The sequence below is a fragment of the Roseibium denhamense genome, assembly GCF_009711415.1.
In the GTDB taxonomy this organism is placed as follows: Bacteria; Pseudomonadota; Alphaproteobacteria; order Rhizobiales; family Stappiaceae; genus Roseibium; species Roseibium denhamense.
The window spans coordinates 1-57,059 of record NZ_SMLZ01000097.1 but is presented as its reverse complement, the minus strand read 5'-3'; the positions used below and the strand labels follow the sequence as shown (position 1 = coordinate 57,059).

Sequence of the window (57,059 nt, the reverse complement as noted above, 5' to 3'; positions counted from 1 at the left end):
GTCCGGGATGCGATCGAAGAGGGACGGATCGGCGACGTTGAAATGGTCCAGATTACGTCCCGCGATCCGGGGGCGCCTCCGCCGGACTACATCCAGGTGTCGGGTGGCATCTTCAGGGATATGACGATCCATGATTTTGATATGGCGAGATATTTGCTGGCTGAGGAAATCGCCTCGGTCTACGCCACTGCCTCCGTTCTTGTAGACCCGCAAATTGGAAAACTGGGTGACTACGACAGTGCCACAATCGTGCTGACCACCGTTTCCGGCAAGCACTGCAGCATCTCCAATTCCCGCCGTGCGAGCTATGGCTATGATCAACGGATCGAGGTACATGGTTCAAGGGGGGCAATCGCGGCCGAAAATCAGCGTCCGGTCTCCATCGAGCTGGCAACTTCAGAAGGATACCTGAAGCCGCCGCTACATGATTTTTTCATGACCCGCTACACAGAGGCTTATGCCGCGGAGATCGCAGCATTCGTGGATGCGATTGTGAACAACCGAGCGCCGGCGCCCAATGGCGAGGACGGGTTGCGGGCGCTCGCGCTTGCCGAAGCGGCTCTAAAATCCGTTGCAGAAAGACGGGCCGTCGGGCTCGATGAGATCTGAGATCCGCAAGCTTAAATTCCTATAGCGTTGCATCCGGGCCTGGTCGCCCTCAGGACGAGAAGCAGCTGTACCATGAGGTGATCCAAACCGGCCGTCAGCGTTGATCTGCGGCCGGTGTTTGGTCATAGGTTCAGCTGTAAACCAGTTGGTCTTTTGGAAGGTTCTCTGACCAAACCTTCAATTCATCCAGGAACTTGAGCGCTGATGCCCCAAATTCGGTAATATCGTACTCCACGGACACTGGTGCACTTTGCACCACGGTCCTTGTTATAAGACCACGCTCTTCGAGTTGGCGTAGCCGTTCAGCAATCATTTTCTTGCTAGCACCGCCAAGCATGCGGGCGAGGTCGTTGAAGCGTACGGGGCCATCCTTGAGATGCCACAGCAGCGAGCCCGTCCATTTCCCTCCAAGAATGCGCATGCCGCGCTCGATCGGGCATGGCTCCGTGCAGGCCTCTAGCACGATGCGTCGTTTGCCAACTGTTTTAACCCGCCCTGCCACTTGGAAACACTCTCCGGCTTTAGGTTACAAAAAGTATACTAGTTGAATAATGTAACTTAATCTCTCATTTGTGGTCAGACTTCAAGCCCTGGCCAATTGTGGCCGGGGCCAAAGCGTAACCGGCCTTTTGGGGGGACGCGGATGAAGAAACCTTGTTGAAGGAAAACGCTGCGCGTTTTGCAGGTGATGTGAAGAAGGCGTAGCATTCTGAAACCTTAATCGCGCTGCGAGCTCAGCGTTGTCGAACACTGGTAACCGGGCCGCTGTGGACCGGTTTCCGGTCAACCCTTTCGGAAATGTCCCTTGGCAAAAGCTCTTGTTATCTACGCGCATCCGAGGCCTGACCGATCCGAGATAAACGGTCCGCTTTTTGAGACGGCGAAAGCCGTTCAAGGCGTTACCCCGGTCGATCTTTATGCTGAATACCCCGACTTCGACATTGACGTGGACAGGGAGCAGCAAAGGCTGGTCGAGCATGACGTAATCGTCTTTCAACATCCGCTTTATTGGTACTCGGCGCCCGCGATTATGAAGGAGTGGCAGGACCTGGTTCTGGAGCATGGCTTCGCTTACGGAAAGCATGGTACGGCGCTAGCTGGGAAAACCTTCATGAATGCGATTACCGCAGGTGCAAAACCGGATGCCTATTCGCAAGCCGGCCTGAACCACGCCGATCTGCGCAGTCTTTTGCTTCCGTTTGAAGCCACTGCTCACCTGTGCGGCATGCGGTACCTTGCGCCCTTTGCATTGTTTGGCGCCGGGCGGGCATCAGAAGGCAATCAGCTTGATATCCACCGGAATGCTTATGACGATTTGCTCAAGGCACTGGTTGCTGATCGGCTGGATTTTGAGAAAGCGGCAGCGGCGCCCTTTCTGGGCGATGTTTTGGATGAATTTCTTATCAAGACGGGAGCGATGTGATGGAGCTTTTGTCTGAAGCATTTGTGTATTTGTGCGCGGCCGTTATCGCGGTGCCGTTGGCGAACCGGTTGGGGCTCGGGTCTGTCCTCGGATACTTGATTGCCGGTGTTGTGATTGGCCCGGTCATTGGCCTGGTTGGTTCAGAAACAACCGAGGTCCAGCATTTCGCAGAATTCGGCGTTGTCATGATGCTGTTTTTGGTGGGTCTTGAGCTGCAGCCTGCAATGCTCTGGAACATGCGGAAACAGTTGATCGGTTTGGGCGGGTTGCAGGTTGCCGGAACAACAGCGGTATTTGGATTGATCGGGCTTGCCTTGGGTCTGGCGTGGCAGACCGCCTTGGCACTGGGAATGATCCTCGCCTTGTCCTCGACCGCAATCGTTCTTCAAACGCTGAATGAAAAAGGATGGCTGCGCACCACAGGCGGGCAGAGTTCTTTCTCGGTCTTACTTACTCAGGATATTGCGGTCATCCCGATGCTGGCAGTCCTGCCGTTGCTGGCACTTGGCAGCTATCACGGGGGCGGCCAGCACGGGGACCAGGCTCATGGGGGCGGTCATGGCGGAGAAGCGCTGGCTGCTCTGCCGGGCTGGGCACAGGCTGTGATCATCCTTGCCGTGATTGCCGGGATCATTATCGCAGGGCGCCACTTGTTGCGTCCGGTTTTCCGCTTCATTGCAGAAGCGCGTCTGCGTGAAATTTTTACCGCGACTGCGCTTCTGCTCGTCATTGGGATCGCGCTTCTGATGGACTTTGTTGGCCTGTCGCCCGCGCTTGGTACCTTCCTTGCCGGAGTGGTTTTGTCAGACAGTGACTATCGTCACGAACTGGAAAGTGACATCGAGCCGTTCAAGGGATTATTGTTGGGGCTTTTCTTTTTGACCGTTGGTGCGGGCATTGATTTTGACTTGCTGTTCGGAGCGCCGCTTTTGATTGCCGGGCTGGCCGTTGGTGTGGTGCTGGTGAAGTTTTTGTGCCTCTTTGCGCTTGCGGTCGTCTTCAAACTGCAAGGGGCAGACCGCTGGCTGTTTGCCCTTGGCCTTGCCCAGGCGGGCGAGTTCGCTTTTGTCCTTTTCGGTATTGCTGGCGGAACAGGGGTTATTCCTCCGGATCTTTTGCAAACCATGACCCTCGTTGTCGCATTGTCCATGCTTTTGACACCGGCTCTATTCATACTTTACGAAAAAGCCATTGCGCCGCGTGTTGTCATTCAAACCGAGCGCGCACCAGATGTCATTGACAAGAAGGGGCGTGTTGTCGTGGCAGGTATGGGCCGCTTTGGGCAAGTTGTCTCACGTCTCCTGCTTACGGCCGGTTACGATGTCGTAATTCTGGATCACGACCCGCAAACGATTGAGAATTTGGGCCGCATCGGTATCAAGACATTTTACGGGGATGCCACCCGGCCTGATCTCCTTCACACGGCAGGTCTTGAAGAGGCGGATCTTTTCATTGCAGCGCTCGACGACCGAGACAAACAGTTGATGGTGGTAGAGCACGTGGCAAAAACATACCCGAAGGTACAGATTCTTGCTCGTGCCCGGGACCGCCACCATGTCTATGAGCTCGAACGAGCTGGCGCCCTGCTCGCGGAACGGGAGACCTTTGAGAGTGGGCTTGCAGTCGGGCGAAGAGCCCTGATTGCTTTGGGGGAACATCCTTTCAGGGCGCGGACCCGCACACGTGCCTTCCGCAAGCACGATATCAACATGCTGGAAAATCTGCGCGACAACTACAATGACGGCGGCGTCGATAAGTCTTATATCGATGCGATGCGGGCCCAGTCGGCAACATTGTTCGAGCTCATGCGGGCCGAACATGCAGGTGCTGGAGAGGGCCGTGACGAACGCGGCTGGAACCCGCCGCCCAAAGGAGATGCCACGCTTTAGACAGTGGTGGAAAGGAACTCGAAATGGCCGAGATATCTGACAGTGATTTGGGAGACGTGCTCCAAATTGACATCGTATCGGATGTGGTTTGCCCGTGGTGTATTGTCGGGTTCAAGCAGCTTGAACAAGCCATCCATGAGACAGGTATTTCCGCTGCGATCAAATGGCATCCATTTGAACTGAACCCCGATATGCCGCAAGCAGGTGAGAACCTTCGCGACCACATTATGCGCAAATATGGGTCGACTGCCGAACAGTCCCAGGGCGCGCGCGACCGGCTTTCCGAAGTTGGAAAAGACCTTGGGTTTGAATTCCGTTTTGCCGATGACATGCGCATGGTCAATACGTTCAAGGCGCACCAACTGCTTCATTGGGCAGGGCCCGAGGGCAAAGAGCATCCCTTGAAAATGGCGCTATTCGAGGCCTATTTCCAGGACCGGAAAGATCTCAACGATGACGAAATACTGGCGGATATCGCCGGAGATGTTGGACTTGACCGCGAAGAGGCTTTGAAGGTTTTGGCGGACCAGAGGTTTTCTGATGACGTGCGTCAGGAAGAAGCATTCTGGACGCAGAACGGCATACAGGGCGTCCCCGCCGTCATCTTTGATCGTAGGCACCTCATTACGGGCGCTCAGGGCGTCGAAAACTACACATCAATTCTCAAGCAACTGATGACTTCGGATTAGAGGTTTTCAAACAAAACTCCGGCGGCTTCGATCCGCCCGGCTGGAGTGTCAGCGGGGTCGGAGCCGTAATTCGTCCAAATACGGGTGCCATCGGTATCCCGGCAGCGGACGCCACCTGACACCTCAAAGGTCTGGACCCGCGCGCTCTTGCACAAGTCGCGCAACAGATGAAGCCATCCTTCCTCATCGCACCAGCCACCGACATATGTCATGTGGCCGTTCGAAAAAGCAGCCGGCTCCCCGTTTTCCAATTCGAGAACTATGTCCGCGGCGCCTTCAAGTTCCTCGCGATAGCCTCGAAAACACCCTGCGGCCGTGCCGCTTTTTTTCAGCGCCAGCGGCATGTCGGGCCGCAGGCTTTCGACCCGCGTCACAGTAACATCCAAGCCTGGGATGTCCGGTGGCAACGGGACGGGTATGACCATGTTCTTGTCACGGGCTCCTGTTCGCGGTCCCAGCAGAACCTGCGCGCTGCATCCGCTCAAAGCTCTTTTCAGGTCTTCCGGCATGTGGATCAATCCAGGCGCTGCAACAATCTTGTAGCCTGTGAAATCCCGTGTTTCTGGACGCAATATGTCGATAGACAGACCCAGTTTGCGAAGCGCCTTATAGACATCAAAGACAAGTTGGAAGTAGCTGAGGCCGGCGCCGTGCGGCTGGGCCGCCCATGCAAAATCCGCGTCGTAATCGAATATCAGGGCAACCGGAGCCTGGGGCGATGACACATCTGGAGCGCTGCGCAGTTCTTCCGCGACTTGTTTTGCCTCCTGCAGGGCAGGTGCATCCGCATTGTCCGGCCGCAGCATACCGGCATGCATTTGTTCTTGCGCAAAGGGTGCTTGGCGCCAACGGAAGTAACAGACCGCTTCTGCCCCGTGAGCGTAGGCCTCCCAGGCCCAAAGCCGCATCATGCCTTTCGTGGGCGCCGGATTGTAAGGGGCCCAATTCACCGGTCCGGGCTGTTGTTCCATGACCCACCAGCGGCCCTTGCCAACGGCCCGGTAAAGATCGTGGTGAAAGGCTTGAAAATCAGGGTCGCCCTGGCGGGCGTAGGTGCGTTGATGATCTGGCGCTGCGCCGACCCGGTCTTCCAGAAACCCGAGCGGGTAGCTGTCCCAGGTCGCGATTTCAAGATCGTCCCCGACCTTGAAATGATCAAAGTCGGTGATCCGCCCCATGTAGTTGTGGCTGATTGGGGCGCTGGAATGTGCGCGGATTGTCTCCACCTGCCGCTTGTTGAATACAGCGACCTGATCAGATGAAAACCGCCGGAATGCCAGAGTGTGAGACGGATTGGGTTCGGTAACGGTCAGGTTTGGCAGATCGATCTCTTCAAAGGACCGGTACTCCATTGACCAGAAGACATTTCCCCACGCCCGGTTAAGTGCCTCTATTGTTCCATAGTGGTCGCGCAGCCAAAGACGGAACGCGGTTCTGGCTGCGTCCGAGTAAGACAGGATCGTGTCATGACAGCCATACTCATTATCGGTTTGCCAGGCTGCCACGTAAGGGTTGCGGCCATAGCGCTCCGCCAGGAGTTTCACGATCCGGTCGCTCTCTTGTTTGTACCCTTCATGGGAAAAACAATAATGACGGCGTGAGCCAAACTTGCGCGGGTTCCCGTGTGCATCAACTGCGACCATGTCCGGATGCTTGTCAATCATCCAGCGCGGCGGCGTTGCCGTTGGTGTCCCGAGCACAACCTTCAGACCGGCTTTCCCAAGAATGTCGATCGCTCTGTCGAGCCACTCGAAATGAAGGTCACCCGGTACAGGCTCAAGGCGTGACCAGGAAAACTCGCCGACACGGACCCAAGTGAGGCCGGTGTCTTTCATGCGCCTGGCATCTGCCTCCCAAATCTCTTCGGGCCAGTGTTCTGGATAATAACAGGTGCCGAGTGTGCGCTTGAGGGCTTCGGTCATAGTCTCACCCGATGTTCCGGCTGTCCTTTGATTCCGGCTTCATAAACAAATGTCTTCCCGTCATCCGTGCCTGACAGCCCATCAGCTGCCGACGTTGCAAATAACGTCTTCAGGTCTGGCCCGCCAAAAGCCGGGCAGGAAACCTGTTCGGCAGAAAATTGGACCGCCGATACAAACTCGCCCTTAGGAGAGTAACGCGCAACACGGCTCGCGCCCCATTGTGCGTTCCAGAGATATCCGTCCGCATCAACAACCGATCCGTCGGGATTGAGCTTTTTAGCGGTCAAATCAATGAAGGTTTCTGGTGGTGCAGCCGGCCATCCTTCGGCATCCAGGTCCACCTTTTTGATCTCGTTTGTGGCTGTGTCCGCGAAATAAGTGGCTCTTCCGTCCGGAGTAAAACAAATGGAATTGGAAATTGTGATGTTTTTGAAGAGCCGCCGCACTTCCCCCTTGTAAAAGCGATAGATGCTTCCGGCGCCCGTCTCGGCATTCTTCCCCATTGTGCCAATCCAGAACCCGCCGAATGCATCGGCGCGTCCATCGTTGGACCGGGTCATCGGATTGTCAGCCTCTAGCTCGAACAGTTTTTGGCTCTGGCCGGTGTTAAGATCGAAAAGAAACAACTGGCTTTCGCTGGCGATCAACAGTGCATCCTGGGTGACCCATCCCGCGGCAGAGACAAATTCATCGAATTGCCATTGCTTTGGTTGACCTTTCTCCAGGGTCAGCAGCCTGTTGTTCAAAATGTCGAACCAGAAGAGCTGCTGGCGTTCCGGATGCCACAAAGGTCCCTCGCCCAAAAGGCATTGGCGCTCGTCGAAGATTTGGTTCATTTGCTTATTTTCCGGCCATAACAGATTGATCGTATGCGGCAACGATCCGTGCGGCCTTTTCGCTGACATCCGCAGCGGTCGCGCCTGGCTTGTACAGCGCTGTGCCAATTCCAAACCCTGTGGCGCCAGCTTCAAACCAATTTGCAAAGTTATGCGGCCCGGCTCCACCAACAGCGTATGTTGGGGTGCCTTTGGGCAGAACAGCCATAATGGCTTTCAAACCGTCGGGGCCAATCAAGGACGCCGGGAAAAACTTAAGACCATCAGCACCGTTCCGAAGAGCCGTGAAGCACTCTGTCGGGGTCATTACGCCTGGAAACGATTTCATGTTTTCGGCTTTGGTGGTCCGAATAACGTCCGGGTTACAATCGGGCGACACGATCAAGGTGCCTCCGGCCGACTTCACCTGATGAACCTGTTCGATCTCAAGAACCGTTCCAGCTCCGATTTCTGCTTGGCTGGAGAATGTGGTCGCCATCGCCTCGATGCTCTTAAGCGGATTTGGCGAGTTCAAAGGCACTTCGATCCGGGTAATGCCCGCGTTGATGATCACCTCAGTGATTGGAAGAGCCTCTCGTGGATCCAGCCCGCGCAAGATTGCAATGATGTTCCGGCTCATTGAGGCAGCCTCCGGTAAGCGTTATGGGCGAGGGTCAGCCCCCGCAGCGTTATGGCGCTGGCGTCCATTACTTGAGGGGAGTGACCGAGCCCTGACAGGGCTGTCGCATAGGCTTGGGCAATATGGTCGCTGCCAAGGATAACCGCTCGACGGACGCTGAAGTTTTTGGTGATCGATGCAAGTTCCGAACCGATCAGAAGGCCTGACAAGCGGCTCCGTGCGGTTTCGGGTAAAAGATCGGCGACAAGGCTCCCGGCCCGGATGCCGAAGAGTTCGGCTGCAAGGCTTTCAGGTTCCCGGACACAGTGTTTCACCGCGTTCGTAAAGGCCTCAGTATCGGGAGCATTTTTCGAAAGGCTATGGCGCAAGACGGACTGTTCACTCAACAGTGAAAATATCTCGCCAGTCATAAATGTTCGAAAACGCTTCACAATTCCGAAGCTGATCTCGCACCATTTGGTATGCGTTCCCGGGAGGCACAGTGTTCCGGTAAAATCTGGATGATCAGCCAGAAAACCGGCGATCTGCGTTTCTTCCCCGCGCATGACGTCCGCAGGATCAAGCTGTTTGATCCCGGGCAGAATGCGAACATCGATGCGCGCGTCCTTTGTGATCACTGCTGTTGCGTCTTCAATCGATGGTGGACCACAGGGAGCGGATCTGTAGGGCGCTTCCGCCCATCCCTGCCGGGAACCGGCCATTCCACAGATGACGACCGGTGTTTTTTGGCCGTGTGTCAAGAACGGATCGATGAGGTCAAGCAAGACAGGTTCGAATTCACGGCGTTCCAGCTTGCCCATACCTTTTTCTGAAGAGGCGTGATGAACAATGCCCCCAACTTCATCCAGCATCCAGACACGCAGATTGGTCGTTCCCCAATCCGCTGCAATCCAGGATGCTTTTGCCCCGCTGGTCATCCGCTCACCACGACGCCGCCATCGACAACGAGTGCTTGACCGGTCATTGCCTTGCTGGCTTTGGACGCGAGGAAAAGGACCGGATCAACCATATCTTCCGGGGCAAGCTCCTCTTTCAAACACTGGCGGTCCAAATGCGCAGCCAGACCTTCCGGTGTGACCCACATTTCTTTCTGTTTGTCGGTCAGAACCCACCCAGGTGCGATCGCATTCACGCGGATCCGGTCCGGTCCGAATTCACGGGCCAGGCTTCGGGTCATCCCGTTGATGCCGGAGTTTGCGGTTGTGTATGCAGGATAACCGGCATTGCCCATCATGTAGGATATGGATGTGAAGTTGATAATCGATCCGCCGCCGGCAGCACGCATGCCCGCCACAACATGCTGGCAGGCGAAGAAATAGGCCTTCAAGTTCACTGCCTGCGCCCAATCCCAGAAGTCTTCCGTCACTTCTTCCGTTGAATGGCGTTGATCATTGGCCGCATTGTTCACAAGCACTGTAATTGGCCCGTGAGCCTCGGCGGCCTCGTCCATGGTCCGCTTCAAAAGAGGAATGTCCGTGATGTCCCCATGAAGGAAAAGCGGACGGCGGCCGTGCTTTTGTTCCATGGTATCGCAAAAGCTGGTGGCATCACTCCGGCCGATGAAGGCCACTTTTGCGCCCTGGGCTAGAAAACCATCGGTAAGGAATGCTCCAATGCCCGAGCCACCGCCCGTGATGTAGACAGATGCGCCCTTCAGATCCGGATAATTCGCGTACATAAAACGTTCCCGTTCGACGTTCTCCAGCTTATGCGCCGGTGTTGTTGTTGCGGCCTAAACCGCTCAAGTTCTATGGCCTTCCAGCACCCATATCGTCCCCGGAAAGCGCCATGGCAGAGTCACGCCGTGGCTCATCAGATATTGACCACCCACCGTCAAGTCTTCCGCTTTTAGAAGCGGGGTGCCGCGGGACAAACCAGGCGCGTCCTCGCGGTTCAAGAGTTTGACGCGATATGTCTCACCTGCTTCCAGTCCAGTTAGGCGCAAGGGGTGCGGCAATACCTGCTCGGAGGTTTTTATCTGGGCGGCGAACACAGTGAACCGGTCACCCTCTTTCGCTAGATGCTGTTCCGCAATTATGGCGGGATCCGAACTGTCGAGGCGCAGGATATCCGCAAGCATCAGCCAATCGCGGTTGGCTTTCCACCAGCTCGTGACCTTCCGGAGAACGCCTGCCTCCTCATCGGTCAGTTCCCGGGGATCCATTTCAAACCCCATGTGCCGCTGTGCGGCTGTCCAGGCGCGAATGCGGATGTCCAGCATCCGGCCAGAGGTGTGGCAGGTTCGTGGCCCGACATGAGACCCGGTCACTGCTCCGGGCAAAAACAGCGCTGCATCGTGCTGGATGCGTTGCCGCTCCAGCGCGTCATTGCTGTCGGAGAGCCAGACCCTTTGGGTGCGCTGCAGGATCCCGTAATCGATACGGCCGCCGCCCGACGCGCAGCTTTCAATCTCAACATCCGGAAATGCTGCCCGCAGCCGGTCCAGCAAAGCGTAGGTGCCTTCTGCTTGTGCAGCGTCGGCGACCGGCAGCACCCGGTTATGATCCCACTTGATGTAGCCAATTGCATTGTCCTGCAACACGGCGGCTATGCGCGCAAAGAGATAGTCCTGAACCTCGTTTCGGCTCATATCGAGTACCAATTGCTGCCGTCCGCGGATCTGGTCCGCCGGTCCCAGCACCCAATCGGGATGGGCCCTGAAAAGCTCGCTGTCCTCGTTGATCATTTCCGGCTCGAACCAGATGCCAAATTCCATGCCGAGCGTTGTCACATGATCAATAAGCGGAGTGAGGCCGTCCGGATACTTGCGGGTATCGATGACCCAATCCCCGAGGGAAGACGTGTCATCGTCTCGATGCCCGAACCAGCCGTCATCGAGAACAAAGCGTTCCGCGCCAAGCTCGTGCGCCTTTGTTGCGATTGATTTCAGTTCATGCAGATTATGGTCGAAGTAAACCGCTTCCCAGCAATTGTAATGGACGGGGCGCGGATTGCGTGCGGCCGTCACAAGGCCGGTTCTGCAGTAACGCTGGAAGGAGACCGCTGCCCCGTTCAAACCAGACGATGTGTAAGTGGCGTAAAGGGGCGCGCTTTGAAAATGTGTTCCAGGCTTGCCGGTTCTGGAGGCATGGCCAAACTGAACTTGCCGCCGTCCGTCAAACAGCTCTTCGGCCACCATCTTGTGACCGCCGGACCAGCCATAATGAAAGGCGTAGGCCTCACCGGAGGTGTTGGTCGTTCCAGGCCTTACGGCAATGAGCCCTGGAAAATGCGCATGATCGGTCCGGCCGGTCCGGTTATCACGGGTTCTCGCCCCCGGTGCGAATGGAAGGCGCCGGGTCTGGAACTCCGAGCACCAGCGGCCCGAAAACTCGATCATCTGGTTCGTCTGGCTTGGCACTGGAAGAACTGGCGCTGCAAGCCAGTCAGCTTGGATTGGGGCATCTGATTTCAACTCTGTTTCGAGCTTTAAAATTGATGTCCTGCCACAAACTTCCAATGCGAACCGCAAGGTCAGTCCGAGGTCTCTGTCCTTGAAGGTGAGCGCTACGCCGGTCTCGGCGTTTTCTTCCTCATGGAACGAAAAACGCGGCGCTAGACTGTTTCCGTTTTTATCGCGCAGACTGTGACCGGCTTCGCCTGGAAATGTCTTGGAAACTTCAGGTGACAAGCTAAGCGGAGGGTTTTGGTCCAGCATGCCGCCGGTAACGTCTTGCCGGTTAGCATTCGCAATCATTTCCAGATTATCAGTTTCTGGAAGGGGTGGGCCCCAATAGACTGCTTCCGGCAGCTGGTTATGAAAGCTTGCCAGAACAAGACTTTGCTGGTGACCGCCGAGATGCCATGTGCGTATCATTTTACGGCACCAAGGGTGAGGCCTGCGATGAAGTGCCGTTGCATGAGGAAAAACATCGCAACGGGCGGCAAAGCGGCCACGATCGATCCGGCGCTCATGAGATGATAGGCAGCGCGGTACTGTGCATTGAAAGATGTTATGCCCGCAGTTACCGGCTGGCTCTCAACACCTTGGGTCAGCACAACAGCCCAGAAGTAGTCGTTCCAGATAAAGGTGAAGATCAAGACGGACAGGGCGGCAATGGCCGGCTTCATCAGAGGCAACACCACGTACCAGAAGATCTTCCACTCCGGAATCCCTTCAACCCGGGCAGCCTCGATCAGCTCAAACGGAAGCGCCCGGATGAAATTGCGCATGAACAAGGTGCAGAAGCCGGTTTGAAATGCGATGTGAAACAGCACCAAGCCGGTGATTGTGTTGTAAAGGCCCATCTGCAGTGTGAGATCTCGAACCGGCACCATCAAAATCTGGAATGGTACAAAGTTTCCGGCCACGAACATGAAGAAGATCCAGATGTTCGCCTTGAACTTGTAAATGCCGAGCGCAAAGCCTGTCATACAGGACAAGGCAACCGCGCCAATGACCGTCGGGATCGTGATCTTGAAGGAATTCAGAAGATACTGCGGCATGTCTGACTGCAGGAAGACAAGCGAGTAGTTTGTGAACCCCTCGAAAGAAGACGGCCACCCCCAATAGTTGCCTTGTGCGAAGTCTGAGTCCGGTTTGACGGAGAAGACCGCAACCGCGATCAATGGCAAGAGCCAGAGGATGAGGGCCAGCGGCAACAGTGCCTGGTAGGACACCTGCCAAGTTCTCGATGTGCGCTCGATAGGGGTTGGAAACATATCAGCGGGCCTTCTCTTCTTTGTACATCGACCACAGGAAATAGGCGATGAAAGCCAGCATGATTAGGAACAGGACAACCGCGATGGCGGCGCCATAACCCATTCTGAAGCCGTATTCGGAAAGCGCGACTTCGAACATGTAAAACGAGAGAACCCGGCTGGCACCGAAAGGGCCGCCATTGGTCATGATTGAGATCAGGTCAAAGGAGCGTAGAGCCCCGATAATCGTCACCACGAAGGCGATGAAAGTCGCGGGCCGGAGCTGCGGAATGATAATGTACCAAAGCATACGCCAGCCTTTAGCGCCGTCGAGGCGTCCGGCTTCGATCTGCTCCGGATCGACAGCATTCAGACCGGTCAAGTAGAGGATCATGCAATAGGCTGTTTGAGGCCAAAGACCCGCGACAATGATGCCGATTGTGACCCAGTTTTCATCGCCCAGCACGTTGACCGGGGGAATGCCGACCGAGCCGAGTATCGCATTCAAAAGACCGAAAGTCGGATCGTAGAACCATGTAAAGACAAGGCCCACAACCACCTGCGAAATCACAAATGGAAAAAAGAAGAGGGATTTGTAGAGCCGGATACCGACAACGGTCTGGTTCAGGAACAACGCAATGAACAGACCAGCCGGTATCGCAAACAGATAGAGCGCCAGCCAGATGACGTTGTTCTTGAGCGATGTGTAAAAGGCATCGTCCCAATACAGTTCTTCGTAGTTATAGAGCCCAACAAACTCAGCCTCCCCAAGCCCGTCCCACTCATAGAGCGACAGGTTGAAAGACTGGAAAATCGGAAAGATGACATAAAACAAGAAAAACAGGATGCCCGGCGCAAGGAAAAGCCAGGGTGTCAGCTGTTGCTGGTTTTGGTGCCACCAGGATGTCTGGCGTCTTTCCGCGCGTGACGCTTGGGCCATGAAACCGTCTCTTGATGCTGCTTGCTTGTGTTGCAATGCAATGGTTTGGCTGAAGCAGGGACAGGGCGCGAAAGGCACCCTGTCCGCATTCCGGTTGTGCGGAGCTTAGTTGTCGTAAATGCGCTCACGTGCGCGGTCGAGCCGCTGCAGGATACGGTCCAGATTGTCCGGCTTGACCATGAACTCCTGAAGCCCTTCCATGGCAATCTTTGCCATTTCTGCGGGCGCATCGCGGTCGAAGAATTGGGCAACACCACCTGGAGAATTGGTCGAGAGCATTTCAAAGCCTTCGACGAGGAACTTGTCGTTGTCGACCGAAGAATTCGCATTCACCGGCAACTGACCAAGGTTTTCGCCATTGTTCATCCAGGTTTGGACGTCCGGTGACACGACGTAGCGCAGGAACTCGCGGGCCGCTTCCTTGTTCTGGGCGTTTGCCGGAATATGGAATGTGTCGGTTGGTGCGTCTTCTGCCATTTCGACATCAGGGTTGATTGCCGGAAACTGGTAAAAGTCCAGCTGATCGTCTGTCAGGCCTGCATCGCGTAGCGGCGCCACTGCAAAGTTCCCCATCAGGTAGGCGGCTGCATCCCCTTGAACCATGAACGGCAGCGCTTCCTGCCAGCTGTAGGTCTGGTGATTGTCGATAAAGGCGCCCATGTCGATCAGCTCGCGCCAGTTGGCAAATGTTTGGCGCACTTCGTCAGACTGCCAGGATGCATTCCCTGTCAACAAGTCCATGTGGAAGTCAAAGCCATTTGTGCGCATGTTCAAATAGTCGAACCATCCGCCGGCGGTCCAAAGAAACTTGGTCCCAATCGTGTAGCACTTTTTACCGGCATCAATGATTTTCTGGCAGTTGGCCTTTTCCTCTTCCCAGGTCTTTGGCTCGGAAAGCCCCAGTTCGTCAAAGATGTCTTTGCGGTAGTAAACGCCCCACTGGTAATACGTGTAGGGGACGCCCCACTGCTTGCCGTCAATCGTCATTGCGCCTTTTGTTGAGGCAAGTCCCTCTGCGATCTCCGGCTCTGCCCACAAATCCGAAACATCTTCAAAAAGCCCAGCTTCCACATATGGGCGCATGCGGTTAGCCGCATACCATGTCGCAACGTCCGGCGCATTTGCGGTCAGGAAGTTGCGGATCTGGGTCTTGTAAGCCTCCCGGTCGATCACCGTTGTTTCGACGTTCAGATCCGGATGAAGCGCCTGGAAATCGGCAATTGCCTTTTCCATCGTCGCGCGCGGCGCCGGGTTTGATGTGTCTAGGAATATTTTGAGGTCGCCTGACAGGCTGTCGGCTGTAGCCCCGCTTATGGATGCTGCCAAAATGGCAATCGCGGCAGCTGACGTCTTCAACATGGAACGCATGGTTTCCTCCCTGGTGGTTCCATTATGTGAAACTTAGTTTTGTATATTGATACTTTGGATTGGGGCGGTTAAGTTGTCAACAGTCCGGCGCAAGAAACGGATCGGGAGGAGTGCAACATGAACAAGCAGGCTCAGGGCGACGGCACAGTCGGCAAGGCGATCGACGTTCTCGACCGCGTTGCGTCGATTGGGCGGCCTGTAAGATTTTCCGAGCTGCTTGCAGACAGTGTTCACCCGAAGGCGACCCTCTACAGGCTCCTGCAGACGTTGGTCAGTCAGGGTATGCTTGCCTATGATGATGGGCGGCAAACCTATTCCCTTGGCATTCGTCTGGTCCGGCTAGCCCATGCGGCATGGCGCCAGAGTTCTATCGCCCCGATTGCACAGCCTTACATCGACCAGTTGTCTGAACTTGTTGGAGAGACCGTCCATCTTGCACAGCTCGATGGAGGGCAGGTGCTATATGTCGACAAGCGGAATGCGGCCGATCCCATCGACATGTATTCGCAAGCTGGAAAAATCGGCCCCGGATACTGCACAGGGGTTGGAAAAGCGCTCATGGCTTTCCAGGAGCCTGGCGATCTTGAGCAGATCATCCGGAAGCAAGCGTTCTACCAATACACTCCGGCAACGCTCACCAGTGAGTGCGCTCTGCGCGCTGAACTGGACCAAATCCGGGCCGAAGGTGTGGCCTATGACAGGGAAGAACATGAGCCCGGCATTGTGTGTGTCGCAGCGCCAATCCTGTCTTCCAAAGGGCGGCCCTTGGCGGCGCTCTCAATCACAACAAGCACGCAGCGCAAGAGCCTTGAGGAATTGAACCAGGCCCTCCCGGCCTTACTCGAGACAGCCAACCGGATTGCCATGGCCGTTCAGGATTGGCAGTTCCCCAACTAAAAACTCCAGGGAGTTTGAATTCATGTCCGGCGTCACTTTGACGAAAGCGATCAAAAAGTATGGGGATCTGGAAGTCATTCATGGCGTGGATCTCCAGATTGATCATGGAGAATTTTGCGTTTTCGTAGGGCCATCTGGATGCGGGAAGTCCACCTTGCTGCGGATGATTGCCGGGCTTGAGGAAACGACTGACGGCCAAATCGAGATTGGCGCGCGTGATGTAACAGCGATGGATCCGGCAGAGCGCGGCGTTGCGATGGTTTTTCAAACCTATGCGCTTTACCCGCACATGACGGTAGAAGAAAACATGGGCTTTGGCCTGAAGATGACCGGTCACCCGAAGGCGGAAATTCAGGAAAAGGTTTCCGAGGCGGCGCGAATTCTGAAGCTCGAACCATACCTTAAGCGCAAGCCCAAAGCCTTATCAGGCGGGCAGCGTCAACGCGTTGCAATCGGCCGCGCCATCGTCCGCGGGCCAGAAGTTTTTCTCTTCGATGAGCCCCTGTCCAATCTTGATGCGGAGCTGCGGGTCGACATGCGTGTTGAAATTGCCCGCCTACACAAGGATATCGGGGCAACCATGATCTACGTCACGCATGACCAGGTTGAGGCAATGACCCTGGCGGACAAGATCGTTGTGCTGCGGGCCGGCAATATCGAGCAGGTCGGATCGCCAATGGAGCTTTACGCAAACCCTGGAAACAAGTTTGTTGCCGGCTTTATCGGCTCGCCAAGCATGAACTTCATTGAGGGGATTGCCGATGAAGGGGCCGTGATTGTGCCCGCTTTCGGCGATTTCAGGGCTGAAACGTCTGTTACGCTGCCTCCCAAGGGAGAGAAGGTGCTGGTTGGGCTGCGTCCGCAGCACCTGACGGCGACGGCTGGCGCATCGGGCGCGGAGGTAGATCTTTGCGAACAGCTCGGCGGGGTGTCTTACACGTACCTTGTCTGTTCGACGGGAGAACGCATCATTGTCGAAACCCACGGCGATGATGTTCCGGTCTCAAAGGGGAGTGCATCGGTCGCTTTTGATCCGCAAAACGCATTTTACTTTGATGCAAAGACTGAGCAGCGCCTTCGTTAGTCCGAGAGAGTGACCAAGCCTCTCAGCCTTTCTGCGCGGTTGGAGTGTCCCTCAAGACAGCCGAGAGCAACTTGTTGAACGCATCCGGTTCTTCCAAATGCGGCGCATGACCCGAATTGGCAAAAGGATGTAGCGTAAAGTCGGGTACATTCTGAGCATGCCATGCTTGGACCCCCGGCCCGTATAGCTGGCTCTGAACGCCTGCCACCAAGTGCAAGGGTACTGGAAACTTTTGCAACAGTGGCCTGAAATCCTGTTCGGTAAGCGACCGCCACATCGGTTGAAGAAGTACGGGGTCCGCCTTTCGGATTTCGTCTCGGGCAAAGGCAATCAGTTCGGCAGGCGTATCGCCATCGGCTGCGTAAAGCCGCGACGCGATGAGCGGGGGAAGCCTTGGCCAATCCGCAATCATCACATTAAGGAAATGCTGGTTGCCCTCGTCGTTCAGTCCGTTCAGCGTGCCGTTCGGCCAATCCCCGCTGTTCAAGACTTTGGGCGACATGTCGATCGAAACAACCGCGGAGATGCGGCCTGCGCCATGCCTTTCGATCAAGGAAAAGGCAACCAATGCGCCCATGGACCAGCCGCATAAGATGGCATCCTCAATGTCTTGATCGATGAGATATCGGTGCAAGTCATCTGCCGCAGCTTCTATGGTCAGTGGACACGCGCCCCCCGTTTCTCCGTGGCCGGGTAGATCCGGAACAATGCAGCGGGCTTCATTGACCATAGCAGTCATCTGTTGCGCAAAGAATACGCCGGAACAAGACCAGCCATGCAACATGACCAGCGGCCGTCCCGCTCCGGTGTCTTTGATCTTAAGCTTTGGCGCTTTCACGCACGTCCTTCCCGAAGCCGTCCAACAATACCTGACGGAAAGAAGTAAACTGACAGTATGAACAGAACACCAAGCCAAAGGAGCCATCGTTCGGGCGCGACCAGCGTCGAGACGATGGGAATTGAGCTTGTTGCCGTTTCCGCAAGGCCCATGAGGTTCTGCAGGTAGGTTTGTGCGAGAATGAAAATGGTTGCCCCAACCACAGCGCCGTACAAAGTTCCCATCCCTCCAATCACGACCATCAACAAAATGTCGATCATGATCTCCATCGAGAGCGTCGTGGCCGGGCCTGTGTACCGGAGCCAGATGGCGAGCAGGGATCCGGCAAGCGCGGCCATAACAGCTGAAAGTACCGTTGCGGTCGTGCGGTACCAGACAACTTTGTATCCGATTGCTTCGGCCCGGAAAGCATTGTCACGCACGGCCTTGAGCGTCCGGCCAAATGGCGAATTCACGATCCTCAGCATGATCAGGAAAAGCGCGGCAGAGGCGAAAAATACGAAGTAGTAGAGCAGCAGCTTGCCGTTGATCCGGACGTCAAGGATCTTCTCGTCGATCAGCTTGAAGGCTGGTTTAAACTCCCGCGGAACACCATAGTTCAAACCGTCTTCGCCACCTGTCAGCCACGACAGCTGGGACATCAGAACTGCGAATGCACTGGCGACTGCGAGGGTGACCATTGCAAAAAAGATTGCTTTCACCCGGAGCGAGAACAGGCCGATTGCCAGGGCGAAAATGCCCGCAACGATGGCTCCTGCGGCCGTTCCCCAGATCATTGAGCTGTAGGTTGGCCCCGTGGTTGAAAGCGCCAGAGCGGTTCCATATGCACCAATTCCGAAGAACATTGTGTGCGCGAAGGAGACAATCCCGGCGTATCCGAGCAGAAGGTCGTAACTTGCCACCAAAACGATGAAAATGCAGATCTTTGCGGCCGTTTCCAAGGACTTTGTTCCCGGGAAAAGGAAGGGCGCGAAGGCAAGTGAAACAAGGATCCCCAGCAAAAGTACGGTCAAAAGTCCGCTACGCGGCATGTCACCTGAAAGAAGTCGTGTCAGCATCGCCTGTCCTTACTTCGCTTTGACAACCGGGTAGAGGCCCTGCGGACGCCACATCAGGATGACAACCATGAGTCCGATGGTCGATATCAGGGCAACTTTCGGGGCGAGGAAGGCGGTGTAATTGGCCAGAAGACCAACAAGAAGAGCGCCGATGAAGCATCCTTCGATCGAACCAAGCCCGCCAATAATCACGACGATGAACACCAGCACCATGATATCCGCGCCCATGTGTGCGGTGATGGTTTCTTGATAAAGACCCCACATGACACCGCCCAGTCCGGCGAGCGCGGACCCGGTCATGAAAACGATCAGGAACAGGCGGCTGATACGGTAGCCCAGGGCTTCAACCATCTCGCCATTCTCGACACCGGCACGGACAAGCAATCCGATTTTTGTGTGTTTCAGAACATGCCGCATGGACAGGAAAAGCGCCAAGCCTAATCCCACCGCAAGCAGGCGGTACTTTTCGATGGCGGCTTCGCCCAGGATGAAAGAGCCCTGCAAGGCCTCTGGCCGTGAAAGATGCATTTCATCCGGCCCCCAAACGACATGGATCATCTGTTGAGCAACGATCAGGCCGCCCATCGTGACCAGAATTTGCTTCAGATGCTGTCCATAAACAGGTTTGATAATGACCCGCTCAAAGGCGTATCCAAGCAGCGCGGTCAGCAGCATTGCGGCCAAGATGGCGATAACGACTGCGCTGAGGTTCAAGGGTACACTTGGCGATGCAGTCCAGCCGGCGAGCCAGCTCAAAACGCTAAATCCGATGAAAGCGCCAACAGTTACGAAAGCGCCATGGCCGAAATTGATCACGTCCATCAGTCCAAAGACCACGGTCAGGCCGGACGCCATAATGAAAATCATCATGCCCATCGCAAGGCCGGCAACGGTCAATGTCAGCCAGGTCGAAGGGCTGCCGATGGCAACAAGTCCGGCGGTTGCAAGAAGCGGGACCAGCAGTATTGGCAGTTTCTGGGTAAGCCGGTCCGTGAGGGGGATCTTTTCGATCCGGGGTTTGATGAGCGTCTCGCTCATTGATGTACCTCCAAACTCAATCCCATGAGCTTCTCCTGCAGGGTTGGATTACCGGTAAGCTCCGACATGGCTCCGGCAAATACGATCCGGCCATCATCCATTACGGCGACGGTGTCCCCGAGGCTGGACGCCATTGCGAAGTTCTGCTCAACAAGCAGGATTGTCGTATCCGTTTCCTTCAATTCCCGTAGCGCGTCTGTCATGGCTTTGATGATGGCAGGTGCGAGGCCTTTCGTTGGCTCGTCGATCAGGATCAATCGTCTTGGTTCGATAATTGCCCGGGCAACAGAGAGCATTTGTTTTTGACCGCCCGACAATGTTCCGGCAGATGAATTCCAAAAGCTTCCAATCGGCGGGAAAAGATCCGTAACCCAGGCCAAACGTTTGGCATCAATCGGCCCGTTTGCCGCCGCAAGGCTCATGTTCTCGGCAACCGTTAAGTCTGTGAAGATGGCCATGTCTTCAGGAACGAAGGCGATCCCCCGGCGGGAGATGGACGGGGTGTCCAGCTTGGTGATGTTGTGATTAGCAAAGTGGATCTCACCTTGACTGGCAGTCCAGTGCCCCATGATGGTTCGCAAGGTTGTCGTCTTGCCTGCACCATTGCGGCCCAGAAGCACTGTTACACCGCCTTCTGGAACGGCCAGGTCGACGCCCTGAAGTATGTGATAAGGGCCGATGTGCGTGTGGAGGCCCGATAGAGAAAGCAGATGGTCCGCCATTATGCCGCCTCCGGCGTTTTGCCGAGATAGGCTTCCTGAACGACCGGCAAAGCAATGACCTCGGCAGGGTCACCATCTGCAACAAGAGCGCCGTTATGCAGCACGATGATCCGATCCGCGAGCGAGCGGATGACGTCCATCTTGTGTTCTACGAGCAGGATCGTCCGGTCCATATCGTTCTTGAGTTTTCGGATCAGCTCCAGGATGACCGGAACCTCATCGACACTCATCCCGGCGGTCGGTTCGTCGAACATCAGCACTTGGGGTCCGAGAGCAATTAGGAGCGCGACTTCCAGTTTCCGCTGGTCGCCATGGGGCAGGGCAGACACAACACTGTCGGCCTGGTCAATCAATCGCACTTCGTTCAAAACGTGCTCCGCGCGTTCGATCAGATGGACATGGCGGCTTGCCATGGACAACATGTCGAAACCCTTGCTGGCCTTGGCCTGTGCGACGAGGCGGACATTTTCGCGGACGTTTAGGGTCGGAAACAGGCTTGTCAGCTGAAAGGCTCTGCCGATCCCCCGCTTGGTGCGCTCGGGAACGGACATGCGGGTAATCTCTTCTCCGTTGAGTATGACCGTGCCGCCGCTTGCCCTCAATTGGCCCGAGATGAGATTGAAATAGGTTGTCTTGCCCGCCCCATTGGGTCCGACAATTGCCGTGAGTGTACCCCGGTCGAACGCGCAAGAAACCTGATCCACGGCTACATGTCCGCCGAAACGGATCGTCAGGCCTTCTGTCTCCAGTATCGGATGTTCTTTCGTCAATGCATCTCTTTCCGAAAAAGGGCGCGCAAACAGGTCGATCTGACGCCGTTAGCGGTCATGCAAAATGTTCTGGCCAGGAGGTCTGATGGTGACGTGCCCTGGCCAGCGTGAAAATGCGTTCCTAGTTCCGGACTGGGATTTCCATGTCTTCGATCTTCAACTCACGGACAAGTTCCGGCACACCCCATTCAACATCGGGATCGACCTTGATCTTGAAGTGATACATGGACTGTAGTGCCTGATGATCCTCCGCCCGGAACATCATCTTGCCCTTTGGCGTTTGAAACTCCATGCCTTTCATTGCCGCGATAAGATCTTCCGTCTCCGTTGAGCCAGCTTTCTTGATGGCTTCGGCGATTGCCAGACCAGCGGTCATGCCGCCTGCGGTAAAAAAGTCGGGCGGAGTGCCATGGCGCTCAAAGTGTTCGGCCACAAGCCAGTCGTTAATCGGGTTCTCCGGGATTTCGTAGTAGTAGTAGGTCGCGCCTTCCATGCCTGGAAGTTCCTTGTAGGCTTTCATAGCGGCAAGGATGTTGCCGCCGGTCGCGATTTCAACACCAAAACGGCCCGGTTCCATCGCCTGTATTTTGGAAATCGGATTGCCGCCACCGGCCCAGATGACGAACAGGAACTTGCGTCCAGGCTCATCCTTCAGAGCGTCAAATATTCGCTGAGCATGTGCCGTGAAGTCCTTGGTGTCGGTCGGGGCATACTCCTCGAATACGAGATTTGCACCTGTTCCGTTCAACGCTTCCTTGAAGGCCGCGACGCCGTCCCGGCCAAAGGCGTAATCCTGGGCGAGTGTTGCGATCGAGGCGCCTTCCTGTCCGAGAGCAACCGCGTTTGCAATCGCGTCTTGTGATGAGTTCCGCGAGGTGCGGAACACATACCGGTTCCAGTTTTCACCAGTAATGGAGTCGGCAACTGCAGGCTCGACTATCAGCAATTTCTCATATTCCTCGGCAACGGGCAGCATGGCGAGGGCAACACCGGACGAGACCGGACCAACCGCAATATCGACCTCATCGTCGCCATAGGCTTCCGCAAGCGCGGCCTTGGCGATGTCGGGTTTGAGCTGGGTGTCCTTTTCAATGACAACAATTTTCCGGCCATTGATTTCCATCGTGCCGTCGGTTGCGTATTCGAGGCCCATCATCAGGCCGGTGTGCGATTGTTTGGCATAGGCTTCCAGCGCACCTGTCTTCCCGTAGACGTGAGCGATTTTAATGTCGTCTGCGAAGACGGCTGTTGTGCCTGTCAATAGAAGTGCCGCGGCGGCGAATGCTGCCGGCCAGCGCGAAATGCGTGGTGTCATGAAATCTTCCTCCCGAGTCGGGCAAGCTGCGCGATCAAACCCTGTCACTCCCAATGACATGGCGCACCGGCTGTGTCGCTTACCATATTAATTATATGAAACCTGAATCAGTATTCATGTCAAGGTTGCGCGGAGCTCAAAACCGTATTTCTGTGGTTTTGGATAGCTGAAGAAAAAGCCTGGAAGCAAATGGGCTGATAGGTTTATTGCAGGTCAAAACGCCCACCAGGACGAGCGGTCCCTTTGCGGGAAGTCGGGCGTGTTGCCCTGCCTCAGAGTTTGCCGACATCCTCCACATAGACCAATGCGCGGCCCCGGCAGATTATCTCGCCACTTGCCGTTTGGCAGATGGTTTTAAGATCTACGAGATGCTTGTCCGGCCGGATGCGCGTGACTTTGACCGAGGCAGTCAACTCTTCTTCGATGGGTGCAGGGGGCAAAAATTCCAGATCCTGTTTCAGATAATTTGTTCCCCGCCCTGGCAGCTCCACGCCAAGCAGATAGGAGAACAATCCACCGATCAGGGGACCTGGAACAGCGCCGGGCGGCTTGGTTCCGGTCCCTGCAATTGCGCAAAACTGGTCCATGTCCCCGGATGTGAAGATGCGTGTTACGTTGGCGCGGTCGCCAAGTTTCAACGTCATGAAACCGCTCCGATTTTGCAAGTGCCGCTCAAGGTCACCAGACCGTCCGCTTTTCGTGTCACCTCCACATGAACCGAAGAGGTGTCGGTTTCGTCGGCCGAATAGTGAAAGACCAGTTCTTCGTCAGCGAACGAAGGATTGGGAAACATCAGGCTTTGAAAGGCGTGTTTTTCTGTCGGAAACAGCGCTTTCAAATGACCGAAAGCGCGGGTGTAGAGCAGCATGCCGTGAGACACTGTCCGCCCGAAGCGGGTCTTGGCGGAAAATTCAGGATCGACATGAATGGGATTGTCGTCCCCGGACAATTGGGCGAAAGCGTCAAAGTCTGATTGGCGCGGCGTCCAAAAATACGTTGCGCTAAATGGCGATCTTGAAGAGGCGTTCATTTCAAACTCATTTCAGGCAGAAGTGACTGGAGTGCTGGCGAGGAAGGCATCCTTGAGAATGTTCTTGCGGACCTTGCCCGCAGCCGTCCGAGGCATCTCACCGTCGACGGTGAAGCTTTTCGGGATTTTGTAAGGTGCCAAGTGCTGACGGCACCAGTCCGGAAGCTCGTCAGTGTTCAAATCGGAGCCGGGCCTTGGCACGATAAATGCCGCGCCGACCTCGCCCCAATTTTCATCTGGAACACCAATGACAACCGCTTCCAGAATGGCCGGGTGAGTTACGAGAACCTTCTCGACCTCGGCTGGATAAACGTTCTCGCCGCCGGAGATGTACATGTCTTTGATCCGGTCGATGATATAGTAGTAGCCGTCGGCATCGCGTTTCCCGACATCGCCTGATTTCAACCAGCCATCGGCCGTGAAACTTGCAGCCGTTGCATTTGGATTGTCCATGTACCCTGGTGTTATATTGGGTCCGCGGAACTGAATTTCGCCGGATCCCTCACCGCCGACAACTCTGCCCGCTGGATCCTGTAGCCGCACATCCGTGAGGATCTGAGGTTTGCCAACAGAGCCGATCTTTTCAGCAGCCTTTTCTTTATCCATCAAAAACACGGTCGGGCCTGTTTCCGTCATGCCCATGCCATTGCAGATGGTCACACCGCGTTTTTGAAAATCTATCAAAAGGTGTTTGGGGACCGGTGCGCCCCCGCAGCCAAGCGACCTAACGGTTTTAAAATCTGTCTCCCCGATGCGCTGGGAAAGTGCAAGTGCCTGATAAATTGCCGGAACGCCGAAGAAGCATGTGACCTTGCCGTCATTTATGAGAGACAAGACCGTATCCGGATCGAACTTCCTCAGGATAGTCGAGCAGCCGCCATTCAAGAAAATGGGCAGCGTCGGAAGGTTGATGCCGGCCGTGTGGAAGAGTGGGAGGAAGTTGACGCCGTGTTCCTGTGTCCCAAGGCCCGTTGCCTGAGTGTAATTGATCATGTTGGCAAGGGCCATTCCGGCCGTCTGAATGACCGCCTTGGGCTGTCCCGTAGTGCCTGATGTGAACAGAAGATACCAGGGGGCGTCCGGATCTATACGGCCATCTCCGATGGGTGCTTTATCATTGATGGCAGGCTGGCTCTCCAGGATCGATCCCGTTTTCCCATCCGCACCGAGCATCAGGCAATCAATGCCCGTCTGTGCAACTAGACCAGACGCCAATTTACAGCACGGCTCGTCGTGAAACAGAAGAGTCGCCTTGGAGGATTTTAACACCGGCTCCAACTCGGCAAGCGGCTGGCGCCAGTTCAAAGGAACAAGGACTATGCCGGTTTTCTGTGCAGCGAAAAGCAGAACAAAAAAATCTGGGTGATTGTGGCAAAGAACTGCAATTCGGTCTCCTTTAGCCAAACCGCGCTGCAGGAGCAGATTTCCAAGCTGGACAGCGCGGTCATTCACTTCGGCAAATGTGTACTGCAATCCCGTACCATGATCGATAAAGGCGATCCGTTCCGGTGCAAGTTCGGCCCGTTTTGCAGCCATGTCCGTCAGGAACTTCATCGGTCCTCCCAAGTCCCTCTTGATCGTAGAAGCGCGTGCATCCGCGCCTAGGCACGCCTTTGAATGAAACTCTGCATGCCCTGAAGTGTTTCCGGCATCGTAATCAGGTCAAGAAACCTGGACTGTTCCTGATCGAGCCGGCGTTTGACCGCCGTCAGCCGGTCCGCGTCCCAAATGTTCGACCGGGTGGCCGTGTGGGTGCGTCCGGATCTGCGTGTCAGGTCGTCGAGCCAGTCCCTGATGCTGTCTTCCAGAGCGAAAGTCGGCCGGACAATGTTTGCCAACCCAAGCCTCTCGGCGTGCTGCGCGGAGATTTGCCGATTGAGATACTGTATTTCCAAAGCCTTTGCAGTGCCGATCCGCTCGGGTAACAGTGCGGTCCAACCGCCATCCGGTGCGAAGCCGACTTCACTGTAATATGGCTGAATGAATGCGCTGTCGGACATGGCGACCATGTCAGCAGCCAGAACAAAACCTGCAGCCCCTCCAGTGACCGGCCCATTTACCGAGGTGATGACGGGGGCGGGGAACTTGAGCAAGTCCATGATCGCGTCATGAAGCCCTCCCACAAGCTGATTGGCGTAGCTTGAGAGGGCCTCAGCTGATGCCGCGTGTTCGATGAAACCGGCAATGTCTCCGCCGGTTGAAAAACTACGGCCACGACCGGTCAAAACCAGGGCTTTTGGTTGCTGGGCGGCCGACCACGCAAGGCTCGATCTCAAATCGCGGACAAGCTCCGGGATCAGTGCATTATGACGTTGCGGGCGGTCCAGCCAGAGCCAGACAACCCCCTCTTGTTCGATACGGCCAACGAAAGACATCTGTCTGTCCTTACGGTTTCAAACCGTTCGCTATGAGATCAAACCCGGTTTCGACCAGATCCTGTATCGGTGTCTTTGTGTTAAAAACGACGAGCTGCTCGCCGAGGGCTCTGGCAACGCCCATAAGGGCCCAAGCGCGGGTTTCGGGATCGCCAGGTGAAATCTGGCCCGCGCGGAGCGCGGTGTTCAGGCCATCTATGTAGCCATTCGCGAAGGACTCATAGTAAGCGCGATAGGCTTTCGGGTCGACAAAGAGCGCTTCCTGAACGATCCGGTAAAGATCCGGGTGTGCTTGAACAAAGCCCAGAAAGGCAGTCAGGCCTGCTTTTTCGGCGTCTAGACGATTGGGCACATTGGCTGTCGCTTCTGCAATCCTGTGCCGCACAAGTCTGCCCATTTCCAAGACCAGCTCGGAAAAGACCTGTTCCTTGGTCTTGAAGTAAATGTAGAATGTCCCCTGTGCGACCCCGGCTTCGCGGGTAATCTGGCCGATAGAGGCATCGCTGTAGCCGTTTGAACCGATAACACGCTCGGCGGCATCGAGGATGGATTTGCGGGTTGCTTCCCCCCGTGCGGTTTTGGGAAGACCGCCGGACGAGGCTTTATTGTTTATTGGTGTGACGGCTGCTGGTCCCACGTGCGGTTCCCTCTTTCTCCTGAAACATGAATCACTATTCATGTTTTACTCCGATTGTGCAAGCCCTGCGGAGGAGCGCCGCGCATATTAATTTTTTGGCATTTGTGACGGCCGAATTGGGGATATGACGTTTGGCCGCATGGGTGTTTTGATCTTGATCATGGCGTACAGGGTGGTAATCCAGTTTTGAATGACTATAAGGTTCGGTAGTAGCGGCAGACGTCCGGACCTGCCGATCTGCCTGGTGCTTGTTAGGACGCGGCGCGGGCAAAGTTAAAGTGAGACCGGCTAGGCATCGGTCTGGCGGATTGAGGGGACACCCGAGTATGGACGTGAATGCGTATCTTGAAGAGCGCCTGAACAAACTGCATGACAACGGCAACTATCGCGTCTTTGCAGATCTCGAACGCATGTCAGGCGATTTTCCCCGCGCGAAACGGTATCGCGAGGATGGAACTGTTCAAGACGTTACCGTCTGGTGCTCCAACGATTACCTTGGCATGGGCCAGCACCCGAAAGTCGTCGATTCCATGCAGGATGTCCTCGGTAAGTGTGGTGCCGGTGCTGGCGGAACACGCAACATCTCCGGTACCAACCACTATCACGTTATTCTCGAGCGCGAGCTGGCCGATCTGCATGCCAAGGAAGCCGCGCTGATTTTCACATCGGGATATGTGTCCAACTGGGCAGCGCTCGGAACACTCGCGTCGCAAATTCCGGGCATGATTGTTTATTCCGATGCACTGAACCATGCGTCGATGATCGAAGGCATCCGTCACGCGCGCTGCGAAAAGCGGATCTTCAAGCACAACGACGTTGCGGATCTGGAGCGCCTGATGGCGGCTGATGATCCGGATGCACCAAAGCTTGTCGCGTTTGAGAGTGTTTACTCCATGGATGGTGACATCGCGCCCATCAAGGAGATCTGCGATGCCGCCGACAAGTTTGGCGCAATGACGTATCTCGATGAGGTCCATGCGGTTGGAATGTACGGTCCCCGGGGTGGTGGTGTCGCAGAGCGCGAAGGCTTGATGGACCGTCTCACCATCATCGAAGGCACTCTTGGCAAGGCCTTTGGGGTTATGGGCGGATACATTGCCGGCTCTAAGACAGTGGTCGATTTCATCCGGTCCTTCGCCTCCGGCTTTATATTTACGACAGCACTGCCGCCTGCGCTCGCAGCTGGCGCGGCAACGTCCATCCGTCACCTGAAAGACAGCCCCTTCGAGCGGAAGGCGCATCAGGACCGGGTCGCTCAGGTGCGCGCTGCGCTCGACAAGCGCGGCATTCCGCATATGGAAAACCCGAGCCACATCGTGCCGGTCATGGTTGGCGACGCGAAGAAATGCAAATGGATCTCGGACATTCTATTGGAGACCTACGGCATTTACGTTCAGCCGATCAACTATCCGACAGTACCGGTCGGAACCGAACGCCTGCGTTTCACGCCGACACCGCTTCATACGGCTGCCGATATTGAGCATCTCGCAAATGCGATCAATGACCTTTGGTCACAATGTGCGCTAGCCCGGGCTGTCGCGTAAGACTTGCCCGACGCTCTGAACTTGCAACAAGGCCCGGTGCATTGCGCCGGGACTTTTGTTTTGAGCGTGTTTTGTTTCTTTGAATTGATACCGCCCTAGCTACCCGTATGGTCCTGACTTGGATCAGCAGGCGGTGAGCCGGCCCAGATTTCCCGCCAAAAGCTGATCGAATATGGACTGATCGAGCTAATTTGGGCGTTTCGAACGAAACGCCCGATGCTCTCAGCCGGAGGGAATTCATGCGGTGTCTGATGTCAATTTTGTTGTGGTGTTGTGTTGCCCTGACCCCGCTTCGGGCTGAGGAGCTTGATCTTGAGCTTGTCCTCTTGGCCGATGCGACAGGTTCGATCGATGATGCGGAAATCAGGTTTCAGCGGCAGGGATATGCGGACGCTATCACCGATCCGCGCGTCCTGAATGCGATCACCAGCAACATTTACGGAAAGATTGCGATTACCTACGTCGAGTGGGCCGACATGTTTTCCCAGGATGTGGTCGTGGACTGGATGGTCATCGATGGTCCGCAATCAGCCGAGCTTTTTGCCGAACGCTTGATGGCACCGCCGCGCCAGGCCTTTGGCCGCAATGCCATCGGAGCGGCGCTGTTGAAGGGCAAAGAGCTGATCGACACGAACGAATACACAGGGCTGCGCAGGGTCATTGATCTGTCGGCAGACAGCGCCAACAACTGGAACGGTCCCAGCATCACTGAAGCGCGGGATACGGTCGTCAATTCCGGAATTGTCATTAATGGCCTGGCGGTTTTGTGCCGACATTGTTCCGGCCGCCCGGTGTCCTACAACCTCGAAGACCGCTTCTTTTCGGAAATCATAGGTGGTCCCGGCGCCTTTGTTGTCACAGCCGATAACGCCGAGACATTTGCATCCGCTGTCCGGAAGAAGCTGATACTGGAAATCGCCTCTGAGGCATTTCCGCCGGCACGCGATATCGCTGCGCTTGACAGTGTCCGGGTAAAGTAAAGGTCTCCCAGATCATTGCTTCTCAGCGGAAAGTTACTTCAAAGTCGCAGCTTGGATCGCCGCAAGCCATGCAGCTGGTCTCTTTGACCCGGGCCGCCGGGTTTACAAGTACCTGATACAGCCGTTCGAAGACGGCCGTGTTCCAGAAGCAGATGGGAGCTTGCGAAACCTCTCCGGCAATCAGGGGATTGTCGAACAACTTCAAGACCAGCGGGTCCTTGGATGAAATCTGAAATTGGCCGGATCCGGAGAAGGTCCATGCGTTGCGGGCAATGGCTTTGGCGAGCAGCTTGGCGGATACGGGCGGCGGCAAGTGTCTCAGCACAAACTGTGCGGGCTTGGGGATCCGGTGTTGAAGCACATAGTCAGCCGTGCCGGTGCCTGCCTGTCGGCAGAGCTGTTCGGCAAAGTGCGGCAGTGTGCGACGGACAGCTTGATGAAACCGGGCAACGGGGCCTTCCGGAATGAGCCCACTCATATCCGGCAAGGCTGCGATGCTGGCTGTCTTCAACAGGGTCTTGCGGACGTCTGGTCCGCATTGACGGTCAATCGGGTCCAAAAACTGGGTCAGGGCGTTTGGACCAATCACCCCAGCCGGTGTGTTTGGTGCACTGAGCATTTTAAGCATTTTCGGGAAGTTGTTGCGTTCCACCCCCGCATACCTTCGCCGCCGCTGCACGCTCAGCCGCGCGTTCCTTGCCTTGTGCCCGGATGGCAGCTCTGCGTTCTGCCGCCCTGCTTGCACGATCTGCTGCTGATTCCCAATCAGCAACTTGCGCCTCTGCAAGGGTGCGTGTCTCGTCGAAATCGAAATGAACCTTGTCCTTGGACTGCGGACCCCAGTAGCCGGCCTTGCCAAGGTCATAGAAGGTGCGTGCAAAGCCCGCCTTCAAGAACGCTTTCAAACATCCCAGGAGATAGCGCCGCCGGAAGCCGGTACCGCGCCATGGGTAATGGAACAACGCTTTTTGCATGTAGAAGCGCCGGTAATTCTTCATGACGCCGTTCAGCAATTCACCGCGTGTCATGGCGGATGGCTTCATGATCGGTGTGACGAAGTTGTATTTCGAAAAGTCGAAGACTTCGACCTGATCCCGGATGTCCTGGAAGAGCGGTGAGAACGGCCACGGTGTGTACATGGCCCAGTTTGCAAGGTCGGGCTGCCAGTCCCAGGCCATCCGGTAAGTTTCTTCGAGCGTTTCTTCGGTCTCGTTGTCGAGGCCAACGATGAACTGAGCTTCAACAAAGATGTCGGCCTCACGCAGGAGCCGGATGGCTTCCTTGTTATCGTTGACCTTGGTCTCCTTGTTGAACTGGTCGAGTTTGAGCTGTGCGGCCGCTTCCGTTCCAAGGCTCACATGCACCAGGCCTGCCTTGCGGTAGAGCGGCAGGAGTTCCTTGTCGCGCATGATATCGGTCACACGGGTGTTGATGCCCCATTTGATTTTATCCGGCAGCCCGCGCGCTATCAGCTCGTTGCAGAATTCAACGAACTTCTTTCGGTTGATGGTCGGTTCTTCGTCGGCAAGGATGAAGAAACCGACATTGTGGTCGGTGACCAGTTTTTCGATTTCATCGACGACTTTCTTGGGATCACGCACTCGGTAATCGCGCCAGAATTTCCACTGTGAACAAAAAGAACAAGTAAAGGGGCAGCCCCGGGCAAAATTAGGTATGGCAACGCGCGTGCCGAGGGGAACATAAGTGTATTTGTTCCATTCCAGGATGTCCCAGTCCGGCTCGATCGCGTCAAGATCTTTCACTGTCGCTGCTGCATGGGTTGCAACGATCTGGTCGTCTTCCCTGAAAGCAATCCCTTTGATTTTTCTGCGGTCTTCCGGCCAGCGCTCCTCGTCAATGGTGCGCATGAGATCAATGACGATCTCTTCGCCTTCGCCGCGGACAATTACATCCACCCAAGGCGCTTCGCTCAGCACCTGCTTGTACATGAAGGTGGCATGGACACCACCGAGGACACGAACGGCATGCGGATGTTCGTCCCGGGCAATTTCAAGGATACGTTCAGCGGCATAAATTGACGGCGTGATAGCGGTGACCCCGACAACATCTGGAGAAATGCGCCGGATTTCAGCAGCGATCTGTTCGTCAGTCAGATCGTTTGTCATCGCATCGACGAAGTGGATATCGTCAAAGCCAGCCTTCTTTAGACTTCCAGAGAGATAGGCGACCCAGGCTGGTGGCCAGCTCCCGGCGATTTCCGCGCCACCAGAGTGGTAGTTTGGATGAACAAACAGGATGCGCATGGGATCACCTCTTATATGTGTCAACTAAAATTGACACATTCATCGTCTCAGAAAATTGACGCAGATCAATCGGGCGAATTGCGTCCTTCTGCCGTCGCGCTATTGGCCGGATCTGCGGTCGCCTGATGCACCCGGTAAACCCATTGTGAGCGATAAAAAATCGGGAAGCCGGTCCTCATGTGCCCAAAAAAGATGCTGGTGTGACACATGTCACGAAACGGCCTGTTTCGCGGATCGTGAAATAAAAGAGTTCACACATGATCGTCATAACCATATGATTTGAAACGCTACGTAAGTCCTGAAAAGGATTGCCGAAACAACACAGGGGCGTTTTGGCGTGACACAAGGATTATTGATGTTGGGCATGTTCACGGTCGGCTATACGCTGCTCGCGAAGAAACTGTCCGACAGCATGTTGACCGCCCCGATGCTTTTTCTGGGCTTTGGACTGTTGATGGCGCAAACCGGCTTTATGCCCTTGGACGATGCCGAGGCATTGCTCCACATTGTGGCCGAGTTCGCGCTGGTCGTGCTCCTTTTCCTCGACGCTGCGCAGATCAATCTTCGCAGTCTCAGGCAAAATCATGAATGGCCGTTCCGGATGCTTATCATCGGCTTGCCCTTGTCCGTGGGCATTGGAACCCTTGCCGCACTTCCCTTTACATCCGCCTATCCTGTCGTTGTGGCGGCACTTGTCGCGGCCTTGCTGGCACCGACTGACGCGGCCCTTGGTCAGGCAGTCGTCACCAACAAGAAGGTTCCTGAACGGGTTCGAAGCGCCCTGACTGTTGAGAGTGGTCTCAACGATGGCATGGCCCTGCCTGTCGTCCTGCTATTTGCCAGCCTGACCGCCCAAATGATGCACGCTGATACGACCAACTGGATCCTGTTCGGAGCCAAACAACTTGTCTTTGGGCCTTTGGTGGGCGCCGTGATTGGTGTGATCGGTGGCAAGATCTTTCTCCTGGCCAAAAAACATCGGATGACGACCGTCCAGATCGAGGGCATTGGGGCGCTCGCAATGGCTGGCAGCGCCTATCTGGCGGCCGGCATGATTGACGGCAACGGCTTCATTTCCGCTTTTGTGGCCGGTCTCCTATTCGGTAACGTCATTAAGGGCCACTGCGGGTTCATCTACGAATTCACCGAGGGCGAAGGCCAGATGCTGACCTGGGGCGCATTCTTCCTGATTGGGCTGGCCTTGTTGCCGAATGCGATTGCTCATTTGTCGTTTGAAACGCTTGCCATCATCCTGATCAGCCTTTTTATCGTTCGCCCCTTGGCTATCTGGATTTCCCTGATGGGAACGGACGCGGGACCTGTCACGCGTGTTTTCTTTGGCTGGTTCGGTCCACGTGGCCTTGCGACAGCCCTGTTCGCATTGTTGATCGTCGAGGAAATCGACCATGAGATCGGCGAGCAACTCCTAAATCTCGCCGTCAACGCAGTTTGGATCAGCGCTGTTCTGCATGGAGTGACTGCCGTACCTTTTGCCAAGTGGTATGCCGCACACGTGGAATCCAAAGAAAAGATGGCGGAGATGGAAGAGGTGCCGCCCATGCGGCCAGACGTTTCTAAGGAAGTTTTGACCTGATCTGAAGTTAGCCAACGCACCGCAAAAACAAGCCGCGGGCCATTAGCTGGGGAATATAAAATGAAAGCACACACCGTCGCCAAGTGGGGTGAGTTGCCGGACCGGGAACCGCAATATGCACTGGTCGAAAATGTCGATCTGGTGATTGTCCGTTTTGATGAGAAAGTGTCGGTGCTTTACGGCCGGTGCCTGCACCGCGGGGCGCTGATGTCCGACGGTTATGTGGACGGAGACAATCTGATCTGCGGCGTTCATTACTGGGACTACCGCATTGATACGGGTGTTTCTGAATATAACAACTCGGAAGTCTTGAAAAAGTTCACCAGCTGGATCGAAGACGACGAAGTGCTGGTGGATGCGGAGGAGATCGCGGCCTGGGCCAAAGGCAACCCGCAGCCGTTCCAGCGCGATGACTATCTCGGTCTTTATGCTGACCCCAGCCACGGTACAACGGAAGAGCCTTACACCAAGCTGATCCAGTCCTACGCCAAGGACGGCTTGTCCAAGACCGGCCATCATGGCGTAGTCGATGCCATGGGTGTTCCGCGTGTGGAATTACCGGATTGGGACGATATCCAGATCTTGACTGCCCAGCTGCAGCGCTTTCCGCTGCTTGATGATGATCCGGTTGGGACCGATGTGGTGATCGGGCCGAATGCGCAAAAGCCGCTTCACCTGAAGATACCACTATTTGTCTCTGACATGAGCTTCGGCGCCTTGTCCGAACCGGCAAAGATTGCACTGGCCCGCGGGGCGGAGCTGGCCGGGACCGGCATCTGCTCTGGCGAAGGCGGCATGCTGCCGGAGGAACAGGAAGCCTGTTCGCGGTATTTCTATGAACTGGCCTCCGGCCGCTTCGGGTTTGACTGGGAGAAGCTGAACAAGGTCCAGGCATTCCACTTCAAGGGAGGCCAGGGCGCCAAGACCGGAACCGGCGGTCATTTGCCGGGGTCTAAAGTGCAGGGCAAGATTGCGGAGGTGCGAGGCCTGAACGAGGGCGAGTCGGCGATTTCTCCACCGCGGTTCCCCGACTGGACCGTTTGCGAACAAGTGCGGGACTTCGCCGATGAAGTACGCGGGCGCACCGGCGGTATTCCAATCGGCTACAAGCTCTCTGCCCAGCACATTGAAAAGGACATCGATGCGGCCCTGGAGGTTGGGGTTGATTACATCATTCTGGATGGCCGCGGCGGGGGAACGGGAGCTGCTCCGATCATCTTCCGGGACAACATTTCCGTTCCCACAATCCCGGCGCTGGCCCGGGCCCGGCGGCATCTCGATACGTCTGGCCGAAGCGACGTTTCGCTGGTGATTACCGGAGGCCTTCGTAAGCCGGCAGATTTCGTGAAAGCGATGGCATTGGGCGCGGATGCGATTGCCGTTTCCAATGCCGCAATGCAGGCGATCGGCTGCATCGCCATGCGCGCCTGTCATACCAACAATTGCCCGGTCGGGATCGCGACCCAGAAACCGCATCTGGCAAACCGGCTTGTGATCGAGAAATCCGCCCGTCAGCTCGCCAATTTCTTCGAGGCATCAGTGGAGCTAATGCAGGTGATGGCGCGGGCCTGTGGCTATTCGCATTTAAACCAACTCAATCAGCAGGATCTGACCACCTGGAAACGGGAAATGGCGGATCTTTCCGGTGTCGCCTATGGTGGGGTGGCCTGATCCGGGCCAATCAGTTTTGAGGGAGGATTTCATGGACGCTCAAAATTTCGACTGGATCAAGGTCGGCAATGTGGATGATTTACCGGAAGGGCGCGTCAAAACGGTTACGGCGCGCACCACATCCATATGCCTGTCCCACTTCGATGGTCAATGGGCGGCGATGGAAAACCATTGTCCCCACCAGCGTGGGCCTCTCGGTGAAGGCTCCATTGAGAAGGGTGCGGATGGCAAGTGCTGGATCCGCTGTCCCTGGCATGGATGGGATTTTGACCCGTTGACCGGCAAACCGCCAGGTGGGCATGAGGACAGTGGCCAGACTGTTTATCCGCTGAAGGTCGAGGGAGGCGAGATCTTCGTGGGGCTCGAGCCGGAGCCCGACCACGAGCGCACCGTGACAGATGTCATGGCCGAGACAATGGTCAATTGGGGCGTGAAGCGGATCTTCGGTATGGTCGGTCACTCGAACCTTGGGCTTGCCGATGCCATCCGGCGTCAGGTGGCCAAGGGCAAGCTTGGCTATATCGGGATCCGGCACGAGGGCGCTGCCGCCTTTGCAGCCTCCGCCTATGGCAAATTGACAGGCAAACCCGCCGGGTGCCTGACCATTGCCGGACCAGGCGCCACCAATCTTTTGACTGGTCTGTGGGATGCCAAGGTGGATCGCGCACCAGTCCTAGCCCTGACAGGACAGGTGCAAACGCAGGTCTTTGGACCAGGGGCGTTTCAGGACATAGATTTGAAATCGGCGTTTGAATCGGTGTCCAGGTTTTCCCAACCGGTTCTTAGCAACTCCAAACATGCTGAGCTCATGTCTCTGGCGCTCAAGACGGCGCTCGTAGAGCGGGATGTCGCCAATCTGATATTCCCAGATGATGTGCAGACGCTTCTCAGCGAAAAGGAGGCCGGACATCCGCAAGGCCGTTTGAGCCGGGTTGAAGTTACGCCGTCGTCCGAGGACTTGAACGAGGCTGTTCAACTGATCAATGGTGCCAAGCGTCCCGCCATCGTGCTCGGCTACGGGGCAAAGGATGTCCGGGAAAAAGTCATCGCGCTGGCCGAAAAGTTAGATGCACCGGTGCTGACTACATTCAAGGGAAAGGGTCTTATTCCAGATACCCATCCCTTGTCTGCAGGTGTCCTTGGCCGGTCTGGTACACCCATTGCCAGCTGGTTCATGAATGAAGCGGATCTGATCATCTCTCTTGGATCGTCGTTTTCGAACCACACAGGCATCGCACCCTACAAACCGATTATCCAGGTGGACTTCGAGCGGATGCAGCTTGGCAAGTTTCATCCGGTCACGCTGCCGGTCTGGGGAGAGATTGGCACCTTCTGTGATGCTGTTTCTGGGCAGGTGCAAAAACCTGCCGGAGCACCCGATCAAACAGTCGAAGTTGCTGAGCGCTGGGCCATCTGGCGGGATGAGAAGGAACGGCGTCTTGTAGAAGAGCGGACAAGCGGGATCCATTCCGCGGCCGTCTTCAAGGCGCTGACGGAGCTGTGTCCGGAAGATGCGATCATTCCGGTGGATGTGGGGAACAACACCTATTCCTTCGGCCGCTACTTCGAGCCACGTGGCCAGCGGATTTTAATGTCCGGATATCTCGGCTCGATTGGTTTCAGTCTTCCGGCTGCACTGGGCGCTTGGTGTGCCACACAAGACTTTGACGCGTACAAAGGCCGAAAGGTGATCTCCATCTCCGGAGACGGTGGTTTCGGGCAATATGCGATGGAGTTCACCACGGCCGTCAAATACGGCATGAACATCACGCACATTCTTCTCAACAACTCCGAACTCGGTAAGATCTCGAAAGAACAGCGGTCAGGCGAATGGCCGGTCTGGGAGACAAACCTCACCAACCCGTCCTTTGCAGCCTTCGCCCGTTTGTGCGGCGGACAGGGGCACCGGGTCACGGAAGCAGCAGAGCTCCATGCTGCGATTGCCGAAGCCATCGCCCATGATGGGCCATCCTTGGTGGAAATCGTCACCGACGCGGATCTTGTTTAGGGGGAAACAGTGGAGACAGCAGCATTTCTGATCGAGCTGGGCCGCTACTATCTATATGCAGGGGGCGTTGTTGCGGCTGCCTTCCTTGTTGTCGGCATTGACCGTGTCGAGCCTTCCGCAAACGGGTCATATGCTTTCCGTCCGTTGCTGATCCCCGGCATCTGCCTTATCTGGCCGCTGGTTCTGTATAGATGGATCAGCCTTGAACGCGCGCGAGGCGGTCAGCCATGAAACGGGCCCATCGCACCGCCCATGCCCGGATCTGGACCGTGCTTGGTATTGCGCTGCCACTTGCGGTCTTCGCCATCCTTGCCTTACGGCAAACCCCACCTGCGGACCGGCCGGCGATCCTGATAGAGGCGCCGGCAGGGGCTACAGCAACCGGGGAGGGGAACCAATGAGTGTTCAGTACACCCCGGTGCTCTGGAACCGGAACAAGATCATCTATGATGCGGTCCTCCTGATCGCTATCGCGCTGTATCTCTACGTTTATATCCGTGTCGCACCTGGATTTGAGGATGTCACCAAGCCGATCGATGGTGCGGTTCTACGGATGCGCGCCTTTGGCAGCTGCGCGTTCCTGATGCTCACAATGATATTATGTATTGGACCACTTGCCCGGCTCGACCGCCGTTTCCTGCCGCTATTGTATAACCGGCGGCATTTCGGGGTCATGACGGCCGGGATTGCCGCAGTCCATGCCAATTATGTGCTTGGTTGGTACTTCAATTTCTCGCCAACGGACCGATACGTTGCTCTGCTGTCTTCCAATACAAGCTACGGCCAGATCCTCGGCTTTCCGTTCGAGGCTCTTGGCATTGGCGCCCTTTTGATTCTCTTTGTATTGGCCGCAACCAGCCATGATTTCTGGCTGAGTTTTCTGGGAGCCCCACTCTGGAAAGCACTCCATATGTCGATCTATTTCGCCTATGCGGCTGTTGTGCTGCATGTCGCGTTGGGCGCTTTGCAAGGACCAGGTGATCCGATCATCACCAGTGTGGTCACGGCAAGCGTTGTGCTGGTTTGCGGTCTTCATTTTGCGACCGGACGGATGGAAGCAGCGCGGGAACGCGGCGAGGCGACCGCCAGGGCTTCGCTACAAGAAGCGGGCTGGGTGATTGCCGGAGAAGTTGACGAGATCGATGAGGATTGCGCCAAGGTGGTGACGCTCGCCGAAGAAGAGCGGGTTGCGATCTTCAAGTATGACGGCAAGCTGTCCGCGATCACAAATGCCTGCGCCCACCAGAACGGACCGCTCGGGGAAGGAAAAGTGTTATGGGGCTGCATTACCTGCCCCTGGCATGGATATCAGTACAACCTCGCCGACGGGCGGGCTCCGGAACCATTTACCGAAAAGATTTCGACCTACCGGCTGAAGCTAATTGGATCCACAGTGCTCCTAGATCCGAAAGCCTTGCCGCCCGGAACGCATGTTGAGCCGGTCATACTGGGAGAGGGCGCATGAGCTGGAAACAAACCAAGGACGCGCCATTTTTCGTTGGCTATCTGAACGCTGTTCCAAAACCGCTTGCCGTGTTCGCGCTGGTTTTTTCTCTGTGTTTTGCAGGCGGCATGGGATTGGCCGCCCTGGCGCTTTCCTCAACGCAGAACGACCCGGGCAATGGCGGGTTTCAATGGGGGAACCGCTTTGAACAGGCCGGATTACTGGAGCTGAGGCCCTATCCGGTGTTCCGGGTGCCCGGCGACGGTGAGAATGCAGCGCGCACGTATATGGTGTCCGGTCAGGGAAAAAACGGGGCCTTTGGCCCGGCGGAAGCCAATGCCGGGACGCCCGTCACGTTGCGCGGTGTTCCTGTCAACCGGGGTGAGCTCACCATGATCCAGGTCGGCAACGTGGAGGCAACGGAAGATGGCGTGGGCAACTTCACGCCAAGCGAGGCCGTGCCGCTTGGGCGCTGGAAACTGGCCGGAGAAATCTGCGACGGCAAGTGTTACGCTGGTGCCATGCGGCCAGGGCAGGGGCTAGCCCACAAGGCCTGCGCCGATTTGTGCATCACCGGAGGTATCCCACCGGTCTTCGTCTCCACCGGTCCGGTCGAAGGCCGCAACTTTTTCCTGATGGCGGACAAGGACGGCAATCTCCTGGGCGATGAGATCAGGGACCTGCTCGCGCTCTACATCGAGCTTGAAGGCGAGGTGGAGCGCTTGGACGATCTTCTGGTGTTCAAGGCGGACCTTTCAACGGCGAGGGTCTTGAGATGAGCCAGCATCCCAAACGTCCGCCTGTGCAGACGATCCTCATTGCTCTCGTTTTGACCGGCGCCGTAACAGCTGCCGCTTATTATACCTGGATCTACGCCAATATCGGTGTGCGCCAGATACCGCGTGGGCAAGACGCCGGGCCACTTTTGAACGAGTTCGGCGCATTGCTCCGCGATTTCCGGTTTTTCATCGGGCTTCTGGCAGTGTTCCTTGGGCTGACAATCCTGGATCGCATCTTTGGTTTTGTCGCAGCCACAGCACGCGGATCAAAAGGTGGGAGCGATTGATAGGAAAATTGGACCGAGGGCGGACGCTCATGCGCCTTCGACCAGGCGGACTTTGTCAGGCCAAAACGCCAAGTGGCCGGCCAGGATCTCAGACGTTGGAATTGGGTTCTTATAGGTCCAGCCAATTTCCACTGTGCCGAGACTGACATAACTTGCATCGCCTTTGATCGGGCAGTGAGTCGATTTTTCGATGTTTCCCAGGGCCACCAAGACGTCTTGCTCTGGCACATAAATGACGGGATCGTAAACCGAGCGGCCGATCTCCATGACCCGAAGCGCAGCGGTCGTGTCGGCAATCAAAACGTCCCCTGTGTAGATCCGAACACGCCGTTTCACCGGTTTGATCACCATTAGATGACCTGGGTCGCCCGGATTCCGGATCGCGTTTTCAAATACTTTTTCCAGAGCCGTCATGTTGATCTCAAATGCTGATCGGGTGTTTGCGTTACGCTTCAATAGTGCGTCCGACATCAGTATCGGACTAAAATCGTGTTCCTGCACAGACCGCCAGTGCAGGGGCGACTGTTTTCTGGTCATGAGCCCTTGCCAAGGCATGCGCACTTCCTGTCAAAAAGATGATGGATTTTCGTGAGGATCTCAATTTGTCTTCTGAAGAATTGTTGCGCGCGCTTTTTGACAAGGCGGTCGAAGTTGCAGACCCCATGCAAAGCTTGGCCCGTCACCTGCCGGAAAAACCGGATGGACGGGTTATTGTCGTAGGGGCTGGTAAAGCTTCGGCCCGCATGGCCGAAGCCGTGGAAGCGGTATGGGGGCCGTGCGAAGGCCTGGTGATCACACGTTATGGCTACGGACGTCCTTGTACCGGGATTGAAATTGTCGAGGCGGCTCATCCCGTCCCGGATGAAGCAGGGTTAAAAGCGACCAGCCGGATGATCGAGCTTGTGGACGGTCTCGGGGAAGACGATTTTGTTCTTGCGCTTATCTCCGGAGGTGCATCTGCCTTGCTTACGGCGCCGGCCGGTCACATAACCCTTTCTGAGAAACAGGCAGTCAATCAGGCTTTGCTTTCATCCGGCGCGCCGATTGGCCAGATGAACCTCGTCCGCAAACACCTGAGCAAGGTGAAGGGCGGACAGCTTGCAGCAGCATCCTATCCGGCATCGATGCTGTCCTTGATGATTTCGGATGTTCCAGGTGACAATCCTGCGGAAATCGGGTCCGGGCCGACAGTCGGTGATGCAAGTAGCGCAGCTGACGCCCGGGAAATACTCAGCACCTGGGGCATTGAGGTACCTGCATCCGTCGATGAGGTTCTCGGCGGCCAAACGGGTGTTGTTCCTCCCGGCGACATCCGTTTGTCCAGGGTGACCAATCGCATCTATGCCGCGCCTTCCCAATCGCTGGAAGCTGCAAGACGTCTTGCAGAAGAGAGCGGTTGCGATGTGGAGTTGCTCGGAGACGCGCTGGAAGGCGAAGCCCGGGAGGTCGCAGCCCGGCAGGCCGACCTTGCGCTGCAACGCCAGATCGAACGCAAAGGAAATGATAAACCACTCGTTCTGCTGTCCGGCGGAGAGCTTACGGTGACACGGCGGGGCGACGGTGTTGGCGGTCCAAATGCCGAATTTGCCTTGGCGTTAGCCCTTGCCTTGAATGGGGCACCCGGTATTCACGCAATTGCATGTGACACGGATGGTGTTGATGGAGCCGCGGAAGTCGCCGGGGCGATTATTGGTCCGCACACCCTTTCAAAGGCATCGCAAGAGGGCCTTTCTGCGGAAGCACAGCTCGAGAACAACAATGCGCACGGTTTCTTTGAAGCGATTGGGGATCAGGTGGTCTGTGGTCCGACCCTCACCAATGTCAATGATTTTCGCGCCATACTGATTGGGGCGCCAAACCCATGATTCAACATTGCGTTCTGTTATCTCTCAAAGATCCCGTAAATCCGGCATATCTCGACAAGGCTATGGGCCTAATATCGGGTCTTGTCGGGAAAGTGCCCGGCCTTATCGACGTATGCCATGGACCCAACCGTGATTTTGAGAACCTGTCGTCCAAGTACCAATACGGCTTGCTGGTCACGGCGACCGGACGCGAGGCGCTCGAGGCCTATGGGGTGCATCCTGATCATGTGACTGCAAGCGGGTTCATCCTGCAATTGTGTGAGGGGGGCATCGATGGCGTCTTTGTTGCCGATATTGAATGCTCGCCTGCGCAAGGATAGCGACGGCCTCTAAGTCTGCTTTGGAAGCATTTTGTCCTGACGCCCGCTCATGCTAGGACATTGAACCCAGTCCCGTTCCGGATCCAGGCCTTGTCCGATATCACCATCACGCGCGCTGTCAGAATGCCGGACCTGTTCCGGATTGAGCGGTCTTTGTCCAATCCCAAGCTGGGTCCGCGCTTGTTGTTTTTCAGCGGCGGGTCGGCACTCAATGGGGTCTCACAAACCCTCAAACGATACACGCATAATTCAATCCATCTCGTAACACCGTTTGATTCCGGGGGAAGTTCCCAAGGTTTGCGGGTTGCCTTCGACATGCCGGCAATCGGCGACCTGCGTAGCCGGCTTATGGCGCTTGCAGATGAAACCGTGCTCGGTCACCCGGAGGTGTTCCGGCTTTTTACGCACCGCTTCTCAAAATCTGCAGGCCAAGCGAATCTGGCTGATGAGCTCGACAGTATGATCGCAGGCGCGCACATATTGGTCAGCGCGATTGAGCAGCCAATGCGGACCCTCATCCAAAACCAACTCGGAGTGTTTCGCGCTGCTTGCCCGCCAAGTTTTGATCTGCGCGGTGCAAGCATCGGCAATCTCATTCTGGCAGGAGGCTACCTCAACCAAAGCCAGGAGCTTGAGCCGATTATCTTTCTGGTCTCCAAACTGGTTGGCGTACAGGGTATCGTGCGGGCGGTCACCGATGACAACCTTCACCTCGGTGCTGAACTTGCCAACGGCAGGACGATTATCGGCCAGCATCTTTTAACAGGCAAAGAGCACGCGCCGTTAACATCGCCCGTCAAAGAGTTCTTCCTGAACGCTGGTCTTGCAGACAAACAGCCTGCTTTTTCGACATTTCCAGAGCGCAACCGGTCGCTCATGCAATCTGCAGATCTTATGTGTTACTCACCAGGGAGCTTTTATACGAGCCTGGTCGCCAACCTCTTGCCAAAAGGGGTAGGCCAAGCGATCTCCAAACGAACAGTTCCGAAAGTGTTTGTGCCGAGTATTGGAAGCGACCCCGAGACCGCGGGGATGGGCTTGTCTGACAAGGTGAACACGCTGCTGAGTTACTTGCGCCGGGATGCGGGCGCCGACTGTCCGGTCGACCGGTTGTTGAACTTTGTCCTTGTCGACCATAATGCGGAGCCAGACGACTTTCCCGAATTGAGAGAACTCGGTCTGACGATTTTGAAGCTTGATCTGGTAACCGACCAGTCAGCGCCCTACTACGATCCTGTTTCGTTATGCGAGGCGTTAATCTCCTTGACCTAGAAACTTAGCAGCAACACTTGATTGGCGTGACTAAGGAAAGCCATATGAAACGAACTCTGCTTTTGAACCGCCATGTCAGCAAACTGATCGCGTCTCTTGGTCATACGGATGAGATCGTGATTGGTGATGCCGGTCTTCCCATCCCGCATAATGTTGGTGTCATCGATTTGGCGGTATCGCCGGGCGTCCCCCGGTTTTTCGATGTTCTGGACGCGGTCGCGCAGGAGCTGATCGTGGAACAGGCTGTTTTCGCGACTGAAGCGGGGCCTAATCTGGCGACGGAGATCGAGGTCCGGCTTACACATTGGGCAGCTGAAACGGGAAAGCCTATTGAGCATGTGCGCGTGCCGCATGAGGAGTTCAAGGCCCGCACCTCCCGGGCCCGCGCGGTTATCCGGACCGGAGAGTGTACGCCTTATGCGAACATCATTCTGAGATCAGGTGTGCCGTTTTAAGTCCTGTTTCAGGACAGTGGTACGACATCGACTTTTTGATGGGTGGTCTGGCCGCCTGCCGTCCGCATGACTCCCTTGACCGGAGCAACATCGCCGTAGTCGCGGCCATAGCCGACCACGATATGATCCTGGCCGACGCGCAGGGCATTGGTCGGGTCATATTCAATCCAACCGCCTTCGATCCCGCACCATGCCCGGACCCAGGCATGCATGGCGTCCGCGCCTTCCAGACGTGGCTGACCCTCCGGCGGGATTGTCCGCAGAAAGCCGCTTACATACCCGGCCGGAATGCCAAGGCACCTGAGGCAGGCAATCATGATGTGTGAGTAATCCTGGCAAACCCCATGCCTGTTCTCAAATGCTTCGAGAACCGGCGTGTCGACGGTTGTTGCGTCCGCGTCGAAGCTCATGTCTTCGTGAAGCGCCTTGCCGATTGCCTCAATTATCTTCATCACACTCATATCGGGTGTGGTCTTTTCCGCCGAATACGCGGCAAACGCCGGATCAAGCGGAAGGCGCGGTGAACTCGCCAGAAAATGAACCGGTTCCAGAGGGCTGATCGATTGAATGCCTGCCAGTTCTTTTGCCAGATCGGGTAGGGCGGGCGAGATATCGAAACCCACTGGCGCGGCGGTACGCTCGATCCGGGTCCTCACCCTGAACTGCAGCTCTGTATGAGGTTTGCGATACGCAACATCCGTTACTTCATTACCGAAAAAATCCTTCCGGTCGTGCCGTTCGTTCGGGGACGGGTTCAGACTGACATGACCATTGATAATCCGTTGCTCGCCCGGAATATTGGCGGGGAGCAGGCGCAGGGTGTGGCGACCCGTATTGGCCGGGCTCGCATATTCGTAGCCGATTTCGAGAGTTATGTCGTACAGCACGGGTTCAGGTTACTTGGTTAGCGGATGTAGGTGTCGGTGAGCTCCACCGAGAGGTAGGAAATCTGATCCCGGAGGTCCTCCAGGATCTCGGTGGTCAGCGTATCTGGTGTTGCGATTGCGAGATTCGTATGGATCTGGAGAACGGAGCGGGCAAGGGCCGAAAGATGACCGTATTCCCGCGCGCCGGGCAGCACCCCCACGTGATCCTTGATCTCAGTCAGAAGATAAAGAACCGATCTTGGATTGCGCTCGTCCATGGCCAGCAGATCCAGTACCGTTTCCCGGTTAAGCGAAACAGCGTATCGGCGGCTCATCGACATGGCGCTGTCGCCCACTTCCAATAGCAGTTCGAGAGATCCGTCAGGCGCCTTGGTGCTCGAAAAAACCGACAGTAGATCCGCCATCCGGTTGGCCCGTTCCAGGGCCCGACCGATGCTCAGGAAGCGCCATCCGGTGAACCGGTACATGTTTTCATGAACCAGTCCGGAAAAACCTGTGATCTTGCGCAAGAGAAGACTCATCGCCGGTGGAACGTCACTGCTGGAGCGGATTGCGCGCTGGGCTCCGCCCGCCGTTTGGGCAAGGTCGTTCAACGCAAGCCATCCGTCCACCGAGAACCGGTCCCGGACCTTGCTTGCGCTTCCAACTGCTGACTGCAGCATGGAGCAAAGGCCGTCTGGAACGAAGCCGTCAGGTGGAACTCCGATCTGGTCCAGGTAGTCTGCGGTCAATGCGACCAGTGGTGCTTCTGGATCGTCCGTCTCGCTTAGCCGGGCGTGATAGGCCCTGAGCAGCCGCACGGCCCCTTCCGCCCGTTCAACATAGCGCCCAAGCCAGAACAGATTGTCGGCTGCGCGCGAGGGCAGTGTGCCCGACTGAGACTTGAAATAGGGAGATTCCGTTTGATGGAGCAGGGTTTCCTTGATCTGCTTTTTCCCGCCGACAACCCAAACGTCAGCGGCAGATCCGCCCGCCTGCATGGCGATTGCACTGGCATCTTCCGAGTGCCCAATCCTTGCGAACCCGCCGGACATGACCTCCCATCCTTCAGGTGTGCGTGCGAGGAACACGCGGAGGCTCATGGGGCGGGGCAGAAGTTTGCCATCCTGATAGGCCGGCGTTGTCGACAATGTGACGGCTTCCTGTCCGACAAGGCTGCCCTTCTGCTCGTCAATCCAGGCTTCCAGCGGTGCGCGCTGGCCGTTTTCAAACGCCCTGCCGATAAAGTCCTTTTGTCCGGAGGAGAACGGCAAGGCCGTCGTAAGCGCGGGGCTGAGCATCATCCGTTCGGCATTTTCCCGCACATATACACGGGCATTGTCCTCGCCGCACCACCAAGTTGCGACATTTGGAAGTCTCAAGGGCTCGGAAAGCAGATGTTCTGAAATCTTCGGCAGGAAGGCCAGAAGGGCCCGTGTCTCGAGAATGCCGGTGCCCAGCGCATTGATCATCGTAAGAGACTGACGCCTGATCGCGTCCACGATACCGGGTGTTCCGATATGCGAGCTTTCATTTAGCTCCAGAGGGTCAGCCCAGGCACTGTCGAGGCGGCGCCAGATCACACTCAAGGGCCGCAGCCCATCGACCGTACGCACCAGCAGCCGGCCGTTCTCAACGGTCAGATCCTCGCCTTCCAGCAACATGAAGCCCAGGTACCGGGCTATATAGGCATGTTCAAAATAGGTGTCATTCAGGGGACCCGGCGTCAGGATCGCGATCCGGCTGTCGCTCTCACCGCGCAGATCAAGAAGGTGGTCGCGGAAACGGCGGAAGAAGCCGGCCAGCCGGTGGACATCAGCCTTTGCGAAGAACTCGTTGAACACACGGCCGGTCGCTACCCGGTTTTCCAGCGCGAAGCCGGCCCCTGACGGGGCTTGTGAGCGATCTGACAGTACCCACCACGTGCCATCTGGACCACGGCCGATTTCAAAGGCGAGAAAGTGCAGGAAATGACCCGATCTCGGCTTTATGCCGACAAGCGGCCGCTGCCATTCCGGGCTCTTGGCGATCAAGCTGGCGGGAATGTGCCCGCCGCGGATCAGGTTGTTGGAGCCATAAAGGTCCTGGACGACCAGCTCGAGCAATTCCGCGCGTTGCACAAGACCTTTTGAAATCGTCTGCCAGTCGCCATCATCGATGATGACCGGGATATGACTGAGCGGCCACTCGCGTTCATTGGGTCCGTCTTGTCCGTATTGCCGGAAGAACACGCCGGCATCGTTGAGATACTGGTTACCGCGTGCAAAGCGTGCCGTGATGTCTTCTTGAGTCAGGCTGGAAAGGTGGTCAAGGAACGGACGCCACACCGGCCGGATGTTGCCATCCGGGTCCATCAGTTCGTCCGAAACGCCAGGGTAGGGTCTGTAGGATTTGATCAGACCATAGCCGCCATCGTTCTGTCCTGCCGTCGCCTCAACGCTCAAAAGTTTGCCCTCATGGCGGCATCATACGCCAGACGGCCGCCTCAGATCCAACGTTAATGGGAACTCAGGATGCGTGATTTCTGTTTCAGGCAGGTAAAGGCCCGGGTTATGTCCGTGCGCTTCAAACCGGGCGAGACGCCGAGCTTCAGCTTCGTTGCCATTCACAGGGAAGGTTTCGTAGTTTCTGCCGCCGGGATGGGCCACATGATAAACACAGCCTCCAAGGGCGCGGCCGCTCCAGCTGTCGAAGATGTCGAAAGTGAGTGGTGCGTCGACTGGATGGACCGGATGAAGGGCCATGGCCGGTTGCCACGCCTTGTAGCGGACACCGCCAACGGAAACACCATTGATTGATGTTTTCTTGAGTGGCACACGCCGCCGGTTACAGGTCACATGATACCGGTCCGGATCAGCGGTTGTGAGTTTGACCTGCAGCCGTTCTGTGGAGCTGTCAGTATACCGCACCGTTCCGCCGATCGCCCCCGTCTCACCAAGGACATGCCACGGCTCCAGCGCCTGGCGCAGTTCCAGGTGAACGCCATCGATCTCGATTTCGCCGCAGAACGGGAACCTGAATTCGGCCTGTGCCTCGAACCAGTCCGGCCGCAAGGTGAAACCGTGGTGTTTCAGATCCTGCAGAACATCTTCAAAGTCCTGCCAAACGTAATGAGGCAGCATGAAACGGTCATGCAGGACCGTGCCCCAACGGGTTAAGTTGCCTGACAGGGGGTGCTGCCAGAGCCTTGCAACGAGCGCCCGCAACAACAGCTGCTGGGCGAGGCTCATGCGCGGATCCGGCGGCATTTCGAAGCCTCTGAACTCGACCAGCCCCAAACGCCCTGTCGGTCCATCGGGGGAATAGAGCTTGTCGATGCAGATTTCCGCACGGTGGGTGTTGCCGGTCACATCGACCAGAAGATTTCGCAAAAGCCGATCAAGCAGCCACGGGAAGCGGGCAGGCCCTTCGCCTGGACGATGGATCTGGGATAATGCGACTTCCAATTCGTAGAGGCCGTCGTGGCGTGCTTCGTCGACGCGCGGGGCTTGGGACGTTGGACCTATGAACAAGCCGGAAAAGAGATAAGACAGGCTTGGGTGCCGCTGCCAGTGTAAGACCAGGCTGCGTAACAGGTCCGGCCGCCGCAAGAACGGACTGTCAAGCGGTGTGGCGCCGCCAATGACCACATGGTTTCCGCCGCCGGTGCCTGTGTGCTTACCGTCAATCATAAACTTGTCGGCGCCAAGGCGGGACTGACGGGCGTCCTCATAAACGCCTTCCGTGATCTCGACGCAGTCTTTCCAGCTGGATGCCGGATGAATATTGACTTCAATCACTCCAGGGTCGGGGGCAACGCGAATTACATTCATGCGCGGATCGGGCGGAGGCGGATAGCCCTCTATGTGCACCGGCAGGTCAAGTTCAGCCGCTGCCTGTTCTACCGTTGCGATTAGTTCGAGATAATCTTCGATCCGTTCGACCGGCGGCATGAAAACGCATAAACGGCCATCCCGGGGTTCGATCGACATCGCGGTGCGAACCGCAGCGCCGCTCAGCTCGGCATCCGGCGGAACTTGCTCCCGGCGCTCCTGAATGACGCCGCCTGCGCGGAACTCGGCCACGTCCTGTTGCCGGTCAGCCTTTGGTCCGGCCGGAAATTCCGGCAGCGGATCACGCGGTACGGTCGGGTCTGCAATGTTTGTGTACGGATATTGCGCCGGTGGAACGTGGGGCAGAGATTCCAATGGCAGGCGGTATCCGACCGGACTGTCTCCTGGAACAAGGAAAATGGCGTCGCGGCGGAGGCTCCAGCGCTCCGAGCGCCACCGTTTTTCAGTTGATTTGGATTGCCACGGCTGAACCGGCAAAACATAGCCAGCCGGTGTCGCCAGACCGCGGTCAAAGACCCGGGCGATCCGGTGACGGGCTTCCGCATCCTCCAGTTTGGAGTTTTCAGGCGTCACATTGTCCGGAAGATTGGCTTCCTTGACCAGCCAGACCGCCGGGTCCTCAAAGGCGGGAACCACATAAGAAGGCTGGACATCCAGGTTTTCGGCGATCTGCTTCAGCAACGCTTCCGCTTCCGAAGGCCCTGCCTTGGATGGTTTCGGGTCTGCCGTGCTGCCTTCGTCCGCGATCAGATCCTGATCATGCCAGATCGGTTTGTCGTCCCGGCGCCAGTAAAGCGAGAAGGTCCAGCGGGGAAGACTCTCGCCCGGATACCATTTCCCTTGGCCATAGTGCAGAAACCCGCCGGGGGCGAAACGGTCGCGCAACTTGCGGATCAATATGTCAGCCTTGGACCGCTTCGTCGGTCCAACAGCATCGGTGTTCCATTCAGCGGATTCAAAATCGTCAATCGATACAAAGGTCGGTTCGCCGCCCATCGTCAAGCGCACGTCTTCCTGCTTCAGAACCCTGTCGACCTCCTCTCCCAGCCGGTTGAGGTCTTTCCAGGCCTCATCGGAAAATGGTTTGGTGATCCTGGGGTGCTCGGCGACGCGGGCCACCTTCATATCAAATGCGAAATCCACCTCAGCGTTGCTCGCCATGCCGACGATCGGCGCGGCATTGGAGAAGTGAGGGGTCGCGGCAAGGGGAATATGGCTTTCCCCGGTTAGCAGTCCGGATGTGGGGTCAAGGCCAATCCACCCGGCACCTGGAATATACGCTTCGGCCCAGGCATGAAGATCTGTAAAATCATGGTCGGTCCCGGACGGGCCGTCGAGCGCTTCAAGGTCCGGTTTCAACTGGATTAGATATCCGGACACGAAACGGGCGGCGATACCAAGCTGTCTTAAGGCCTGAACCAGAAGCCAGGAAGAATCACGGCACGATCCGGTGCCGCGCTCAAAGGTTTCTTCCGGTGTCTGAACACCAGGTTCCATGCGGATGACGTATCCGACTTCCTCCGACACGCGGCGGTTCAGGTCGACAAGAAAATCGGTGATCCGTTTTTTGTCTTTGGGCACCTTCTCAAGAAAAGCTTTGAGGTGCGGGCCAAGTGGTTCGGTCCGCAAGTAGATCTTGAGATCTTCGCGAAGTTCTTCCGGGTAGTCGAACGGCCACTCTTCCGCCGTTTCCTCAACAAAGAAATCGAAGGGATTGTAGACGGTCATATCCGCCACAAGATCGACTTCAATCTTGAACTCGCGCACCGGTTCGGGAAAGACGAACCGTGCCAGCCAGTTGCCATATGGATCTTGCTGGTGATTGACGAAATGGCCGCCCGGCGAAACCTTCAGAGAGTGTGACAGCACCTTGGTTCTGCTATGCGGGGCGGGCCGCAGCCGGATGATCTGGGGGCTTAAGGTTACGGGCCGGTCGTATCTGTAATGCGTCAGGTGGTAAAGGCTGGCGCGGATAGACATAAATCAAAAACCCGTTTCTGAAACACACTAAATTCGAGATCAAGACTTTCACAGATCGGGGCAACGCACCATTACTTTCTACAAAATGCCTCGGACACTATCCGCTAAGGGGAGCGGTTCAGGCAGGCTCTACAAGCCACTCTTCTTTCTCTTGTCAAAATTGTCCTGCCCGGCGAAAAAGCGGTCTCATCGCAAGCTTATCGGACTTTGCCGCATCGGTTGTTCTGGCGGAGCCGGCTGGGAGGAAAAATGACCATGACAAAGCAGCCGCCGGATGGTGCCTATAATCCAGAAAACGAAGGCGCAGAAATGCGGTTCGCGGACAAGATGTCCTATGGCGACTACCTGGATCTGGCGCAGATCTTGAGCGCGCAAAAGCCTCTTTCAACCGCTTCGGACGAGTTGCTGTTCATCATTCAGCACCAGACATCGGAACTCTGGATGAAACTCATGCTTCACGAATTGCACCTTGCGCGTGAGGCGATTTCCGCTGACAGGATGCCGGAGGCCATGAAGCTGCTGGCGCGGGTCAGCCGGATCATGGAGCAGTTGAATTCCGCATGGGATGTTCTGCGGACAATGACACCGAGCGATTACACCCAGTTCCGGGATGCTCTTGGGCTCTCCTCTGGCTTCCAGTCTCTTCAATACCGGCTGATCGAATTTGTTCTGGGCAATCGCAATGAAGCGATGATCAGGCCGCATGAGCACGATCCGGATGGCGTTGCTTTGCTGAATGCGGAACTTGCAAGACTGTCACTCTACCAAACCGTCTTGGCATTCGCACAGCGGAAGGGGTTCACTGTCCCGGCAGACCTCGTCAATAACCCTTCTTCCCAGCCCCACAGGGAAGTCCCAGAAATTATGGACCTTTGGGAGACGGTTTACCGCGACCCCGCCGCGCATTGGGCGCTTTATGAGGTTGGTGAAAAGCTGGTTGACCTTGAAGACTATTTCCGGCGCTGGCGCTTCAACCATGTCACGACCGTGGAACGGGTTATTGGTTTCAAGCGCGGGACAGGCGGAACGGGCGGCGTCTCCTATCTGAAGCGGATGCTCGAAGTCGAGTTGTTCCCAGAACTTTGGCACGTGAGGACGCGTCTTTGACCGCCGTGAGGGGCACGAAATCCGTACCGCATTCAACCAATTGCAGGTTTCCCAACGCAAATCCTATGAGTAAGGTATTTCATAACCGGCGCCGGAAAGAGCGCCAGGATGGGATCAAGACAGAGGGGACCTTCATCCATGTTGAAGTCACTAGCTGCCGCGGTGAGCGGCCTGGCACTGTTGACCGGCGCTGCAATTGCAGACCCGGTGAAAGTCGGAATGATCACAACACTGTCAGGCGGGGGAGCCGGCCTCGGTATTGATGTCCGCGACGGATTCATGCTTGCCGTCAAACAGGCGGGGAACGAAGATCTGGAAGTCGTGATCGAAGACGATCAGCGCAAACCGGATGTCGCGGTTCAGCTTGCCGATGAAATGATCCAGTCCGAAAAGGTGGATGTCCTGACCGGGATTATCTGGTCCAATCTTGCAATGGCCGTTGTCCCGGCCGCGACCGCACAGGGAAAATTCTATCTGTCCCCGAATGCGGGGCCGTCGCAATTGGCGGGCAAGGGCTGTCACCCGAACTACTTCAATGTAGCCTGGCAGAACGACAATCTGCATGAAGCAGCTGGCGCCTATGCCAAGGAAACCGGCTATAACAACAGCTTTATTCTGGCGCCAAACTATCCGGCTGGCAAAGATGCGCTGACCGGCTACAAGCGTTTTTATGACGGTGAACCTGCCGGTGAGATCTACACCAAGCTCGGGCAGACCGACTATGCCGCCGAGCTTGCCCAGATCCGGGCGTCGGATGCCGACAGCATTTTCTTCTTTCTGCCCGGTGGCATGGGGATCTCCTTCCTGAAGCAGTTGGCTGATAGCGGCATTGACCTGCCGGTTGTCGGGCCTGCCTTCTCCTTCGATCAGGGCATTCTGCAGGCTGTGGGCGATGCCGCACTTGGCGTCAAGAACACAAGCCAGTGGAACAAGGACATCGATAATCCGGCGAACAAGGCGTTCGTGGAAAGCTTCAAGGCGGAATACGGGCGTTTACCGTCGCTTTATGCAAGCCAGGGGTTCGACACGGCAAATCTGTTGCTGTCCGCGATGAGCAAAGCCGATGTCAAGGACGCCGATGCGTTCCGTGCTGCTTTGAAAGAGGCTGACTTCAACTCCACGCGCGGCAACTTCGCTTTCGGCAACAATCATCATCCTGTGCAGGATATCTTCGTGCGGGAAGTCATCAAGGAAGATGATGTCTACACGAACAAGATCATTGCAACGGCCATGAGCGATCACGCCGACGCCTATGCGGCTGAATGCAATATGTAATTCTTGAAGATTTCTCAGATCGGCGCGGCCTGCATTGGCCGCGCCATTCTTGTTGCACAGGGTTTTCATGTCTTTGGTATTGATCGCCGAGCAGGTGCTCAACGGCCTGCAATTCGGTGTCATGTTGTTTTTAATGGCAGCCGGATTGTCCTTGATTTTCGGCGTAATGGGCCTGATCAATCTGGCGCACGGGTCTCTCTACATGATTGGCGCGTTCTGCGCCGCAGCCGTTGCGGGGGCGACGGGCTCGTTCGTGCTTGCCCTGATGGCGGCGCTTGCCGGGGCCGCTGTTGCCGGAGCCTTGGTCGAGGTTCTCGTGATCCGGCGGCTTTACAACAAAGACCATCTGGATCAGGTGCTCGCAACATTTGCCCTGATCCTAATCTTTTCGGAGGGGACCCGCTGGCTATTCGGGTCGTTTCCGCTCTATCTCAATGTTCCTGATATCTTGTCGGGACCGGTGACGTTGCCGGGGGGTATTCAATATCCGCTCTACCGTCTCGTACTGATTGGCGCCGGTCTGGCCGTTGCCGGTGGTCTTTTCTGGCTGATCTCAAAGACCAGGATCGGCATTCAGATCCGGGCCGGTGAAAATGACCGCGAGATGATTGCAGCGCTCGGCGTGGATATCGGCCGTCTCTACACCCTGGTCTTCGCGCTCGGAGCAGCGCTTGCAGGGCTCGCCGGCGCTCTTGTCGGCGCAATCCAGTCGGTACAGGTCGGCATGGGTGAACCGGTTTTGATTCTGGCGTTTGTGGTGATCGTGATTGGAGGGATCGGATCGATCAAGGGTGCTTTCTTGGGTGCACTGCTTGTGGGGCTCACAAACACGCTCGGCGGAATATTCTTGCCGGAAGCCCTGAAACTAATGATAGAACCCGCTGCCGCAACCTCAATCGGAGCCTCTCTTGCATCCATGGCGATTTACATCTTGATGGCGGTTGTCCTAGTTCTGAAACCGACCGGCCTGTTCGGAGCACGGGCATGATGCAGGAACGAACGTTAAATGCCCTAGTGCTTGCAGGCCTGATTGCAATTCCGCTGTTTGCGTATGTCACGGATGAGCCCTTCACGATCACCCTTGCCACCCGCACTGTTATACTGGCCATGGCGGCTGTCGGGTTAAACATTGCATTGGGGCTCGGCGGTCTGGTCAGTCTCGGACACGCCGTGTTTTTCGGGTTGGGCGGTTATGCGATGGGGCTTCTGGCTTATCACGCGCAAACGTACACACCGCTGATGGAAGTGCCGTTTCTCATCGAGGGCACCAAGTCGATGCCCGTCATCTGGTTGGTGGCGGTGATCGTTTCGGCCTTTGCCGCCCTGATCATTGGTTACCTGTCGCTGCGCACATCCGGCGGGTATTTTATCATGATCACGCTTGCTTTCGGCCAGATGTTCTTCTTCTTTGCGATCAGCTGGAGTGCGTATGGCGGGGAAGATGGCCTTTCGATTTATGTCAGGAACGGCTTTCCTGGCTTGAACACGCTGGATCCGATTCAGTTCTATGCGATTTGCCTGACACTGCTTGCCATCGTTTTGTGGTTCGCGAGCCGTCTTGCGTGCTCACCGTTCGGCCTTGCCCTCAATGCGGCACGTCAATCGCCGGACCGGGTCAGGGCGATGGGACTTGATCCATTCCGTCTGAGGCTGGTTGCCTTTGTCGTATCCGGCGCAATCACCGGCCTGGCCGGGGCGCTTTTCGCCGATCTGAACCGCTTTGTCAGTCCGGCCATGTTTTCCTGGCAAATGTCTGGCGAGATCATGATCCTGATCATCCTGGGGGGCACGGGACGGCTTTACGGGCCGGTGCTTGGCGCAATTGTGTTCGTGACACTTGAACACACGCTCGGGGACATTTCCGACTATTGGCTGATTTTCCTCGGACTGTTGCTATTGGCCGTGGTCCTGTTTGCAAAGGGCGGTTTGATCGGCGCCCTCAGTTCCCGGAGAACAGCGCATGGCTAATGCTGTTCTTGAAACGCGCAACCTCACGAAGAGCTTCGGAGCCCTTCAAGTCAGCAAGTCTATCTCCATCGACCTGTTGCCAGGCGAAATCCATGCGGTTATCGGGCCGAATGGCGCTGGCAAAACCACATTGATCCATCAGATCTGCGGAGGTTTGAGACCCGATGGCGGCACCATCCGGTTTGACGGTCAAGATGTCACGGGTCTGTCTGTGGATGCCCGGGCCGCCGCCGGTCTGGCAAGGACATTCCAGATCTCGGCATTGGCCCAGGAAAACACCGTTCTCGAAAATGCGGTGTTGGGCGCTGCGGGAGCAAAAGGACAGGGCTTCCGCATGTTCACGCCGGCGCTGGAACGGGCCGATCTCGTGGACGCGGCGCGGTCCGCCCTGGAGCGGGTCGGTCTGTTGGATCAGCAATCAAGACTGGTTTCAGAGCTCAGTCATGGCCAGCGCAGGCAGCTGGAGGTGGCCCTCGCTCTCAGTCTGTCGCCAAAGGCCTTCATTCTGGACGAGCCGATGGCAGGCCTTGGCACTGAAGGATCCAAACGCATGACCGCCTTTCTGAATGACCTGCGCCTTGAGGCGCCGATCCTTTTGGTGGAACATGACATGGATGCCGTTTTTGCGCTTGCCGACCGGATCAGCGTTCTTGTCTATGGCGAGATCATTGCAAGTGGAACGGTCGATGAGGTCCGCGCGAACCCGAAAGTGCAGGAAGCCTATCTGGGGGAAGCGGCATGACGGGGCTTTTGACGCTTGAAAATGTCACGGCGTCCTATGGCCCGGTGCAGGCCCTGTTCGGTGTGTCCCTGGAGGTTGGGGAAGGCGAAGTTGTTGCCCTGATGGGGCGCAACGGGATGGGCAAGAGCACATGCGTCAAGACCATTTGCGGGCTTCTGCCATCGGCCGGAACCATCCGGTTTTCAGGCCAGGACCTTGGCAGGTTGCCAAGCCACAAAATCGCGCGCCTTGGCATAGGGTTGGTCCCGGAAGGCCGCCGGTGTTTCGCTGATCTTACTGTTGCTGAAAACCTGACGGCTGCGGCTCGTCCGGGCTCCTGGACTTTCGAGCGTGTCGGGTCACTGTTTCCACGCCTGAAAGAGCGTCGTCACCAGAAAGCCCGGACCCTTTCGGGCGGCGAGCAACAGATGCTGGCGATCGGCAGGGCGCTGATGACGAATCCGACTTTGCTTATCCTGGATGAGGCGACAGAAGGGCTGGCCCCGGTGGTCCGCTTGGAAATCTGGGCGGCGGTTGCCCATTTGAGGCAAGCCGGTGCGTTGTCGATCCTGGTGATTGACAAGTCGCTGAAGGAGCTTGCCCGGGTGGCTGACCGGGCAGTGATCCTCGAGCGCGGGACAAGCGTCTGGAGCGGGCGGTTTGATGCTCTGGACGAGCAGGTCACCCAGACGTATCTGGGTGTTTGACCTGCCATCCCGAGGTTTCAGCAGCCTATTTGCGCCGGAGCTTTTTACCGCTTGAATGTCCCGGCATCGATCATCTGCTGGAACATGTCCTCCATCGAGACCTTCAAGGGCCGGTAGGTTACCCCGAGCCTTGTCCTGCTTTTCGAGTTGTCCGCTTTCCAGGGGATGTCGACATTGTTGGTGACAAACCGCCGCGAGATGCCGTTCAGCATCGGTCCGAGCAGCCAAACCGCCCATTTGGGCACTGATTTGCGCGGCACCGGATACGTGTCGCCATATTTCTCAATCAGTGACTTGCCGAGTTCCAAAATGTTGGTGTTGTGACCGGACACGATGTGTCGGCCTTCAGCGTCGTCGCGGAAGGCGGCTGCAAGATGGGCTTTTGAGAGGTCCCTGACATCGACAACCCCCAGTCCGATTTTCGGGGCGCCCATTTTCGCGGTGCCATCACCCATCTGGCGCACGATGTTGAAGCTCTCCGATGTTGGTTTCTTGGCAAGGGCCGGTCCGATCACCAGGGAGGGGTTGATGGTCACGAGCCGGAAGCCGGGGCTTTTTTCCGCGATTTTCCAGGCTTCCTTTTCCGCCATCGTCTTGGAGTAACTGTAGGGTTCGTAAGAAAGCGAAGCCGTTGTGTTCCATATTTCTTCGGTCAGGACGCCCCCCGGAGCCTTGGCGCAATCAATCGCGTCGGTGTAAATGGCAACGCACGAGCTTGTGACCACAACGCGTTTCACGCTTGGTGTGCTAGCGGCCGTTTCAAGAACGTTCCGGGTTCCGTTTACAGCGGGGTCAATGAGGTCCCGTTGCGGGTTTTTGACATTGAGCGTGAACGGTGAGGCGGTGTGAAAGACGACCGAGCAGCCGCTCATGGCGTCTGCAAACGAGCCTCTCTCAAGCAGCTCGGACTTGAAAAAGCGGAGTGTCCCCTTGCTCGCGGCGGCAATATCCGTCAGATGCTTGAGTTTGTCCGCGTTGTCCGGATCCCGCACGGCCGCGTGAACGGTTACGCCTGCCTCAAGCAGATCCTTGATTATCCATCCGGCGACATAGCCGGTTGCGCCGGTGACCAGCACGGGCGTGCTTGTGGGTATGTTCACGATCGGGTCCCTTTCTTCTTCCTGGCACGGACATATCAGCTGCTGGTCAAAGCCCGGAGCTTAAAGCCGCGCGGTAATCGTCATAGGGTTTATCTAGGGCCTGCATCGGACATTGGCCTCGCAACAGGCGCCAATCGACTTGCATATGGCGCCAATCGAAGCGGGTCATTTAGAGTTGTGCGCTGCAAAGAATTTGCTTTGTTTTCGTTTTGCGCTGCAAAATGAACCTCAAAAGAATTATTATCTATATCAATTTGAAAGATTCGAAACTTGATTTCGTGCCCCATTTGGAGTCATAAATCTATCAAGGTGATCGAAA

General features: G+C 56.4%; 54 protein-coding genes (1 of these 54 running past the window's edge). 26 read left to right on the top strand and 28 right to left on the bottom strand.

The annotated features are described in order from the left end of the window. Window positions 1–609: the 3' portion of an inositol 2-dehydrogenase gene (gene iolG / locus E1180_RS06030; protein WP_155190270.1), read on the top strand. It extends 390 nt beyond the left edge of the window; the window shows 609 of its 999 coding nt (coding positions 391–999); the start codon falls outside the window, past its left edge; it ends in the stop codon at window positions 607–609. Between the two features lie 130 nt (window positions 610–739). Here iolG and E1180_RS06025 read toward each other — a convergent pair whose 3' ends face one another. Continuing rightward, a complete protein-coding gene (locus E1180_RS06025) occupies window positions 740–1,030 on the bottom strand; it encodes a winged helix-turn-helix transcriptional regulator (protein ID WP_155190269.1) in 291 nt (96 codons plus the stop codon). A gap of 384 nt (window positions 1,031–1,414) precedes the next feature. Between E1180_RS06025 and E1180_RS06020 the strand changes: the two genes are divergently transcribed. Genes E1180_RS06020 through E1180_RS06010 form a run of 3 tightly spaced genes read left to right on the top strand, consistent with a single transcriptional unit; the run spans window position 1,415 to window position 4,610 of the window. Then, entirely contained in the window at window positions 1,415–2,032 is a 618-nt protein-coding gene (locus E1180_RS06020; RefSeq protein ID WP_155190268.1) for an NAD(P)H-dependent oxidoreductase, read from the top strand. Further along, entirely contained in the window at window positions 2,032–3,921 is a 1,890-nt protein-coding gene (locus E1180_RS06015) for a monovalent cation:proton antiporter-2 (CPA2) family protein (protein ID WP_155190267.1), read from the top strand. The genes E1180_RS06020 and E1180_RS06015 overlap by 1 nt, the downstream gene beginning before the upstream one ends. Before the next feature lie 23 nt (window positions 3,922–3,944). Continuing rightward, window positions 3,945–4,610, top strand: a complete 666-nt coding sequence (locus tag E1180_RS06010; RefSeq protein ID WP_155190266.1) for a DsbA family oxidoreductase — start codon at window positions 3,945–3,947, stop codon at window positions 4,608–4,610. Here the strand turns inward: E1180_RS06010 and E1180_RS06005 are convergent. The 9 genes from E1180_RS06005 to E1180_RS05965 form a co-directional block, all read right to left on the bottom strand. After that, on the bottom strand, window positions 4,607–6,532 hold the full coding sequence (locus E1180_RS06005) for a beta-galactosidase (RefSeq protein WP_155190265.1): 1,926 nt from the start codon (window positions 6,530–6,532) through the stop codon (window positions 4,607–4,609). The genes E1180_RS06010 and E1180_RS06005 overlap by 4 nt on opposite strands. After that, window positions 6,529–7,368 carry an SMP-30/gluconolactonase/LRE family protein gene (locus E1180_RS06000; RefSeq protein ID WP_155190264.1) on the bottom strand — a complete coding sequence of 280 codons (840 nt, stop codon included), beginning with the start codon at window positions 7,366–7,368 and terminating at the stop codon, window positions 6,529–6,531. Before E1180_RS06000 ends, E1180_RS06005 begins: the two co-directional genes overlap by 4 nt. A gap of 4 nt (window positions 7,369–7,372) precedes the next feature. Further along, window positions 7,373–7,987: a 2-dehydro-3-deoxy-6-phosphogalactonate aldolase gene (locus E1180_RS05995; protein WP_155190263.1), complete on the bottom strand. Its 615-nt coding sequence runs from the start codon at window positions 7,985–7,987 to the stop codon at window positions 7,373–7,375. Then, window positions 7,984–8,904 carry a 2-dehydro-3-deoxygalactonokinase gene (locus E1180_RS05990; protein WP_155190262.1) on the bottom strand — a complete coding sequence of 307 codons (921 nt, stop codon included), beginning with the start codon at window positions 8,902–8,904 and terminating at the stop codon, window positions 7,984–7,986. Before E1180_RS05990 ends, E1180_RS05995 begins: the two co-directional genes overlap by 4 nt. Further along, the gene (locus E1180_RS05985; protein WP_155190261.1) at window positions 8,901–9,665 is read right to left on the bottom strand and encodes an SDR family NAD(P)-dependent oxidoreductase; all 765 of its coding nucleotides are present in this window, start codon (window positions 9,663–9,665) and stop codon (window positions 8,901–8,903) included. Before E1180_RS05985 ends, E1180_RS05990 begins: the two co-directional genes overlap by 4 nt. Before the next feature lie 63 nt (window positions 9,666–9,728). Next, entirely contained in the window at window positions 9,729–11,804 is a 2,076-nt protein-coding gene (locus E1180_RS05980) for an alpha-galactosidase (protein ID WP_155190260.1), read from the bottom strand. After that, window positions 11,801–12,649 (bottom strand): carbohydrate ABC transporter permease, encoded by an 849-nt coding sequence (locus E1180_RS05975; RefSeq protein WP_155190259.1) that lies wholly within the window; start codon window positions 12,647–12,649, stop codon window positions 11,801–11,803. Before E1180_RS05975 ends, E1180_RS05980 begins: the two co-directional genes overlap by 4 nt. A gap of 1 nt (window position 12,650) precedes the next feature. Continuing rightward, window positions 12,651–13,568, bottom strand: a complete 918-nt coding sequence (locus tag E1180_RS05970) for a carbohydrate ABC transporter permease (RefSeq protein ID WP_155190258.1) — start codon at window positions 13,566–13,568, stop codon at window positions 12,651–12,653. A 105-nt stretch (window positions 13,569–13,673) separates the two neighbouring features. Beyond that, window positions 13,674–14,936, bottom strand: a complete 1,263-nt coding sequence (locus E1180_RS05965) for an ABC transporter substrate-binding protein (protein ID WP_155190257.1) — start codon at window positions 14,934–14,936, stop codon at window positions 13,674–13,676. Window positions 14,937–15,053: 117 nt separating this feature from the next. On the opposite strand from E1180_RS05965, the gene E1180_RS05960 reads away from it, so the two are divergent. Next, window positions 15,054–15,833, top strand: a complete 780-nt coding sequence (locus tag E1180_RS05960) for an IclR family transcriptional regulator (RefSeq protein WP_155190256.1) — start codon at window positions 15,054–15,056, stop codon at window positions 15,831–15,833. A 22-nt stretch (window positions 15,834–15,855) separates the two neighbouring features. Next, the gene (locus tag E1180_RS05955; RefSeq protein WP_155190255.1) at window positions 15,856–16,917 is read left to right on the top strand and encodes an ABC transporter ATP-binding protein; all 1,062 of its coding nucleotides are present in this window, start codon (window positions 15,856–15,858) and stop codon (window positions 16,915–16,917) included. A gap of 22 nt (window positions 16,918–16,939) precedes the next feature. Here E1180_RS05955 and E1180_RS05950 read toward each other — a convergent pair whose 3' ends face one another. The 11 genes from E1180_RS05950 to E1180_RS05900 all read right to left on the bottom strand — a co-directional run bounded on the left by E1180_RS05950 (window position 16,940) and on the right by E1180_RS05900 (window position 26,700). Then, window positions 16,940–17,755, bottom strand: coding sequence for an alpha/beta fold hydrolase (locus E1180_RS05950; RefSeq protein ID WP_208996965.1), 816 nt, complete (start codon window positions 17,753–17,755; stop codon window positions 16,940–16,942). Then, complete coding sequence (locus E1180_RS05945) at window positions 17,752–18,813, bottom strand: branched-chain amino acid ABC transporter permease (protein ID WP_155190253.1); 1,062 nt, start codon at window positions 18,811–18,813, stop codon at window positions 17,752–17,754. The genes E1180_RS05950 and E1180_RS05945 overlap by 4 nt, the downstream gene beginning before the upstream one ends. Before the next feature lie 9 nt (window positions 18,814–18,822). Then, the gene (locus E1180_RS05940; protein WP_155190252.1) at window positions 18,823–19,851 is read right to left on the bottom strand and encodes a branched-chain amino acid ABC transporter permease; all 1,029 of its coding nucleotides are present in this window, start codon (window positions 19,849–19,851) and stop codon (window positions 18,823–18,825) included. Then, on the bottom strand, window positions 19,848–20,573 hold the full coding sequence (locus tag E1180_RS05935) for an ABC transporter ATP-binding protein (RefSeq protein WP_155190251.1): 726 nt from the start codon (window positions 20,571–20,573) through the stop codon (window positions 19,848–19,850). Before E1180_RS05935 ends, E1180_RS05940 begins: the two co-directional genes overlap by 4 nt. Then, complete coding sequence (locus E1180_RS05930; protein WP_155190250.1) at window positions 20,573–21,343, bottom strand: ABC transporter ATP-binding protein; 771 nt, start codon at window positions 21,341–21,343, stop codon at window positions 20,573–20,575. The genes E1180_RS05935 and E1180_RS05930 overlap by 1 nt, the downstream gene beginning before the upstream one ends. A 121-nt stretch (window positions 21,344–21,464) precedes the next feature. After that, window positions 21,465–22,658 (bottom strand): substrate-binding domain-containing protein, encoded by a 1,194-nt coding sequence (locus E1180_RS05925; protein ID WP_155190249.1) that lies wholly within the window; start codon window positions 22,656–22,658, stop codon window positions 21,465–21,467. A gap of 272 nt (window positions 22,659–22,930) precedes the next feature. Beyond that, entirely contained in the window at window positions 22,931–23,302 is a 372-nt protein-coding gene (locus E1180_RS05920) for a hotdog family protein (protein WP_155190248.1), read from the bottom strand. Further along, window positions 23,299–23,688, bottom strand: a complete 390-nt coding sequence (locus E1180_RS05915) for a MaoC family dehydratase (protein WP_155190247.1) — start codon at window positions 23,686–23,688, stop codon at window positions 23,299–23,301. Before E1180_RS05915 ends, E1180_RS05920 begins: the two co-directional genes overlap by 4 nt. 12 nt (window positions 23,689–23,700) lie before the next feature. Continuing rightward, the gene (locus E1180_RS05910) at window positions 23,701–25,242 is read right to left on the bottom strand and encodes an AMP-binding protein (protein ID WP_155190246.1); all 1,542 of its coding nucleotides are present in this window, start codon (window positions 25,240–25,242) and stop codon (window positions 23,701–23,703) included. 47 nt (window positions 25,243–25,289) lie between these two features. Next, window positions 25,290–26,063 (bottom strand): enoyl-CoA hydratase/isomerase family protein, encoded by a 774-nt coding sequence (locus tag E1180_RS05905; protein WP_155190245.1) that lies wholly within the window; start codon window positions 26,061–26,063, stop codon window positions 25,290–25,292. A 10-nt stretch (window positions 26,064–26,073) separates the two neighbouring features. After that, complete coding sequence (locus E1180_RS05900) at window positions 26,074–26,700, bottom strand: TetR/AcrR family transcriptional regulator (RefSeq protein WP_283404413.1); 627 nt, start codon at window positions 26,698–26,700, stop codon at window positions 26,074–26,076. Window positions 26,701–27,026: 326 nt separating this feature from the next. Here E1180_RS05900 and hemA point away from each other — a divergent pair, with 326 nt between their 5' ends. Both hemA and E1180_RS05890 read left to right on the top strand, forming a co-directional pair. Further along, window positions 27,027–28,244 (top strand): 5-aminolevulinate synthase, encoded by a 1,218-nt coding sequence (hemA, locus tag E1180_RS05895; protein ID WP_155190243.1) that lies wholly within the window; start codon window positions 27,027–27,029, stop codon window positions 28,242–28,244. A gap of 251 nt (window positions 28,245–28,495) precedes the next feature. Further along, window positions 28,496–29,224 carry a DUF1194 domain-containing protein gene (locus E1180_RS05890; RefSeq protein ID WP_208996964.1) on the top strand — a complete coding sequence of 243 codons (729 nt, stop codon included), beginning with the start codon at window positions 28,496–28,498 and terminating at the stop codon, window positions 29,222–29,224. Between the two features lie 22 nt (window positions 29,225–29,246). On the opposite strand, the gene bchJ is transcribed toward E1180_RS05890, so the two are convergent. Then, window positions 29,247–29,843 carry a bacteriochlorophyll 4-vinyl reductase gene (gene bchJ / locus E1180_RS05885; protein WP_196220545.1) on the bottom strand — a complete coding sequence of 199 codons (597 nt, stop codon included), beginning with the start codon at window positions 29,841–29,843 and terminating at the stop codon, window positions 29,247–29,249. Between the two features lies 1 nt (window position 29,844). Next, window positions 29,845–31,488 carry a magnesium-protoporphyrin IX monomethyl ester anaerobic oxidative cyclase gene (bchE, locus tag E1180_RS05880; protein WP_155190240.1) on the bottom strand — a complete coding sequence of 548 codons (1,644 nt, stop codon included), beginning with the start codon at window positions 31,486–31,488 and terminating at the stop codon, window positions 29,845–29,847. A gap of 355 nt (window positions 31,489–31,843) precedes the next feature. Here bchE and E1180_RS05875 point away from each other — a divergent pair, with 355 nt between their 5' ends. The 8 genes from E1180_RS05875 to E1180_RS05845 are packed head-to-tail and all read left to right on the top strand — an operon-like array spanning window position 31,844 to window position 39,271. Next, entirely contained in the window at window positions 31,844–33,082 is a 1,239-nt protein-coding gene (locus tag E1180_RS05875; RefSeq protein WP_155190239.1) for a cation:proton antiporter, read from the top strand. 60 nt (window positions 33,083–33,142) lie between these two features. Continuing rightward, window positions 33,143–34,753, top strand: coding sequence for a glutamate synthase-related protein (locus E1180_RS05870; protein ID WP_155190238.1), 1,611 nt, complete (start codon window positions 33,143–33,145; stop codon window positions 34,751–34,753). 31 nt (window positions 34,754–34,784) lie between these two features. After that, window positions 34,785–36,761 (top strand): thiamine pyrophosphate-dependent enzyme, encoded by a 1,977-nt coding sequence (locus E1180_RS05865; protein ID WP_155190237.1) that lies wholly within the window; start codon window positions 34,785–34,787, stop codon window positions 36,759–36,761. Window positions 36,762–36,770: 9 nt separating this feature from the next. Beyond that, window positions 36,771–36,992: a hypothetical protein gene (locus E1180_RS05860; RefSeq protein WP_283404412.1), complete on the top strand. Its 222-nt coding sequence runs from the start codon at window positions 36,771–36,773 to the stop codon at window positions 36,990–36,992. Further along, window positions 36,989–37,162: a hypothetical protein gene (locus tag E1180_RS22045; protein ID WP_196220544.1), complete on the top strand. Its 174-nt coding sequence runs from the start codon at window positions 36,989–36,991 to the stop codon at window positions 37,160–37,162. The genes E1180_RS05860 and E1180_RS22045 overlap by 4 nt, the downstream gene beginning before the upstream one ends. Continuing rightward, window positions 37,159–38,226, top strand: a complete 1,068-nt coding sequence (locus E1180_RS05855; protein WP_155190236.1) for a Rieske 2Fe-2S domain-containing protein — start codon at window positions 37,159–37,161, stop codon at window positions 38,224–38,226. Before E1180_RS22045 ends, E1180_RS05855 begins: the two co-directional genes overlap by 4 nt. Further along, entirely contained in the window at window positions 38,223–38,984 is a 762-nt protein-coding gene (locus tag E1180_RS05850; RefSeq protein ID WP_155190235.1) for a hypothetical protein, read from the top strand. Before E1180_RS05855 ends, E1180_RS05850 begins: the two co-directional genes overlap by 4 nt. Continuing rightward, window positions 38,981–39,271, top strand: coding sequence for a hypothetical protein (locus tag E1180_RS05845; RefSeq protein ID WP_155190234.1), 291 nt, complete (start codon window positions 38,981–38,983; stop codon window positions 39,269–39,271). The genes E1180_RS05850 and E1180_RS05845 overlap by 4 nt, the downstream gene beginning before the upstream one ends. 27 nt (window positions 39,272–39,298) lie before the next feature. Here E1180_RS05845 and E1180_RS05840 read toward each other — a convergent pair whose 3' ends face one another. Further along, window positions 39,299–39,685, bottom strand: coding sequence for a DUF427 domain-containing protein (locus E1180_RS05840; protein WP_155190233.1), 387 nt, complete (start codon window positions 39,683–39,685; stop codon window positions 39,299–39,301). A gap of 188 nt (window positions 39,686–39,873) precedes the next feature. On the opposite strand from E1180_RS05840, the gene E1180_RS05835 reads away from it, so the two are divergent. The 4 genes from E1180_RS05835 to rbsD all read left to right on the top strand — a co-directional run bounded on the left by E1180_RS05835 (window position 39,874) and on the right by rbsD (window position 43,183). Beyond that, window positions 39,874–41,136, top strand: coding sequence for a glycerate kinase type-2 family protein (locus E1180_RS05835; protein WP_425280901.1), 1,263 nt, complete (start codon window positions 39,874–39,876; stop codon window positions 41,134–41,136). After that, entirely contained in the window at window positions 41,133–41,456 is a 324-nt protein-coding gene (locus E1180_RS05830; RefSeq protein ID WP_155190232.1) for a Dabb family protein, read from the top strand. The genes E1180_RS05835 and E1180_RS05830 overlap by 4 nt, the downstream gene beginning before the upstream one ends. 90 nt (window positions 41,457–41,546) lie before the next feature. Then, the gene (locus tag E1180_RS05825; RefSeq protein WP_155190231.1) at window positions 41,547–42,728 is read left to right on the top strand and encodes a GAK system CofD-like protein; all 1,182 of its coding nucleotides are present in this window, start codon (window positions 41,547–41,549) and stop codon (window positions 42,726–42,728) included. 44 nt (window positions 42,729–42,772) lie between these two features. Beyond that, complete coding sequence (gene rbsD / locus E1180_RS05820; RefSeq protein ID WP_155190230.1) at window positions 42,773–43,183, top strand: D-ribose pyranase; 411 nt, start codon at window positions 42,773–42,775, stop codon at window positions 43,181–43,183. Between the two features lie 8 nt (window positions 43,184–43,191). Here rbsD and E1180_RS05815 read toward each other — a convergent pair whose 3' ends face one another. Genes E1180_RS05815 through E1180_RS05805 form a run of 3 tightly spaced genes read right to left on the bottom strand, consistent with a single transcriptional unit; the run spans window position 43,192 to window position 49,862 of the window. Continuing rightward, window positions 43,192–44,070 carry a transglutaminase family protein gene (locus E1180_RS05815; RefSeq protein ID WP_283404411.1) on the bottom strand — a complete coding sequence of 293 codons (879 nt, stop codon included), beginning with the start codon at window positions 44,068–44,070 and terminating at the stop codon, window positions 43,192–43,194. Between the two features lie 17 nt (window positions 44,071–44,087). Continuing rightward, window positions 44,088–46,493, bottom strand: coding sequence for a circularly permuted type 2 ATP-grasp protein (locus E1180_RS05810; protein ID WP_244313975.1), 2,406 nt, complete (start codon window positions 46,491–46,493; stop codon window positions 44,088–44,090). Between the two features lie 21 nt (window positions 46,494–46,514). Continuing rightward, a complete protein-coding gene (locus E1180_RS05805) occupies window positions 46,515–49,862 on the bottom strand; it encodes a transglutaminase family protein (protein ID WP_155190229.1) in 3,348 nt (1,115 codons plus the stop codon). A 249-nt stretch (window positions 49,863–50,111) separates the two neighbouring features. Here E1180_RS05805 and kynA point away from each other — a divergent pair, with 249 nt between their 5' ends. From kynA to E1180_RS05775, 6 genes are all read left to right on the top strand, one after another. Next, window positions 50,112–50,969: a tryptophan 2,3-dioxygenase gene (kynA, locus tag E1180_RS05800; protein ID WP_244313974.1), complete on the top strand. Its 858-nt coding sequence runs from the start codon at window positions 50,112–50,114 to the stop codon at window positions 50,967–50,969. A gap of 138 nt (window positions 50,970–51,107) precedes the next feature. After that, on the top strand, window positions 51,108–52,244 hold the full coding sequence (locus tag E1180_RS05795) for an ABC transporter substrate-binding protein (protein WP_155190228.1): 1,137 nt from the start codon (window positions 51,108–51,110) through the stop codon (window positions 52,242–52,244). A gap of 67 nt (window positions 52,245–52,311) precedes the next feature. Next, complete coding sequence (locus tag E1180_RS05790; protein WP_155190227.1) at window positions 52,312–53,232, top strand: branched-chain amino acid ABC transporter permease; 921 nt, start codon at window positions 52,312–52,314, stop codon at window positions 53,230–53,232. Further along, window positions 53,229–54,212 (top strand): branched-chain amino acid ABC transporter permease, encoded by a 984-nt coding sequence (locus tag E1180_RS05785; protein WP_155190226.1) that lies wholly within the window; start codon window positions 53,229–53,231, stop codon window positions 54,210–54,212. The genes E1180_RS05790 and E1180_RS05785 overlap by 4 nt, the downstream gene beginning before the upstream one ends. Then, entirely contained in the window at window positions 54,205–54,954 is a 750-nt protein-coding gene (locus E1180_RS05780; protein WP_155190225.1) for an ABC transporter ATP-binding protein, read from the top strand. The genes E1180_RS05785 and E1180_RS05780 overlap by 8 nt, the downstream gene beginning before the upstream one ends. Next, window positions 54,951–55,640 carry an ABC transporter ATP-binding protein gene (locus E1180_RS05775; RefSeq protein ID WP_155190224.1) on the top strand — a complete coding sequence of 230 codons (690 nt, stop codon included), beginning with the start codon at window positions 54,951–54,953 and terminating at the stop codon, window positions 55,638–55,640. Before E1180_RS05780 ends, E1180_RS05775 begins: the two co-directional genes overlap by 4 nt. A 44-nt stretch (window positions 55,641–55,684) precedes the next feature. On the opposite strand, the gene E1180_RS05770 is transcribed toward E1180_RS05775, so the two are convergent. Beyond that, window positions 55,685–56,740 (bottom strand): NAD-dependent epimerase/dehydratase family protein, encoded by a 1,056-nt coding sequence (locus tag E1180_RS05770; RefSeq protein ID WP_208996963.1) that lies wholly within the window; start codon window positions 56,738–56,740, stop codon window positions 55,685–55,687. Window positions 56,741–57,059 lie beyond the last annotated feature (319 nt).

What these genes read in the sequence shown, in the direction of transcription:
- E1180_RS06025 (WP_155190269.1), bottom strand. Translation starts at nt 1,030, where the DNA reads ATGCGCATTCTTGGAGGGAAATGGACGGGCTCGCTGCTGTGGCATCTC.
- E1180_RS06015 (WP_155190267.1), top strand. Translation starts at nt 2,032, where the DNA reads ATGGAGCTTTTGTCTGAAGCATTTGTGTATTTGTGCGCGGCCGTTATC.
- E1180_RS06010 (WP_155190266.1), top strand. Translation starts at nt 3,945, where the DNA reads ATGGCCGAGATATCTGACAGTGATTTGGGAGACGTGCTCCAAATTGAC.
- E1180_RS06005 (WP_155190265.1), bottom strand. Translation starts at nt 6,532, where the DNA reads ATGACCGAAGCCCTCAAGCGCACACTCGGCACCTGTTATTATCCAGAA.
- E1180_RS06000 (WP_155190264.1), bottom strand. Translation starts at nt 7,368, where the DNA reads ATGAACCAAATCTTCGACGAGCGCCAATGCCTTTTGGGCGAGGGACCT.
- E1180_RS05995 (WP_155190263.1), bottom strand. Translation starts at nt 7,987, where the DNA reads ATGAGCCGGAACATCATTGCAATCTTGCGCGGGCTGGATCCACGAGAG.
- E1180_RS05990 (WP_155190262.1), bottom strand. Translation starts at nt 8,904, where the DNA reads ATGACCAGCGGGGCAAAAGCATCCTGGATTGCAGCGGATTGGGGAACG.
- E1180_RS05985 (WP_155190261.1), bottom strand. Translation starts at nt 9,665, where the DNA reads ATGTACGCGAATTATCCGGATCTGAAGGGCGCATCTGTCTACATCACG.
- E1180_RS05980 (WP_155190260.1), bottom strand. Translation starts at nt 11,804, where the DNA reads ATGATACGCACATGGCATCTCGGCGGTCACCAGCAAAGTCTTGTTCTG.
- E1180_RS05975 (WP_155190259.1), bottom strand. Translation starts at nt 12,649, where the DNA reads ATGTTTCCAACCCCTATCGAGCGCACATCGAGAACTTGGCAGGTGTCC.
- E1180_RS05970 (WP_155190258.1), bottom strand. Translation starts at nt 13,568, where the DNA reads ATGGCCCAAGCGTCACGCGCGGAAAGACGCCAGACATCCTGGTGGCAC.
- E1180_RS05965 (WP_155190257.1), bottom strand. Translation starts at nt 14,936, where the DNA reads ATGCGTTCCATGTTGAAGACGTCAGCTGCCGCGATTGCCATTTTGGCA.
- E1180_RS05960 (WP_155190256.1), top strand. Translation starts at nt 15,054, where the DNA reads ATGAACAAGCAGGCTCAGGGCGACGGCACAGTCGGCAAGGCGATCGAC.
- E1180_RS05955 (WP_155190255.1), top strand. Translation starts at nt 15,856, where the DNA reads ATGTCCGGCGTCACTTTGACGAAAGCGATCAAAAAGTATGGGGATCTG.
- E1180_RS05945 (WP_155190253.1), bottom strand. Translation starts at nt 18,813, where the DNA reads ATGCTGACACGACTTCTTTCAGGTGACATGCCGCGTAGCGGACTTTTG.
- E1180_RS05940 (WP_155190252.1), bottom strand. Translation starts at nt 19,851, where the DNA reads ATGAGCGAGACGCTCATCAAACCCCGGATCGAAAAGATCCCCCTCACG.
- E1180_RS05935 (WP_155190251.1), bottom strand. Translation starts at nt 20,573, where the DNA reads ATGGCGGACCATCTGCTTTCTCTATCGGGCCTCCACACGCACATCGGC.
- E1180_RS05925 (WP_155190249.1), bottom strand. Translation starts at nt 22,658, where the DNA reads ATGACACCACGCATTTCGCGCTGGCCGGCAGCATTCGCCGCCGCGGCA.
- E1180_RS05920 (WP_155190248.1), bottom strand. Translation starts at nt 23,302, where the DNA reads ATGACGTTGAAACTTGGCGACCGCGCCAACGTAACACGCATCTTCACA.
- E1180_RS05915 (WP_155190247.1), bottom strand. Translation starts at nt 23,688, where the DNA reads ATGAACGCCTCTTCAAGATCGCCATTTAGCGCAACGTATTTTTGGACG.
- E1180_RS05910 (WP_155190246.1), bottom strand. Translation starts at nt 25,242, where the DNA reads ATGAAGTTCCTGACGGACATGGCTGCAAAACGGGCCGAACTTGCACCG.
- E1180_RS05905 (WP_155190245.1), bottom strand. Translation starts at nt 26,063, where the DNA reads ATGTCTTTCGTTGGCCGTATCGAACAAGAGGGGGTTGTCTGGCTCTGG.
- hemA (WP_155190243.1), top strand. Translation starts at nt 27,027, where the DNA reads ATGGACGTGAATGCGTATCTTGAAGAGCGCCTGAACAAACTGCATGAC.
- E1180_RS05890 (WP_208996964.1), top strand. Translation starts at nt 28,496, where the DNA reads ATGTCAATTTTGTTGTGGTGTTGTGTTGCCCTGACCCCGCTTCGGGCT.
- bchJ (WP_196220545.1), bottom strand. Translation starts at nt 29,843, where the DNA reads ATGCTCAGTGCACCAAACACACCGGCTGGGGTGATTGGTCCAAACGCC.
- bchE (WP_155190240.1), bottom strand. Translation starts at nt 31,488, where the DNA reads ATGCGCATCCTGTTTGTTCATCCAAACTACCACTCTGGTGGCGCGGAA.
- E1180_RS05875 (WP_155190239.1), top strand. Translation starts at nt 31,844, where the DNA reads ATGTTGGGCATGTTCACGGTCGGCTATACGCTGCTCGCGAAGAAACTG.
- E1180_RS05870 (WP_155190238.1), top strand. Translation starts at nt 33,143, where the DNA reads ATGAAAGCACACACCGTCGCCAAGTGGGGTGAGTTGCCGGACCGGGAA.
- E1180_RS05865 (WP_155190237.1), top strand. Translation starts at nt 34,785, where the DNA reads ATGGACGCTCAAAATTTCGACTGGATCAAGGTCGGCAATGTGGATGAT.
- E1180_RS22045 (WP_196220544.1), top strand. Translation starts at nt 36,989, where the DNA reads ATGAAACGGGCCCATCGCACCGCCCATGCCCGGATCTGGACCGTGCTT.
- E1180_RS05855 (WP_155190236.1), top strand. Translation starts at nt 37,159, where the DNA reads ATGAGTGTTCAGTACACCCCGGTGCTCTGGAACCGGAACAAGATCATC.
- E1180_RS05850 (WP_155190235.1), top strand. Translation starts at nt 38,223, where the DNA reads ATGAGCTGGAAACAAACCAAGGACGCGCCATTTTTCGTTGGCTATCTG.
- E1180_RS05845 (WP_155190234.1), top strand. Translation starts at nt 38,981, where the DNA reads ATGAGCCAGCATCCCAAACGTCCGCCTGTGCAGACGATCCTCATTGCT.
- E1180_RS05840 (WP_155190233.1), bottom strand. Translation starts at nt 39,685, where the DNA reads ATGACGGCTCTGGAAAAAGTATTTGAAAACGCGATCCGGAATCCGGGC.
- E1180_RS05830 (WP_155190232.1), top strand. Translation starts at nt 41,133, where the DNA reads ATGATTCAACATTGCGTTCTGTTATCTCTCAAAGATCCCGTAAATCCG.
- rbsD (WP_155190230.1), top strand. Translation starts at nt 42,773, where the DNA reads ATGAAACGAACTCTGCTTTTGAACCGCCATGTCAGCAAACTGATCGCG.
- E1180_RS05805 (WP_155190229.1), bottom strand. Translation starts at nt 49,862, where the DNA reads ATGTCTATCCGCGCCAGCCTTTACCACCTGACGCATTACAGATACGAC.
- kynA (WP_244313974.1), top strand. Translation starts at nt 50,112, where the DNA reads ATGACCATGACAAAGCAGCCGCCGGATGGTGCCTATAATCCAGAAAAC.
- E1180_RS05795 (WP_155190228.1), top strand. Translation starts at nt 51,108, where the DNA reads ATGTTGAAGTCACTAGCTGCCGCGGTGAGCGGCCTGGCACTGTTGACC.
- E1180_RS05790 (WP_155190227.1), top strand. Translation starts at nt 52,312, where the DNA reads ATGTCTTTGGTATTGATCGCCGAGCAGGTGCTCAACGGCCTGCAATTC.
- E1180_RS05785 (WP_155190226.1), top strand. Translation starts at nt 53,229, where the DNA reads ATGATGCAGGAACGAACGTTAAATGCCCTAGTGCTTGCAGGCCTGATT.
- E1180_RS05780 (WP_155190225.1), top strand. Translation starts at nt 54,205, where the DNA reads ATGGCTAATGCTGTTCTTGAAACGCGCAACCTCACGAAGAGCTTCGGA.
- E1180_RS05775 (WP_155190224.1), top strand. Translation starts at nt 54,951, where the DNA reads ATGACGGGGCTTTTGACGCTTGAAAATGTCACGGCGTCCTATGGCCCG.